Below are 53,528 nucleotides of genomic sequence, written 5' to 3'. Positions count from 1 at the left end.
GAGCGGCTGCTCGCCGCCGGTGACGCCGGGCCGGTCGCGGTCGGGGTCGACGAGCGCCACGCCCGCGGCCTGGCGCTGCGCCGCCTGGCCGACGCGGTGGTCGAGGACCTCGACGCCGTCGCGCTGCCCGAGACGGCGTGGAGCGGCTCGCCAGCGGCCCGCCGCTGGTGGAAGGCGCTGACCCTGCGGTTCGGACACCCGGCCTGGGTGCACGTGCGGCAGCCGGCGCCCGGTGTCGTACACGCCGAGATCGCCTGCGGCGGCGAGGTCGTCGCCTGGGCGGTGGAGGCCGACGCAGGTGACGCCGTCGCGTTCGCGGCGCTGGCCGCGGTCGCCGCCGCGCAGGCCCGCGCAGCCGGTGCCGCCGTGCCGACCGGCCCGGTCACCCTGTCCGGCGCCGCGCCGGTCTGGCGGCCCTCCGATGCGGACACCGTGGCGTGGTCGGCGGGCTGGGACTGGCCGGCCGGTGCCGGTGCGGCCGAGGACGGGCTGCAGCAGGCGCTGCGCTCGCTGCCGCAGCTGTCGCGGGCCGCCGTGTGGACCGTCGACGGCGCCGCCGCCGAGGACGGCCTGACCGAGCAGGCCGCGCAGCTGCGCCGGGCGCTGGGCGCCGTCGGGTTCACGGTCGTGCGGTGGGCGTCATGACCGCCCTCGCCGCCGCGCTGCACGCCGTCGACCTGCCCGAAGCGCTGCAATCGCTGGACCCTGAGGGGGAACCCGCGGTCGTGGTGCTGCAGCGGTGGACCCGGGAGCAGGCAGCCGAGCTGAGCCGGCTGGCGTGGGCGGGGCGGCGGCCGGTGCTGCCGGTGCGCTGCGACGGCGGGCTGATCCTGGTGGGCCCGGTGCTGCACCGGGGGGCGCCGGTGTGCCTGGCCTGCGCCGAGGGGGCCCGGCTGAGCGTGTTCGGCCCCGCCGTGCCGCAGCGCACCCCGGAGCTGGCCTTCGGCGGGCTGCTGCCGCCGACGCTGCTGGCGGCCACGGCCGCCCTGCTGGCCCGGATCCTGGCCGATCCGGCCGGATGGGGCGGGCGGGTGCTGGCGCTGCGCGCCGACCGGCTCACCGTGTCCACGCACCGGGTGCGCCCGGCCCGGCAGGGCTGCGACGTCTGCGCGCCGCTGCCCGACGACACCCCGGACGCCGCCCGCGTCAGCCTGCCGCCGGTGGCGGCGGCGGACCCGTACGCGTACCGCGCGGCCAACGACCGCACCACCCGCGAAGGGCTGCGCGCCGAGCTGTTCGACTGGCGGCACGGCCCGGTCGCGCACGTGCGCCGCACCGAGCGGCTGCCGCTGCCGCTGGTCACCGCGGAGCTGTCGGGCGAGGGCGCGGTCCGCGAGTCCGGGTACGGCCGCGCCCGCGGCTACGCCGGCGCCGAGCGGGTCGCGCTGTTCGAGGCGGCCGAGCGCTGGACCGGGATGCGCCCGCACGGGCGCCGCACCGTGCTGCACGCCTCCTACGACGAGCTCGACCCGGCGACGACCGTCGACCCGGCCCGGCTGGGCCTGCACGACCCGGCCTACACCGGCCATCCCCGGTTCCGGCTGGCCCCCTACACGCCGCAGTTGCGCACCGGCTGGGTGCACGGCTGGTCGCTGACCCGCGACCGGCTGGCCACCGTGCCCGAGCACGTCGCGTACTGGGGCCTGCGCCACGGCGCCGGGCCGCGGTTCCTGTACGAGAGCTCCAACGGCTGCGGGCTGGGCAACAACCTCACCGAGGCGGTGCTGTACGGCCTGTACGAGGTCGCCGAGCGCGACGCGTTCCTGATGGCCTGGTACGCGCAGACGCCGCTGCGGCGGGTCGCGGTCCCGGCCGACGACCCCGTGCTGGGCCACCAGGCCGACCGGCTGGAGGCCGCCGGATACGAGCTGCTGCTGTTCGACGCGACCAACGACTTCGGCGTGCCGACCGTGCTGTCGCTGGTCCGGGCCACCGATCCGCGCTCGGGCGGGCCGCAGGCGCTGTTCGCCGCGGGCGCGCACCCGGACCCGCGGGCGGCGATGCGCTCGGCCGCCGCCGAGGCCGTCGTCGACCTGTTCGTCACCCCGGACGTGGCCCGCGCGAAACCGGGCTACCTCGACCGGTCGCGGCTGCTGCCGATGCTCGACGACCCGACGCTGGTGGACACCCTCGACGACCACGTCGCGCTCAACAGCCTGCCGGAGGCCGCGCAGCGGCACCGGTTCCTGCTGGGCGAGCAGGACGGGCACGACTGGCGCGAGCTGTGGCCGGGCCACCCGGCCCCGGCGCCGGACCTGACGATGCTGCTGGCCGAGACGGTCGCCCGGCTCGACGCGGCCGGGCTGGAGGTGGTCGTGGTCGACCAGACCGAGCCGCGCCTGCGCGACCGGCTGGGCCTGCACTCGGCCAAGGTCATTGTGCCGGGCAGCCTGCCGATGACGTTCGGCCACGTCAACCACCGCACCCTGGGCCTGCCCCGGCTGCTGGAGGTGCCGCACCGGCTGGGCCGGCTGCCGGCCCCGCAGCGGTACGAGGACCTGCCCCTTCACCCCCACCCGTTCCCGTGAGGACCGCCATGGACACCACCCTGTCCCGCGTGTGGGACCACACCCACGGCAAGTCGGTGCGGCCGGGCACGTCACCGCGCCGGGTCGCGCCCGGCCGCGGCGGGCTGCCGCTGGCCGAGCTGGCCCGGCGGCATCCCGTGCCGGTGGCGGTACTGCGCACGGTGCTGAGCCCGCGGCGCTGGGAGCCGTGGAACACCTTCAACGAACACCGCGTCTACCCGTCTCCGCGCGCCGCCTGGCTCGTCGACGTGTCCATCGTGGACGGCGCCCGCAGGCTGCTGGTCGACCCGGTCCGCGACCGGCTCGTCCAGGCGCCCGCCGGCCCGGACAACATCGAAGGCTCGTCGCCGGACGTCGGCGCGCCCGCCGGGCCGGTCCGCCGCGAAGGCTCATCGCCGGGCGGCGGTGCGCTCGCAGGGAGCCCGCTGGTCGGCGACGGCGGCCGACCGGTGAGCGGCGACGGCCTCACGCTGGAGCTGTCCTTGCACCCGGAGCGGCTGCCGACCGGTTACGGCGCGCTGGCCGAGGCGCTGGTGCTGCTGGAGGCGGGGCATGTCGCCGCCGCGCTGGCCGACGCGGCCGCCGAGCACGGCTGGCGGGCCGACACGGCGTACGGCGACAGCGGACTCACCGTCACACTGCGCCCCGACGGCGCCCCGGCCGCGGGGCATGGGCGGGTGGCGGGGCGCCGGGCGGCGTACCGCAGCTCGGGGTTGAGCCCGCGCGGCCTGCACGCCGACCCGCGGCCGCTGCCCGGCGGCACCCTGGACCTGCTCGCCGCCGCCGCGCACCGGCCGCCCGCGGGCTCCCCGGCGGCCTGGCCGGGCCTGCGCCACCGCGCCGTCGCGGCCCGGGTCGCCGGACTGGCCCCCGGCCTGTACGCCGCGGACGGCCCCGCGCCCCGCCTGCTGGCCGAGGGCGTGCCGATGGACCGGGTGCAGGAGGCGTTCACGATGCCGCGGGAGGCCGTCGACGTCGCGGGCATGAACCTCGCCTGGGCGGTCACCGCCGACGTCACCGCCGCCGTGCGCGACGGCGGCGCGGCCGGATACCACCGGCTGCTGCTGGCCGCGGGCGCGTTCGCGCAGCACGTGGCGGTGGCGGCGGGCGCGGCCGGGCTGATGTGCCGCCCGGTGCGCAGCGTGCGCGAGGCACGACTGGAGGCCGCCGTCGGCGCGCCGCCCACCGAGGACTTCCTCTACCTGCTGCTCGTCGGGCGCTCGCGCGTCCGTGACTTCGCCTACGACCTCAGCCCACCGGAGGTGCTGCCGTGACCGCCCCCACGCTCGCGAGCGACGCCCGCGTCTGGCTCAGCCTGCACTGCTTCGCCTACTGGCCGGCGGGCGACCTGGACCGGTTCCTGTGCCGCACCGTCGCGCCGCTGCTGGACCGGCTGCGCGACGAGGGCCGGGTCGCCGACTGGTTCTACATCCGCTACTGGGAGGGCGGGCCGCACCTGCGGCTGCGGCTGCGCGGCACCGACCCGGCCACCGCCGCGTGGCTGCGCGACGAGCTGGGCCGGCTGCTGGCCGAGGCGCCGTTCACCGCGGCCGACATCGACGGGGAGGCCTACTACCGGGGGCTGGGCGGCAACGCCGCCCGGTCGCAGGCGGACTGGCACCGGCACGGTGACGTGCGCGAGATCGCCTACGTCGCCGAGACCGCCCGCTACGGCGGCCCGGACGCGCTGGCCACCGCCGAGGAGGTGTTCTGCCGCAGCAGCGAGGTCGCCGTGCGCGTGGTCGCGGCCACCCCCGATCCGCGTACCCGGCTGGCCGCCGCCACCGAGCTGACCATCGCCACCGCGACGGCGCTGGGCCTGGACCGGCTGGGCGCCGCCCGGTGGCTGCGGGCGCACGCCGCGGGCTGGCGCTGGAACGGCGAGGTCGCGATGCTGCCCACGGCGCTGATGCAGGAGCGCACCGCCCGGGTGCTGGCCGCCCAGGCGGCGACCCTCAACGGGCGCTGGACCCGCACGGTGGAGGCGGTCGCCGCCGACCCGGAGGGGCGGCGCAGCCCGGTCACCGGCTGGGCGGCGGCGGTCCGCGACGCGCACGCCCGGCTGCGGGAGCTGGAGCCCGCCGCGGGTGCGGGCCGGTGGCTGGCCGTGTGGGCGTCGCAGCTGCACATGATGTTCAACCGGCTGGGCATCACCCCCGACGAGGAGCGGTCGGTGTGCTGGCTCGTGGCGGGCACGGCGCTGGCCCCGGCCGGGCCGCAGCCGTTCTTCGCCGACGGGGTGCAGGCCGCCGACCGCGGCTACCACGAGGCCAGCAAGTACCTGCTCGGCGGGGCGAGCGACCACGCGCCGCGGGAGGCCGACGGCCCGCCGTCGCTGCCCCGGTTCCCCGGGATGAGCCCGCCTACGCCGCTGCCCGCGCACGAGGCGCCGAACGCGACGCTGGTCGACGTGCTGCGCCGCAGGCGCTCGGCCCGCGGCGCGCTGACGGGCCCGGTGGACGCGGCCGACCTCGGCACGCTGCTGTGGACGGCGTACTCGGTGTCGCATCACGAGCAGATCACCCTGCCCGACGGGTCGACCTACCGGTTCGGGCACCGGCCGTACCCGAGCGCGGGGGCGAAGTACGTGGCGCGGCTGCGGCTGATCGCCCGGGACGTGGCCGGGCTGGCGCCGGGCTGCTACCACGTCGACCCCGTCGAGCGGGTGCTGTGGCAGCTGGGCGACGCGCCCAGCGACGTGGACCTGGTCGCCACCTCCGACTGGTTCCAGCCCGGGCGCTCGCCGTACGAGGGGCTGGACATCTCGGCGCTGCCCGCGATGCTCGCCCTGTACGTGGAGCTGGGCCGGCTGCGGCCCCGGTACGGGCTGCGCGGGCTGCGGTTCGCCACGGCCGAGGCCGGGCATCTGGCGCAGAACCTGTCGCTGGTCGGTGCGGCGACGGGGCTGTCGGTCGGGATGATCGGCGGCTTCTACGACGACGTGGTGCACGAGGTCGTCGGGCTGGACGGCATCGACAACATCGCCATCTACCTGCTGCCCGTCGGGCGGCAGCGCCGTTAGCGGGCGGTCCGGAGACAAGCGTGCCCCCGGCCGTCAGGGAGGGCCGGGGGCGTCGCTGAGGTAAGTGTGACACATCGAGCCCGGGTCCGCACCTGGAAGGGGAGGGGGCGCCATGACCGAGCCGGTGCCGCGGCTGCGGCGGATCGCCGGTCTGGGCGAGCTGCGCGCGGTCAGCGACGGGGTACGCCTGGCGGTGCTGTCGATCCTGTTCGACCATCCGCAGCGGAGCTTCTCCGTGCGCGAGCTGGCCGAGCGGACCGGGATCGCGCCGACGCTGATGCACTACCACCTGTCGATCCTGGACAGCGAGCAGCTGGTCGAGGTCGTGGTGGAGCGCGGGACGAGGGGCCGGCGCGAGCGGCGCTATCAGGCGTTGTACGAGGCGCTGCGGTGGGACTTCCCGTCGGGGGAGCAGCAGGCGGCGCCGTAGGCGGGCGGGCGGGTGACCCGCCCCGACGGGGGTGTCACTCGCCGCGCGTGGGGTGCAGGGCGATCAGCAGGCCGAAGCGGTGCGGCCCGGAGCTCTGCTCGAACCGGTGCACCAGCTTGAGCAGCTCCTGGCGGAACTCGGTCAGGCGGCTCTCGTCGATGCTGGCCACGGCGCGGCTGACCAGCAGCCGGTCGCGCTCGGCGGCGCCGGCGTCGACGGACATGGTGCCCGCCGCCAGGCCGAGGTCGATCTCGTCACGGGTCTGGGCGAACTGGCGGCCGACGGCGGTGCGCAGCGACTCCCCGTCGTCGTCGGTGCGGCGGCTGAAGGTCAGGTCGAGCTGGCCCGCGCCGTACTGCTTCTCGATGATGCCGTTGACCACCCGGGTGTCGCGGATCTGCACGAGGTCGTGCTGCTCCAGCAGGTTCAGGTGGTAGTAGATCTTCGTCGGGGAGATGCCGACGATGCCGGCGAACTCCTTGGCTGTCCAGGTGCGTCCCGGTTCGGTCATCGCCAGTTCCAGGATCGCCATGCGGATCGGGTCGGCGAGCGCCTTGAGCGTGGACACGTCTTCGATGACTCGCCTGGTCACCACCTCGGTCACGGCTGAACCTCTCGTTCTGTTTCGTACCAACGGTTCGACTATACACCAACGCTTGACACGTTTTCATCGCTCAGATTATTTTGAATGCCAGATTCCACCATCACAATCTTTCGATATGAACGGTCCTACCAGGAGGATCACGTGCCCACGAACCGTCTCGCGACCGTCCTTGCCGCCACCGCCCTCGCCGTGGCCGCCGCACCCGGCCTCGCCGCGGCCGCGCCCACCGACCAGCCGGACCCCGGCGCCGACCGCGGCGCCGTCATCGAGGTCATCACCCTCGCCGGCGGCCCGGAGGACGACAACGAGAGCATCAACTTCGGCTGCGCCTACGCCTGAGCCGCCCGCAGGCCGGCGGCCCGCCCGCCGCCGGCCGCCCGCCCGGCCCGCCCGCCGCCCGCGGCGGTCCCGCACCGACGCCCCGAAAGGCCGCCGCCATGCCAGCCACCGCCCTGGTCCCCAGCCGCTACCTCGCCTTCGGGCAGCGCACCTACCGGCACACCTCGGGGCGCCCGGTGCGGGCGGTCTACCACACCGCCACGGCCACCGCGCTGCTGCTGGACACCGCCACCGTCGACGCCCTGCGCGGCGCCGCGGCCCTGGACACCGTCGACCCCGGCTCCCTCGGCCAGCTCGAAAGGCTCGGCCTGCTCGTCGCCGACGGCACCGACGAGGCCGGGGCGGTCATCGCCGCCGGCCGCGCCGCCGCCGACGGCAGGAACCGCCAGTTCGTGATCATGCCGACCGCCTACTGCAACATGGGCTGCGACTACTGCGGGCAGCAGCACGAACGCGGCACCGGCATCGCCCCCGGCCGCCACCGCGACGCCCTCTCCGAGCGGGTGCGCCAGGCCGCGGCGGGCGGGCGCTACGACACCATCACCGTCCGCTGGTTCGGCGGCGAGCCTTTGATGGGGTACGCGACCATACGCGCCCTGTCCGCCAGGTTCCGCGCCGACGCGCACCAGCACGGCGTCGCCTACGCCGCCAAGCTCGTCACCAACGGCGCCCTGCTCGACGCCCGCAAACTGCGCGTGCTGCACCAGGAGTGCGCCGTCGGGCACATCGAGATCACCCTCGACGGCGACGCCGCGGTGCACGACGCGTCCCGGCCGCTCAACAGCGGCCAGGGCTCCTACCACCGGATCGTGGCCGCGGTCCGCGCCGCGCTGGCCGACCCGCAGCTCGCGCGGCTGCGCTTCACCGTCCGCACCAACGTCGGGCGGCACAACGCCGACCGGGCCGACATGTTCGCCGCGGCCATGGCCGACGCCGGGCTGGCCGACCGGCGGGTCGTCTTCTACCCCGCGCCCATCCACTCCTGGGGCAACGACGTCGGCGGCGTCGCCCTCGACCGCGCCGAGCAGGCCCGCGTCGAGCTGGCGTGGTACGCCGCCTACCAGCGGGCCGGCCTGGCCAGCACGCCGCTGCCCACCGTCACCCGGCCGGTCGTGTGCACCGCGGTCAGCGCACACAGCGAGGTCGTCGCCCCCGACGGGCGCGTCTACACCTGCACCGAGCAGCCGCTGGTGCCCGGCTACACCGAGCAGCACGTCGGCACGGTCACCGAGCTGCCCGCCGGGCAGACCCGGCCCGCCGGCGCCTACGACGACTGGTACGACGCGCTCGACGCCGACGAGACCGGCTGCCGGGGCTGCCGGCTGCTGCCCGTGTGCGGCGGCGCCTGCCCGAAGCTGTGGCGCGAGGGCAAGCCGCCGTGCCCCCCGCTGAAGGCCAACCTGACCCAGCGCCTCGACCTGTACGCGGCCGCGGCGGGGCTGACCCCGCTGCCCCCGCAGGAGTCCACCGACCCGGGTCCGCGCTGACGACGGCCTCCTTGCGCCGTCCCCGTGAGGCCCGCTCGGTGTCGCGTGGCGGCAGCCGAGACCACATCGCGTCCTCGGAACGCTTGCCCAATGGCCGCCGCACAGCGCATAGTTCGAGGTAGCCCGCCCCCTTTCGTAAGGAATGCCACTGTGCTTGCCGACGACCTGCCGACTGCGCGCCCCGATATGAGCACCCTGACGGAGATGACGCACGAGGCGATGGTGGCGCGGTGGGAGCAGGGCCTCGTCACGCCGATGTCCTCGACGATGAACACCTTCGCCAAGACCGACGGCACCTGGTGGACCGTCAGCCAGGGCGCGTGGCAGCGGGTGTCGCAGACCGAGCGCAACGAGCGGCTCGACTACCACCACTCCCGCTTCGAGTCGAGCTGCCAGGCCAGGGGCCCGGCGGGGTCGGACTCACCGTGGGGCGTGGTCGGCCGCAGCGCCTGACCGGGGTTGCCGGCCGGGACAGCGAGCGTGTGCCCGGGCGTGCGACTCCATCAGAGGCCACCCACCAGCACCGTCACGGCGTCGTGCAGACGGCGCAGCTCGGCGTGGGTGGGTGCGGTCTCGTAGCAGTGGTGGTGGGTGGCGCGCGACAGCGTGCTCCAGGCGTAGGCGGCCTCCCGGGCCAGCGCCCGGTCCCGCCGCCGGCGCAGGAGCAGCAGCTTGGTACGCCCGCTGCCGTACGCGGCGACCTCTGGCGCGGTCCGGCGCCAGAACTCGTCGAGGGCCGTCTCCAGCGCGAGCCGGATCAGGCAGGCGCACGCCTTCGGCCACCAGCCGCCGTCGACCGCGCTCGCCCCGGCCCGGTCGCGGCCGCCGAGCATCCCGTCGGCCGCGGCGAGATACCGCTCCACCTGGGTGTTCATCGCATCCCCTCCGTGATCCGGCGCACCTGGCGGACGAGCCCCGGCAGGTCGCCCTGCCAGTGGCCGTGCACACCCTTGCGGCAGGCCTGGTACGCGTCCCCGGCGCCGCGCCCGAACCGGTTGTTCAGGCCGCGCAGCACCTCGTCGCCGCGCCCGGGATCGTCGAACAGCGCGAGCGCGAACGTCACCGCCACGCTCGATCCCGCCCTGTCCAGCGCCGCCTCGGTGGCGGCCACCGGCTCGCCCCGGGCCGCACGCACCCGCCAGACGACCCGGTGGCAGGCCGCCTCCAGCGCCGAGCGGCACAGCTCCGCCACGACCGGCGCGCGCACCTCGTCGGGCACGTCGCGGGACAGGGCCACCGCGTCGGCGTCGGACAGGTAGCGGCTGACCGGGTCGGCGGCCTCGCGCACGGTGACGACCGACCGCTCGGCGCGCACGACCTCGAGGATCTGCGCGTCGATCTCCAGGCGGCGTACGGCGTCGGGCAGGCGGCTGTCGTGGGTGAACACCAGCACCTGCCGGTCGGCGGCGAGGTCGGCGAGCACCCGGGCCAGGCCGTCGACCTTGGCCGGGTCCATGCTCTGCACCGGGTCGTCGATGACGACGAACCGGAACGGGCTCTCGGCCGCGCAGCTGCGCGGCAGGAACGTGGCCAGGCCGAGGGCCTGCAGCTCGCCCTGGCTCATCACGCCCAGCGCCGTGCCGTTGTCGGCTCCGTCGACGCTGACGTTGAACACCACCGAGCGGCGGGTGCCGGACCCCTGCAGCGTCATCCCGCCGAACTCGACGTTGCTCTCCTGGCGCAGCCAGCGCCAGATCTGCTGCGAGTGCGCCGCGAACGGCGCCAGCCTGGCGTTGCGGATCTCGTCGGCGGTCCGCTTGAGCCAGGCGCGGGCGGCCTTGAGGCGGGCCTGCTCGGCCTGCAGTGCCGGTTCGCGGCGGGCGGCGGCGGCCCAGGCGCGCAGCTCACCGGCCACGGCCTGCCAGGCGGTGTCGCGTTCGCGCAGGTACGCGGCGGACTCCTCGCGTACGAGCTCGGCGGCCTGCGCGACCGCGGGGTACCGGTCGGCCAGGTGCGCGGCCAGTTCGGCGGGTGCCCCGGGCAGCAGGCGCAGGGCGGCCACGGCATCGCGCAGCAGGGCGAGCGCCGCGCCGTCGCCGCCGGCCAGGTCGAGCGCCCCGCCGGCGGGCGGGTCGAGGTCCGCGGTGAGCTGGCGGGCGCGGCGGGTCAGCTCCGTGATCTGGGACGCGGCGCGGTTGGCCGACAGCGACAGGTCACGCAGCTCGCGGAAGGCGAGGTCGGCCTGCTCCCGCCAGGCGCCGTCCAGCGCGCCGGTGCGGCACACCGGGCACGGGCCGTCGCCGTTGTCGGCGTGGTGGTCCATCGCGAGCCGGAGCAGCTCAGCGGTGCGCACCGAGGCCTTGACCTGGCGCTCCTCGTACCCTCTGCTCTCCTCGGCGAAGGCGGCCAGCTCCTGGGACAGCCGGGCGACCACGGCCGGGTCGGGCAGGGCGAGCTCGGCGAGCCGCCGGTGCAGCGCGACGGCCCGGTCGGTGTCGCCGCCCACCGGCTCGGCCAGCACGGAGTCCAGCTCGTCGAGGTCGGGGGAGGTCGCGGCCAGCAGCCGGGCGGCCCGGCGGGCGCGGTCGTCGTCGACCTGGTCGAGGCCGGCACGCAGGGCGAGGCGGCGCTCGCGGAGGTCCTTGAGCAGCGCGTCGCCGGGTTTGGCGGCGGCCTGCAGGCGGCGGTCGGTCTCGGTGAGCAGCTCCAGGCCGAGGATGCCGTTGACGGAGTCGTGCAGCGCGGTGGACGTGCTGGTGACCAGGCGGCCGAGGTCACCGGCGGTCAGGAACGGCCGGTAGAGCCGCAGCGGCCGGGCCAGGCCCAGCGTGTCCAGACCGCCGGATTCGCCCTCGGGGGAGCTGACGGACACCGTCGCGTCGGTCAGCTCGCCCTCCGCGGGCCAGGCGCGCCTGATGCGGGTGGGCGTGGCCTGCCCGTCCATGCGCAGGTCCAGCGCGATGGCACAGGCGTCGGGCTGGTGCAGGTTGCGCCAGCCGCTGCGCCACACGCTGTTGCGGTCGGCCCAGCGGGCGCTGTCGCCGGTGAGTGCCAGCTCGATCGCCTCGGCGAAGCTGGACTTGCCGGAGCCGTTGCGTCCCACGACCAGCGTCAGGCCCGGCCCCGGCCGCACCGCCAGGGTGCGCCGCGGTCCCACACCGCGGAACCCGGCGACGGTGACGGCGTCCAGGTAGAGGTGGGCAGGCCGCGTTGCGGGGCCGTCCCCCGCCGGGTCGAGGCGGGTGGTGCGCCCGTCGAGGGCGGCACGCAGGTCGTCGTCACCGCCGACCGCGCCGAGCACGACATCGGCGACATCATCGGGTACGCCGTCGGCGGCGAGGCGGTCGAACAGCAGCTCGACCAGGGGTTCGTCGTGAGTCATGGCATCGCCTTCACTGAGAGTCGACGGGGGAGCAGGCGTCGCCGGCTTGGTATTCGCGCACCAAGCCGACCAGCCGCGCGCCGGGGGAAGGGTCCGGTGGCCCGCCGGCCACCGGACGAGCGGCGAAGGTCAGAGGGTCCAGTAGGCGGCGGGCTTGTCCGAGTCGAGGCCGACGCCATCGATCTGGACGCGGCCGCCGGTGAGCGCGGCTTTGGACACGTCGAAGACGATCTTCCCGGCGGTCTTCTGGCCGGTGGCCAGGTCAGTGGCGTCGAGGCCGGGCTTGAACCCGATGGTGAAGGCCCCCTCGAAGACGGTGCCGTCCTTGGCCACGAACTTGAAGTTGTACGGATTCGCGTGGTACGTCCCCTGCTTGCAGACGACGGTCACGTCGAGCACCAGGAAGACGCCCTTCTCGGGCTTGCTGCCGAACGAGCCGGGCTCCTTGGTGTGCTGCTTGGGGTTGGTGACGGTCACCTCGACCGCGGTCTTGTCGCCGAGCAGCTCGCTGCTGAGCGTGATGGTCTGGCCGACCTTGCCGACCGCGGTGGTCGGCTCCGGGGCCGCCTCGACGGACTTGGCGTCGCCGCCGGAGACCGAGGACGACGTGTCGCCCGCGCCGGCGCCGCAGGCGAGCATCGTCGCCGCGGTGACGGTGGCGGCCAGGGTCAGCAGGAACTGCTTGCGGTTCATGGAGGGTGTCTCCCTTTTGAGTGATGGATACGTCCGGTGGCCCGCGCCGGTCCGCGCTGACGCCCGGGGCGGCGGAGCGGCTCGGTGTGGTCCGACCGGAATCGGCCGGACCACGTCTGACCAGCGATGACGCCACCGACAGTGGTAATCAGTGGAGCTGACTGGTAAATGCTGGAAGAACGTGGAGGACTGTAGCGGGCCCGCGCAACGCTGTCCAGCGACATGCCAGGGGCCCGAAACTCCAGCAGCTCAAGAGACCTCCGGCCTCCGTGTGGGCTGGAGCGGTCCGCCGATCGTTCACTCTTCCGGGCTGGTTGTTGCTGGGAAATGCTGGAATGCGCTACGGTGTCGGGCGTGACCGAAGCAGCGGAGGCTCTCGAGCGACGCATCGACGAGCTGCGAACGGCGGTACGCCAGGCGGTGTCCGCCGGCGACACCGAACGCGCCCGCGCGCTGCGGGCCGAACTCCGCCGGGTCGAGAACGAATGGGACCTGGCCCTCGACGACATCGCCGAGCAGCAGGCCGAGAAGGCGGCCGCCCCCGCCCGGCCGTCGGCCCCGCTGCTGCCGCTGCGAGAACAGGTGCACCAGGCACTGGTGCTGCTGGGGGCGCCCGCCGCGCCGAAGCTCATCATCGCCGTGCACGAGGCGTTCCAGGTCGGCGAGATGGTCCCGGCCCGGCTGACCAGCCTGCGCCGCGACGAGGAGCGGTCCTTCCGCTCCGCGCCGAACTCGCGGCCCTACTACCTGTGCCCCGCGCTGACCCACGACCTGCTCGCACCCGCCCGCGGCCTGCTGGCGGTGTCGACCTGGCCGATGGAACGGCGCATCGTCGGCCCGCTCAGCCCGCGGGTCGACTTCCTCACCTCCGCGATCCGGCTCGCCGAACACGTCGGCCGGCTGCCCAACCCGTCGCCCGCGGCGCTGCGGCTGCTGTGGCGGTTCGCCGCGAACATCCCCGACGCCGCCGCGGGAGTCGACGGCATGACCCCGTCGAGCGTCGCGACGGCGGCCAGAGCCGAACTCGACATACACACCGACGCCGACCGGTCGCACCGCGAAGCGGCCGCCAAGCGCGCCAAAAGACAGCTCGACGACGTGCAGCAGCTGTTCGGCAACGTCCTGCGCGACGTCGGGGCTGCCGCGCAGTGACGCGGCCGCTACTGTCCTTACTTCCTGACGCTTCCCCCGCGAAGGAACACCAGTGCAGAACGACACCGACTCCCGCCTTCGGCGTGTCCGCGGGCCCGTGCAGCCCAAGCGGCACAACGCGCGCACCATCGCGGCGCTGACCAGCAACCCAGGCTGCGCCCGGCGTGGCGTGTGCGACGCCGCCGGTGTCGACAAGGACGCCCTCGCCGGACGGGTCGGGTTCCCGGCCCGCTTCGGCCAGTCGCAGTTCGCGATCACCCGTGGCAACGCGTTCGAAGCCCAGGTCAAGGCCAACGGCTGCGCCGAGCTGCTGACCCTGCTGCGCGAGGTGCTGCACCTGGACATCACCGAGGTCGGCTACACCGACCTCGAGGAGGCCGGCGGCAACGACAGCCAGGACGTGCGCCACGCCTACTCCCGCCGCACCCTGCTGGCCGCCGCGGCCGGTCGCGACGACGCCGGGACGCTGTTCGACCACCCGCTGCTGCGGATGGACGTCGCGGGCAACGGTGTCTACCTCGAGCCGGACCTGATCGCGTTCCAGTACGCGGGCATCTTCCACGTCATCGAGATCAAGTCGTTCGCGGTGATCGACGGTCAGGCCGACGGCGGCAAGGTCGCCTCCGCCGCGATCCAGTCCGCGGTGTACGTCCAGGCGCTGCGCACGCTGCTCGGCAGCGACGACGCCGTCTCGTCCGACATCGTGCTGGTCTGCCCGAAGGACTTCTCCAACAAGCCGTGCGCGACCAAGGTCGACGTCCGCAAGCAGCTCATCGTGCTGCAGCACCAGCTCAACCGGCTCGCGCGCATCGACGCGCTGCTCGACGCGCTGCCCGCCGGCGTGACCCTCGACCTGGCCAAGGACGACGCCGGGCAGCCGGTGCTCAGCCGCGCCGAGCTGGTCCAGGCGCTGGGCTGCATCGAAGCCCGGTACTCGCCCGAGTGCCTGGCCAGCTGCGAGCTGGCGTTCTTCTGCCGCGACGAGGCGAGCGGCCAGACCGCCGCGCTGGGCAAAAGCGTGCGCGAGGAGCTCGGCGGGGTCGAGACGGTCGCCACGGCCCTGGGCCTGGCCGCCGGGAGCCTGCTGCCCTCCGACGAGCAGGCGGAGATCACCGCGCTGCTGCGCGCCGCGTCGCGCATCTACCGCGAGTCCGTGGCGGCGGCATGAGCGCCATCACCTCGTACGCCCGGGCGGTGGCGGTCGCGGAGCAGGCCGCGCAGCCGATCGCGACGGTGCGCCACGTGCACCTCGCCGACCGGCCGCTGGTGTTCGTGCCGCTGACCCTGGCCGGTGAGGCCAACGCCCCGCTGGCAGCCATGGTCGGCACCAGCGAGGACCAGCCGACGCTGCTGGTGGTGCCGCAGCCGCGCGACCGCGACCAGCGGTTCGCGTTCGCCGGTGAGCTCGCCGACCTCGTCGTCGGCTACCTCAACTCGTGCTGCGGTGCCGCGGACGAGATCAAGGGGCAGGTCTGCTACCGGGCCGCGCCGCAGCTGCTGGTGCCCAACCCGGCTGGGATCGGGTTCGTCAAACTGTTCGGCCGCTCCACCCGCTTCCGCAGCACCACCGGTCCGTACGCGGTCACGCCCCACGTGCCGCTGCTCGGGCGGTGGCTGACCTGGTTCGCCGAGCGCGCCGAGCACCCGGGGTCGGCGAACCTGCTCGCCATGACCGAGCTGCTGTCGATGCACTGGGCCACCGGGCAGAGCGCCGTCGAGGACGCCAACCTCGCCGCACAGCTCGGCTGGATCAGCCCGCCGCCGGGCCGCACCGGGCCGCAGGCAGCACGTGAGGCCGAAGACCCGCTGCGGTGGCCGCCCGCCGGCCCGACCACCGACCCCGTGTTCGACAACGAGATCCTCGCCCCGGCCATCCGCAGCTACAGCGGCACCGAGCCCGGCTCACCCGGCCAGGCCCGCGCCGTCGAGCGGCTGCGGCACGTGCTGCACGGGCAGCTCGAGCCCACCTGGCGGCTGATGTGGCGCGGCCTTGCCAAGCTGCGCGAACTCGAGCCGGGCGCGTCCGTCGAGGGCCGGTGGATCAACGACCGGCTGCGGTTCACCAGCTTCCAGGAGTACGTCGTCAACGGCGGCCTGCCGCAGGCCAGGCGCGACGGGGCCATCGCCGCCGCGCGCAGGCTCAACCGGCTCGAGCGGGCACAGGTCGAGTACGACGTCGCCCGGGCGCTGGACGATCCGCTGGTCATGGCCAACCACCGTGCGGCGGGGGAGGCGTTCCTCGGCACCGTCGTCGAGGTCGAGCGGGAGCGGCGCATCACCAACGCCAACGGCAACAGCGTCACCCGTCCGCTGGTCGTGCTGCGTACCGGCGATCCGGTGCTCATCGGGCGCGGAGCCGAGGTCAAGGCCGTCAGCCGGCAGTCGCAGAAGGCCGTGGTCGTCTCCGTCGACCGGCAGGACGACGCGGTGCTGGTGACCCTGGAGATGCAGAGCGGGTTCGGGCGGTCCAAGACGCCGCCGCCCGGCAGTGTGCCCGAGGACGGCGAGACGCTGGTCTACACCTCGGTGCTGTCCGACAGTATTCCCTCGCCCAGGCTGCCCGACGCCGAGGACACCCCGTGGACCCACGGTGGGCCGCCGCAGCCGTACGTACCCAGCGACGACGACGCCACGGAGGTGTGGGAGTGACCGCCGTCAACCCGGCCGCCCAGGCCGAGCAGGTCATTCAGGCCGTGCTCGGCGACCTGCGTTCGGGCGCGCACCGCGGCGTGGTCGTCGACTCGCCGCCCGGCGCCGGCAAGTCCACCCTGGTCGTACGAGCCGCGGCGGAGCTGGCCACCACCGGCGAGCCGCTGATGATCGTCGCGCAGACCAACGAGCAGGTCGACGACCTCGTCGAACGGCTGGCCGGGCCGCTGGCCGACGCCGTGCCGGGAGCGCGGGTCGGGCGGCTGAGCCGCAGCGGCTACGAGGCTCCGGCGCGGATCGCGGGACTGCCCAACGTCGACGTCGACAGCGATCTCGCCGCGCTCGGACGGCCCGCCGTGACCATCTCCACCGCGGCGAAGTGGGCACACGTCAAGGACCACACGTGGCGGTGGGCGATCGTCGACGAGGCGTACCAGATGCGCTCGGACGCGCTGCTGGCGATCGCGCCGCGGTTCGAACGGGCGCTGTTCGTGGGAGACCCTGGGCAGCTCGACCCGTTCTCCACGGTCGACAACGACCGGTGGCGCGGGTTGTCGTGGGACCCGATGCAGAGCGCGGTCGCGGTGCTGCTGCGCAACAACACCGACCTCCCGGTGCACCATCTGCCCGTGTCGTGGCGGTTGCCGCACTCGGCGCAGAAGGTTGTCGCGGAGGCGTTCTACCCGTACACCGGCTTCCGGTCCGGGACCGGTCCGGGGGAGCGGCGGCTGACGTTCGCGACCAAGGGGTTCGGGGACACCTCGTATGACCGGGTGCTGGAGCACGCGGCGCAGACCGGGTGGGGGCTGCTGGAACTGCCGGCGCGGCACACGATGCGTACCGACGCCGAGGCGGTGTCGGCCGTGGCGGAGCTGGCGCGGCGGCTGCTGCAGCGCGGTGCCACCGCGCACTCGGAGCGCGGGGACCAGGCGGTGACGGCGCGGCGCATCGCGATCGGGGCCGCGCACCGGGACCAGGTCGCCGCTCTTCGGGCCGCGCTCGGGGATGACGAGGTAACGGTGGACACCGCCAACCGGCTGCAGGGGCGGGAGTACGACGTGACGTTCGTGCTGCATCCGCTGTCGGGGCGGCGGGACGCGACAGCGTTCCATCTGGAGGCGGGGCGGTTGTGCGTGCTGGCCTCGCGGCACCGGCACGCGTGTGTGATGGTGGCGCGGGCCGGGATCCGGGAGCTGCTGGACGCGCATCCGTCGAGCGAGCCGGTGCACCTCGGCGAGCCGGTGAAGTTCCCCGATGGATGGGCTGCCAACCAGACGGTCATGGCGCACCTGGACGGCCACCGCGTACGCGCCTGACGCGTAGGTGGGGAACAGAACCTCGTCGCGGCCGAGAAGTGCTGGACGCGTGCCTTGCCGCACCCGCTTCTGAAACGTTCAACCAATCAGATGGTGCAGATCGTGTCTTGACAGGACTCTTGCGTAACACATAGGTGTTCATTATTGTGGGCGAAAGCGCTTTCCGGGCGGCGTACCAGGGGTTCGTCTCGGCGGCTGCCCATGAGCAGTGCGCGTCCAGAAAGGACACCATAAATGAAACGATTCAGAATCGCGGTGGCAGTCGCCGCGAGCGCCGCCCTCCTGCTCGCCGGCTGCAGCAGCGACCCGGAAGGCCCGAGAGCCGATTTCGATCCGAACGCCGCGGTCACCCTCGACCTCGCGTTCTGGGGCAACGACACCCGCGCCGGCTTCTACAAGAACGCGATCGCGAAGTTCAACGAGAAGTACCCGAACATCACCGTCAACTCGACCTTCCTGGGCTTCCCGGAGTTCTGGGAGAAGCGCCAGATCGAGGCGGCGGGCCGCGACCTGCCCGACGTGATGCAGTTCGACTACGCCTACCTGCGCCAGTACTCGCAGAACAAGCTCCTGCTCGACCTCAAGCCCTACCTCGGCAAGTACATCAAGACCGACGGGTTCACCGAGTCGACCCTGGGCATCGGCGTCGTGAACGGCGTGACGACCGCGCTGCCGATCGGCACCAACGCCTGGGCGATGTTCACCAACACCGCCCTGCTGAGCAAGGCGGGCGTCGCCGCGTACGCGGGCGGCACGTCGTGGGACGAGTACGCGACGTGGATGGACTCGGTGAAGAAGGCGGGCGGCGGCTCGGTGTGGGGCGGCTCCGACCCGACCGGCCGCATCCAGAACTTCGAGATCACCCTGCGGGCCGGCGGCAAGAACCTGTTCAACGACGCGGGCGAGCCGCAGTTCACCAAGGCGGACCTGACCGACTTCTGGAACCGGGGCGCGCACGTGCGCGGCACCGGCGCGACGATCCCGACCAAGCGCCTGCTCGAGGTCGCACCCAAGTCCGGCTTCGGCGCCGGCCTGACCACCAGCGAGCTGACCTGGGACAACTTCGGTGCCGGCTACGCCGGTGACCTCGGCATCGACGCGAGCGGCCTGGCGATCACCGCCCCGCCCGCGACCACGGCCGGCGCGAAGGACCTGTACCTGAAGCCGTCGATGCTGCACGCGATCTCCGCGAACACCGAGCACCCGGAGGCGTCGGCGCTGCTGGTCGACTTCCTGCTCAACAGCAAGGAGGCGGGCACCGTCTTCGGCACCAACCGCGGGCTGCCGGCCTCCTCGACGCACCTGGCCGGAGTCCAGCTCGACCCGCTGTCGCAGAAGATCCTCGACTACGAGAGCTCGATCAAGGACCGGCTGGGCCAGGCGCCGCCGGTGCCCGTCGTGGGCTACGGCTCCATCGAGGAGAAGTTCCGGCAGCTGGGCGAGGAGCTCGGCCTGGGCACGGTCACCGTCGCGCAGGCAGTGGACCAGTTCTTCAGCGAGATGGAGACCATTCTCAAGAAGTAGGCACCTGCGCCGCACCCGTCGGGACCTGAACGAGCGGAGAATCCATGGTGACAGCCCCTACTCCCGCGGGGACGCCGACGGCGCGCGACTCCGGCCGCACGGCGGACCCCCGTGCGGCCGGAGCGTCCGGCGCGGGCAGGGCGCCCGAGCCGCGGCGTCGCACCTCGCGGGGCGCCGCGGCCACGGCCCGGCGGGAGACCGTCGCCGGGTACGGATTCCTTGTCCCGTGGCTCGTGGGGTTCTTCGGCCTCACCCTCGGGCCGATGGTCGTCTCGCTCTACCTGGCGTTCACCCGCTACGACATCTTCACCGCGCCGGAGTGGATCGGCTTGGGCAACTTCACCCGGCTGTTCACCGACGACCCGGTCTTCCTGCGGTCGGCGAAGGTGACCCTGGAGTACGTCCTCATCGGCACGCCGGTCAAGCTCGCCGCGGCGCTGGCGATCGCGCTGCTGCTCAACGCGGTCACCCGCGGCTCGGGGTTCTTCCGGTCGGCGTTCTACGCGCCGAGCCTGATCGGGGCCAGCGTCTCGGTCGCGATCGTGTGGCGGGCGATGTTCGCCGGCAACGGCCCGGTCGACAGCTCGCTGCAGCTGTTCGGCATCGAGCTGGGCGGCTGGGTCGGCGACGTCGACCTGGCCATCCCCATGATGATCATCCTGGTGGTATGGCAGTTCGGCGCCCCGATGGTCATCTTCCTGGCCGGTCTCAAGCAGGTCCCCACCGAGCTCTACGAGGCGGCCGAGGTGGACGGCGCCGGCCCGGTTCACAAGTTCTGGAAGGTGACCGTGCCGATGCTGTCGCCGGTCATCTTCTTCAACCTGCTGCTGGAGACCATCCACGCCTTCCAGGTGTTCGGGTCGGCGTTCATCATCTCCAACGGCTCGGGCGCACCGGGCGGCCAGCTCAACTTCATCACGCTCTACATGTACAAGCGCGGCTTCGCCGACATGCAGATGGGCTACGCGGCGGCCATCGCCTGGGTCGTCCTGGTCGTCGTCGCGGTCATCGCGCTGGTCATGTTCCGCAGCGCCCGGTCGTGGGTCTATTACGCGGGAGACAACCGGTGACGGCAGTCGAGCACCTCCAGCCCGGACACGACGCCGCCGAGCGCGCCCCCGGTGACCCCGCCCCGGCGCCCCGGCGCCGCAGACGCCGGCGCAGCCTCGCGGCCACGGCCGTGTGGTACCTGGCCCTGCTCGTGCTCGCCGCGGTCGTGCTCTACCCGCTCGCCTGGCTGGTCCTGGCCACCTTCAAGCCGTCCAGCGAGTTCGGCCAGAACAGCGGGATCCTGCCGTGGCAGCCGACGCTGGACAACTACGCCCGGGTCTGGGACGGCATCGCCGGCATCCCGCTGTGGCGCTACGGCCTCAACTCGCTGCTCGTGGCGTCCCTCGCGGTCGTCGGCACGCTGGGCTCCAGCGCGCTGGCCGGGTATGCCTTCGCGCGCGTGCCGTTCAAGGGCTCCGGGGTCCTGTTCGCCGCGATGATCGGGACGCTGCTGCTGCCCTTCCACGTGATCATCATCCCGCAGTACATCATCTTCAACCAGCTGGACCTGACCGACACCTACGTCCCGCTGCTGATCGGCAAGTTCCTCGGCACCGAGGCGTTCTTCGTGTTCCTCATGGTGCAGTTCATCCGGAACATCCCGCGGGAGCTGGACGAGGCGGCCCGCATCGACGGCGCCGGGCACCTGCGCATCTTCTGGTCGATCATCGTGCCGCTGCTGCGCCCGGCCCTGGTCACCGGCGGGATCTTCAGCTTCATCTGGACCTGGAACGACTTCCTCGGGCCGCTGATCTACCTCACCTCGCCGGAGAACTACACCCTGCCGGTCGCGCTGCGCCTCTACAACGACGCGACCAGCACCTCCGACTACGGCGCCACCGTCGCCGCGTCCCTGCTGTCGCTGATCCCGGTGCTGCTGTTCTTCCTGATCTTCCAGCGGATGCTGATCCGGGGCGTCGCCACCCAGGGGCTGAAAGGATGAGAGCGCGGCTCGCCACCACCGGCGGCTTCGCGCTGTTCGGCGAGGTGCTGCTGACCGGCGTCGCCGTCGCGCTGCTGGCCCTGCCGCTGCTGACACTGCCGGCCGCGCTCGCCGCCGGGATCGGCCACCTGCGGCGGTACGTCGACGAGCAGGGCTCTCCCTACGCCGCGCTCTGGCGTGACGCCCGGGCGGCCGCCGCGGGCGGGGCGGTGGTCGCGGCCGCCGCGCTGCTCGGCGCCGTGGCGGCGGTGTTCGCGATCGGGCTGGCGGGGGCCGACCCCACGCCCGCGGGCACCGTGATGGCGGTCGCCGGCTGGCTCGCCCTCGGCCTGGTCGCCACCGCGGTGGTGCTGGCGGCCGGGGCGTGGACCCCGGACGGCGGGTGGCGGTGCGCGGTCCGGGGGCTGCGCGACCAGCTCGACGCCGACCTGGGCGCGGCGGTCCACGTGTTCGTCGCCGTGGCGCTCACCGCGGTGCTGACCTGGCAGTTCCTGCCGCTGATCGTCCCGTCGCTCGGCATCGTGGCGTTCGCGGTCGTCGCCGTGCGGCTCCGCTCGCGGGAAACGCTTCGTGACCGGGGAGCGTGACCGGCGCCGCGCGCTCGGCGGGGTGCTCTACGGCGCGGACTACAACCCGGAGCAGTGGCCCGCCGACGTCTGGCCCGAGGACGTCGCCCTGATGCGGCAGGCCGGCGTGACCTGCGTCAGCCTCGGCATCTTCGCCTGGGCGCGGATCCAGCCGGCCGAGGAGGTCTTCGACTTCGCCTGGCTCGACCGGATCCTCGACCTGCTGCATGACGGCGGGATCGGGGTCAACCTCGCCACCGCGACCGCGTCGCCCCCACCCTGGGTCAGCGACCGCTACCCCGAGATCCTGCCCTGCGACGAGAGCGGCGCCCGCTACTGGCCGGGCAGCCGCCAGCACTTCGCGCCGTCGTCGCCGCGCTACCGCCAGCTCGCCGCACGGCTGGTGCGCCGCATCGCCCGTCGGTACGCCGAGCACCCAGCCGTGGTCATGTGGCACGTGGGCAACGAGTTCGGCTGCCACCTGCACGCGGACTTCTCCGACGCCGCGCGCGACGCCTTCCGGGACTGGCTGCGCGGCGCGTACGGCCACATCGGCGCGCTCAACGACGCCTGGGGCACCGACTTCTGGTCGCAGCGCTACCACGACTTCGACGAGGTCCTCCCGCCGCGCAAGGCGCCCTACAGCCGCAACCCGTCGGCGATGCTGGACTTCCGCCGGTTCACCTCCGACATGTGGCTGCAGTGCTACCTGATGGAGCGGCAGATCATCCGCGACGCCGGCGCCGGCCAGCCGATCACCACCAACCTCATGGGCCCGTTCAAGCCCGCCGACTACGCCCGGTGGGCGCCGCACCTCGACGTGATCGCCGACGACTGCTACCCGGATCCGGCCGACCCGCACGCGGTGCGCCACGCGGCGTTCCAGCGGGACCTGGTGCGCAGCCTCAAGCCGGGCGTGCCGTGGCTGCTCATGGAGCAGGCGGCCGACGCCGTCAACTGGCGGCCCTACAACCTGGCCAAGCGCCCCGGCCGGCTGGCCGCCGAGACGGCCCAGTGCATCGGCCGGGGGGCCGACGGCGTCATGTTCTTCCAGTGGCGGCAGTCCCGCGCGGGCAGCGAGAAGTTCCACTCCGCGATGCTGCCGCACGCCGGCACCGACACCCGCACCTGGCGCGACGTCGTGGCCCTGGGCCGGACCGTCGCCGCCCTGCCCGCGCTGCCGCCGCCGGGACGCGACGCGCGGGTGGCGCTGGTCTTCGACTGGGAGAACTGGTGGGCCGTCGAGGAACGCGACCACCCGACCACCCTGGACTACCTGGAACTGGTCCGCCGCTGGTACAGGGCACTGCACCGCCGGCACCTGATGGTCGACGTCGTCGCCCCCGAACGCGTCGACGGCGCCTACGACCTGGTGATCGCACCGCAGCTGTACCTGCTGCGCGAGGACGGCGCCGCCGCGCTCGCATCCTTCGTCGCGGGCGGCGGGACACTGCTGGTGACCGCCTTCTCCGACGTCGTCGACGAGCACGACCGGTTCCGGGACGGCGGCTTCCTCACCCAGCTCGGACCGCTGCTCGGCATCCGCCTGACCGACTTCGGCGTGCTCGTCCCGCCCGGCGGCGTGGGGGTGGGGGAGCGGACGGCACCGTTCACCGACGCGCGCGGCACCGCGGTCGGCACGCTGCTGGCCGAGGAGATCCACGCCGTCGACGCCGAGGTGGTGGCCGTGTTCGGCTCCGGGGCGCCGGCCATGACCAGCCGCGCGGTGGGGGCCGGTCGCGCGCTCTACCTGGCGACGATCCCCGACGAAGCCGGCACGCGGCACGTGGTGGACGGGCTGATCGAGCTGACCGGTGTCCGGCCGGTCGTGGCGGGCCTGCCGCCGTTCGTCGAGGCGGCCCGGAGGGGCGAGCTGGTGACGCTGGTCAACCACGGCGACCGGCCCGTGACGATCGCCGTCGCCGGCACCGACATACTCGCCCATGCCGGTGTCGAACACATCGACCTGGAGCCCGAAGGTTTCGCCTTCCTCCGGGTCCCCACGTCAGAGGAGTCACCATGATCACCGTCGCGGAAGGCGCCCGGACCCACCGGATCGACCGGCGGATCTACGGCCAGTTCGCCGAGCACCTGGGCCGGTGCATCTACGAGGGGATCTGGGTCGGCGAGGATTCGCCGATCCCGCACCGCAACGGCATCCGCTCCGATGTGGTCGCCGCGCTGCGGGCGATCAAGGTCCCCCTCGTCCGGTGGCCGGGCGGCTGCTTCGCCGACGAGTACCACTGGCAGCGGGGCGTCGGGCCGCGGTCCGAGCGCCCCGCCATGATCAATACCCACTGGGGCGGGGTGGTCGAGTCCAACGCCTTCGGCACCCACGAGTACTTCGAGCTGCTCCACCAGCTCGACGCCGAGGCCTACATCACCGGCAACGTCGGCAGCGGCACCGTCGCCGAGATGCGCGACTGGGTCGAGTACATCACGCTCGACGGCACCTCGCCGATGGCCGACCTGCGCAAGCGGCACGGGCGCGAGCAGCCGTGGCGGCTGCCCTTCTTCGGCGTCGGCAACGAGAGCTGGGGCTGCGGCGGGCACATGACACCGCTGCACTACGCCAACCACTACCGGCAGTACCAGACGTACGTGCGCCGGTACGGCGAGCTGCCGATCTACAAGATCGCGTGTGGGGCGAACAACGACGACTACGAGTGGACCGAGGTGCTGATGGCGACCGCCGGGACTCTCATGGACGGGCTGAGCCTGCACTACTACACGATCCCGAGCGGCGAATGGGACGCCAAGGGCTCGGCGACCGACTTCGGCGAGCGCGAGTGGTACGCCACCATCGACCGCACCCGGCAGATGGCGACCCTGCTCGAACGCCACTCGGCCATCATGGACAAGCACGACCCGGCCAAGCGGGTGGGGCTGATCGTCGACGAATGGGGGACCTGGTACGACCCGACCCCCGGCACGAACCCCGGCTTCCTGCACCAGCAGAACACGATCCGCGACGCCGTGGTCGCGGCGCTGAACTTCAACATGTTCCACCGGCACGCCGACCGGGTGCGGATGACGAACATCGCGCAGATGGTCAACGTCCTGCAGGCGATGCTGCTCACCGACGGCCCCGACATGATCAGGACGCCCACGTACTGGGCGTTCGACCTCTACACCGACCACCACGACGCGTGGTTCGTCGACGCCCGGCCCGCGCCGGGCGACGCACCCGGCAGGATCGGCGTCCACGGCGAGTACACGGTGTCGTGGAGGGACGACGCGTACACGATCTCGGTGACCAACGCCGGCCTGGGCGCCGACATCCACGTCGACGTCGAGCTGCCCGCGCGGGTCACCACCGTGCACCGGGCCGCGATCCTGTCCGGGGACAGCGCCTCAAGCCACAACACGTTCGCCGCTCCGGACACGGTGCGGCCCGCCGACTTCGCGGACTGCAAGATCGACGGCTCGCGGCTGCGGCTGGCCGTGCCCGCCCGCAGCATCGTCACGATGCGCGTGGGGTAACGGTCCCGCGGGCCACGCGCCATGCGCCGCCTGGACCGGCTTCGGCTTCCCGAAACCGGCCCAGGCGGCGTCATCCGGATCAGGACAGCATCTGCAGGACGGTCCCGGCCTGGTACGCCAGCGCCGTGCGGGCCGCCGGCGAGACGCCCCGCCCGTCGAGCTCCCGCACGAAGCGCCGCAACGCACCGGCCGCCGCGTCGGCGTGGCCCCCGTCGGCGTGCCGGTCCGCCTCGGCCAGCAGCGGGGTCAGCCGCCGGGCGTCGCGGTCGCTCACGTCCCCGCTGCGCACGTACCCGTCCAGGGCGTCGCGCAGCACGTCCACGCTGCCCGGGGCCCAGTAGTCCGGCACCGGCACGCGCGCCCAGTCGACGTCGGCGCCGAGGTGGAAGCCCGGGTACGCGGGCTGGTTGTAGGACGTCTGCTGCCGGGCCACGTCGGCCCGGTACTGCGGGTCGTGCATCAGGGTGAACAGCTTGCGGTCGGTCACCTCGGTGCTCAGGTGGATCCGCAGCGCGGTGCTGTCCGCCGTACGCAGCAGCAGCTCCTCCCGCCAGTCCCCGAGGACGTCCGCGACCAGCGACGGGTTGCCCTTCGTGCCGTTGTTGGCCAGGGTGCCCTCGGCGCTGAGCAGCCGGCCGCGCCGCCAGTCGTCGATCGTCGGCGTCTGCAGCACCGTGGTCGCCGTGCCGTTGACGAGCTGGGTGGTCATGTCGGCCGCCCAGCGGATGCTCATGTTCGTGCCGGGCGTGGTGGGGGCGAGCAGGTCACCGCGCGCCGAGAACAGGCCGATGCCCAGGTCGGCGGCGTTCGGTGGCATGGCCGGCCACACCTCCAGGCCGCGCACCGCGGGGTCGACGTCGCCGACCATGCCCCGGCCGGTGTCCCGGCCGGTGTAGTCCCCGAAGATCACTTCGCCGGTACGCGCGTCGCGCAGCGTGTGCCCGTACGGGGCGAACGTGCCGCCCTCGTGCACCATGTACGTCTCGAGTCCGGGGCGGTCCGGGTCGACGTCGGTCACGTGCAGCGCGTCGCCGTGGCCGAGGCGGACCACCGCGCCCGGGTCGGCGCTGCCCGGCGGGAGCGGCGCGAACGAGCTGTAGAGCAGGCTGCCGTCGTCGTCGATGGTCGCCCCGCCGTAGACGATCTCCTGCCTGCCGTCGGCGTCCACGTCGGCGACGCTGAGCGAGTGCGCGCCCTGCGTGGTGAGCGTGGCGAACTCGGGGTCGGTGCCGTCCCGGCCGTGCGGGGAGTCGTTGAACGGGTTGGCCATCGGCACCCAGCCGCTGTCGACGAACCAGTCCTCGGTCAGCCGCCTGCCGTTCCAGTGGTAGGCGACCAGGGTGCTGCGGGTGTAGTAGCCGCGGGCGAACACGGCGGAGGGCCGCCTGCCGTCCAGGTACGCCACCGTGGCCAGGAACCGGTCGACGCGGTTGCCGGGCTCGATGCGCGCCATCGCGTAGTCGCCCCACCGCAGGCCGTCGTCGTAGCGGCCGGGCTTGTAGCGGATCGTCTCCAGCTCGCGGCCGGTGGCGCCCTCGAAGACGGTCAGGTACTCCGGGCCGTCCACGATGAAGCCCTGGAACGCGCGCAGCACGTTGCGGGCGCTCCGCGCGGGGGCGTACACGTCGATGAAGTGGTCGGCGAGCGCGCGGGCGTCCGCTTCGGACAGCGGGTAGGAGTACGCCGGCGCGATGCCGAAGGCCTCCTCCAGCGTCGCCGGCCAGTTGCCGGCCACCACCTCGGGGTGCCGGTGCCAGCCGAGGAACATGTCGACCACGTGGTCGTAGTAGCCGGCGGCGCTGAGGCGGTAGTCGTCGGTGTGCGCGTAACCGGCCGCCCGGTCCTGCCGCGGCATCGTGATGTACCGCTCGGACGCGACGCCGCCGTCCGGCCGGTACCTGACGACCTTCGTGCCCGGTGCGGTCTTGAACATCAGCTCCGCCCGGCCGTCGCCGTCGAAGTCGTACACCAGGAACTGGACGTAGTGGGCTCCGGCGCGGACGTTGACGCCGAGGTCGATGCGATGCAGCAGGGTGCCGTCGAGGGTGTAGGTGTCGATGTAGACGGGGCCGGTGTAGCCCACCTGGGAGACGTCCTTGGAGTTGGACGGGTCCCACTTGACGACGTACTCGTACTGCCCGTCACCGTCGACGTCGCCGACGCTCACGTCGTTGGCCGAGTAGGTGTACGCCTCGCCGGTAGGGGTGACGCCGTCGGGCGGCTTGCGCAGCGGCAGGTCGTGGTGGCCGCCCGACCAGGGCGAGACCTCGTCGCTGAGATCGACCTCGGCATCGCCGACGACGGCGGCGACCCGGTAGGCCGATCCTGCCGTGCCGTCCCGGTCGAGGTGGTTGGTGCTGTCGCTGACCGTGGCGATGCGCTGCCCGTCGCGGTACACGTGGAAGGCCGGGCCGGCCAGGCCGGTGGCCGTGCGGCCGGTGACCTCGTGTCCGCGCAGCCGCCAGCTCAGGAACACCCCCTCGGCGGTGGCCGCGGCGACCAGGCCGCGGTCGAGGTGTTCGAGCTGGACGGCGGGCAGGCCGTCGGGGTGGTCGCGGCCGCCGGCGGATGCGGCGGGTCCGGGCAGGACCAGCGCCGCCACGCAGGCGGCGGCCACTGCCGCGTACGGGATGGTGCGGGGTCGGTGCCGAGGACTCATGCGTGATCTCCTCGTGTAGGTGGCGCCTCGCCGCCGCGGGAACGCGGGCTACGGAAAGCGCTTTCAGGAATCTGAAACGTTACAACTATCGATGGAGCGGGAGTCGGTGTCAAGCGCACCGCGTGACTCGGCAGTACGAGTGCGGTCAGCGTCCGCAGCCGCCGCCGGACACTCCAGAACATGAAGAAACGGGCTGATCGGTCATCCCTTCGGCCGATCTGGCACCCAGCGTCCGCTCGTACCATCGGGTCGTGCCCGGACTGTCCCTCTGGCGCGAGCCGCGCCCGGTGCCGGTCCCGCCCCACGGCCGGCGAGACCACCTCCTCGTCGGCGCCCTGCTCGCGCTGACGATTGCCGAGGCCCTGCTCCGCCCCGGGCTGCCGGCCGCTTCACTGCTGCTCACCGCCGCGTACACGGCGACCCTGCCGTGGCGGCGCGAGCACCCGCTGCCGATGGTGCTGCTCGCCTTCGGCGCCGGCGCGCTGGTCTCACTGCTCGCCCGGGACGCGGTGCCCGACACGTACACGATGGTCTACCTGCTGCTACTGCCGTACTCACTGTTCCGCTGGGGTGCTGGCCGCGACATCGTGCTGGGCGCCGCGGTCATGCTCGCCGGCATGGGGCTGTCCGCGCTGACCCGCAGCACCAGCCTCGCCGACTCGCTGGGCGGCCTCGCGGTGGTGTCGGCGGTGGCCACGGCCGGGCTGGCCCGGCGCTACCGGATGCGCGCCCGAGCCCGCGAGCTCGACCAGGTGCGCCTCGTGGAACGCGCCCAGCTGGCCCGGGACCTGCACGACACCGTCGCCCACCACGTCTCCGCGATCGCGATCCGCGCCCAGGCCGGCCTGGCCGCCGCACCCGCCCGGCCGCAGGCCGCCACCGACGCACTCCGCCTGATCGAGACCGAGGCGTCGCGCGCGCTGGCGGAGATGCGCGCCATGGTCGACGTGCTGCGCCGGGACGAACCGGCCGGCTACGCCCCCGAACCGGTCGCCGGCGACCTGCACCGCCTGGCCCGCCCGCCCGGCGACGGCCTTCGCGTCGACGTGCACGTCGACGGCGACCTGGCCACGGTGCAGGCACCGCTGGGCGGCGCGCTCTACCGGATGGCGCAGGAGTCGGTGACCAACGCCCAGCGGCACGCACGGCAGGCGACGCGCGTCGAGGTGCAGGTCAGCGTGGACGATCGGTCGGTGCGGCTGCGGGTCGGCGACGACGGCTCGCCCGCCAGGGACACCGGCAGGGGGTACGGGTTGACCGGGATGAGCGAACGGGTCCAGCTGCTGGGCGGTGTGTTCCGGGCCGGACCTGATCCCGCCGGCGGCTGGAGCGTCGCCGTCGAGCTGCCCCTGGCCGGACCGGCCCGATGAGCATCCGGGTGCTGGTCGCCGACGACCAGGAGCTGATCCGCACCGGCCTGGCGATGATCCTCGACGCGCAGCCCGGTGTCGAAGTGGTCGCCACCGCCGCCGACGGGCTGGAGGCGGTCCGCCTCGCCGAGCGGCTGCGCCCCGACGTCTGCCTGCTCGACGTCCGGATGCCGGTGCTGGACGGGATCGGGGCCACCCGCCGCCTGGCCGGCCCCGGCGTCGCGCAACCGATCCCGGTCGTCGTCATCACCACGTTCGACCTCGACGAGTACGTCTACGGCGCGCTGCGCGCGGGCGCGCGCGGATTCCTGCTCAAGGACGCCGGGCCGGCCCTGCTCAGCCAGGCGATCCACGCCGCCGCCCACGGCGACGCGCTGATCGCGCCCAGCGTGACCACCCGGCTGCTGAGCGCCTTCGCCCGGCACGACCCGACCGCGGCACCCCGGCAGCCGTTCGAGCCGCTGACCGACCGGGAGGAGCAGGTGCTGCGCGCGGTGGCCGCCGGGCACACCAACACCGAGATCGCCGCCGACCTGTTCATCAGCCTCAGCACGGTCAAGACGCATGTGGCCAGCCTGCTGACCAAGCTCGGCGCCCGCAACCGGGTCGAGATCGCGATCTGGGCGTACGAGACCGGCCGCAAGGCCTAGTCCCAAAGGCCGGGCAGGTGCCGCCGACCCGAGCCGCAAGGGCGATGGAAGCGCGGGTTCGCGGACTCACCATCGACCACGTGACCACACGTTCCCGCCTCGTCCCGATCTCTCTCGTCGCCCTGAGCCTGGTCCCGGTGGTGGCCGGCGCCTTCCGGGTGACCGAACTCGCCGCCGGCGCGCCGATCGACGACGGCAACGCCCGGTTCTTCGCGGCGCCGGTGCCGGTGGTGCTGCACATCGTCGGAGCCACCGTCTACTGCCTGCTCGGAGCGTTCCAGTTCGACGCGGGGCTGCGGCGGCGTCGGCCGGGCCGGCATCGCGCCGCGGGGCGGGTGCTGATCCCGTGCGGCCTGGTCGCCGCGCTGAGTGGCATGTGGATGGCGGTCTGCTACGAGCTGCCCCCGGTCGACGGCACCGGCGTGATGCTGCTGCGGCTGGTGGTCGGCGGTGCGATGGTGCTGTCCATCGTGCTGGGCTTCGCCGCGGTCCGGCGGCGGGACTTCGCCGGGCACCGGGCCTGGATGATGCGCGGCTACGCCCTCGGGGTGGCCGCCGGCACGCAGGCGTTCACCCACCTGCCGTGGGCGGTGGCCGGGGTGGCACCGGACGAGCTGGGCCGGTTCGTCGCCATGGCCGCCGGCTGGGTGATCAACCTGGCGGTGGCCGAATGGCTCATCCGCCGCTCCCGGCGCGGGCCGGTGCCGGCCCGCGCCGCCGTGGCCAGGCCGGTCGGCTGACGTCGGCGAAGGGCACGTCAGCGAACCTGGTGACCGTGCGGTGGCCGTCGGATGCGCCTGCGCTGACAGCGGCGCGAGCTGCGGTCCAACGATCCGTTCGCCCGGGTGGGCGTGCTGCTGGACCGGCGTCGGCGCCGTCGTCGTCGGCCGACGTGGGGCGCGCGCCCGTGACAGGCGTGTCACGGTCGGACCGGCCTGGCGGTGGAGCGATCAATGTCCCGTTCTGTGTGAGGCTCCGCAAAGTGAAGCGAAAACTGCTTCACAACTTCCGCCCCGGAGGGATCAACAATGAGGAAGCTCACCGCCTCCGCCGTCGCCGGAGCGGCCGGCATGGCGTTGGTAGTCGCAGCCCTGCAATGGCCGGCCGGTGCGGCGCCGACCGGCACCGACGGCGCGAGGCAGGCCGTGCGAGAGGCCGCGGCCCACCGGCCGGACAACCGGCCCGGCCCGCGCACCGAGCAGTGGATCGGCAAGCGCAAGGCCGCGCTCGACCTGGTCGCCCGCGGCAAGGCGCGCATCGACGCGAACGGCACCGTCACGGTCGACGCCGCGACGGACAACGTCGTGGAGGTCGCGTTCGAGAAGACCGACAAGATCTTCACGATCCTCGCCGAGTTCGGCACGCAGAGCCTCGGCAAGTACGGCACCGCCCCCGGCCCGCTGCACAACGAGATCCCGCAGCCGGACCGGTCGGTGGACAACTCCACCGAGTGGGCCCCCGACTTCGACACCGCACACTACGAGGAGCTGTTCAACGGCTCCGGCGAGTCGATGAAGAGCTTCTACGAGCAGCTCTCCTCCGGCAAGTACTCGGTGACCAACACCGTCAGCGACTGGGTGCGGGTGCCGTACAACGCGTCCTACTACGGCGACAACGCCATCGAGGACAACGGCGGCTCGTGGGCGTTCATCCAGGACACCGGCGACGCCTGGTACCAGAACGCGCTGCAGACCATGACCGTGGAGCAGATCAACGCCTACCTGGCGCAGTTCGACGTCTGGGACCGCTACGACTTCGACAGCGACGGCAACTTCGACGAGTCGGACGGCTACATCGACCACTTCCAGGCCGTCCACGCCGGTGAGGGCGAGGACGCGGGCGGCGGCGCCCAGGGCGAGGACGCCATCTGGTCGCACCGCTGGTACGTCAACGGCACCGACTTCGGCCTGACCGGCCCCACCGTCGGCGGCCAGGCGAACCTGTCCGGCGGCGCCCGGATCGGCGGCTCGAACTACTGGCTCGGCGACTACACCACCGAGCCGGAGAACGGCGGCCTGGGCGTGTTCGCCCACGAGTTCGGCCACGACCTCGGCCTGCCGGACTACTACGACACCGCCGGCGGCGAGAACACCACCGCCTTCTGGACCCTGATGAGCTCCGGCTCGTGGCTCGGCCACGGCGCCGAGGCCGGCAACGGCATCGGCACGACCCCCGGCCTGATGGGCCCGGAGGAGAAGCTGTTCCTCGGCTGGCTGGACTACCGCGAGGTCGCCCCGGGCCAGAGCGGCACCATCCTGCTGGACCCCGCCCAGGACGCGGGCGCCGCCAACGCCCAGGCGATCAAGGTCAACCTGCCGCCGGCGAGCACGACGACGGCGTACACGACCCCGGCCTCCGGGCAGTACGCCTGGTGGACCGGCAGCGCCGACCAGCTCAACGAGTCGCTGTCGCACGCCGTGCCGGCCGCCTCCCGGGTCACCGTGACCGCCAAGGCCTGGTACGACATCGAGTCCGGCTACGACTACCTGTACGGCGAGTACTCCACCAACGGCGGCGCGACCTGGTCGCCGGCCGGCGCGCCGGTCACCGGCTCGTCCAACGGCAAGTGGACCACGCTGCGCTTCTCCTACGACGCCGGCGGCGCGGCGACGCAGTTCCGGTTCCGCTACCAGACCGACGGCGGCGTGCACTTCGCCGGCGCGTTCCTGGACGACATCGTGGCCAAGGCCGGCGGCACCACGCTGTTCACCGACGACGTGGAGCAGCCCGGCGGCTGGACCGCCACCGGCCGGTGGCAGCGCTCCTCGGGCACGGTGACCACCACGGCCGACCGCTACTACCTGCTGGAGAACCGGCAGTACGTCGGCTACGACGACACCCTGCGCACCGGGCCGTACCAGTTCAGCTACAACATCTCGGCGCCGGACAAGGTCGAGTTCTTCTCGTTCCGGCCCGGCATGCTGGTCTGGTACGTCAACCACGCCATGGAGGACAACAACACCTCCGAGCACCCCGGCGCCGGTCTCGCGCTGCCGGTCGACGCCCGGCCGGCGCCGTTCACCTACCCCGACGGCACCCGGCCCAGCAACCGCCGCCAGCCGTTCGACGCCGCCTTCGGCATCCAGCCGGTGCCGCAGACCTGCCTGCACAAGGAGGTCCTGGCGGGCAGCGGCAAGACGCAGACGGTGCAGACCGTGGCGGCCTGCGCCGCGGGCGACGCCGGCATCGCGACGTTCGACGACGGCAACCCGGACGCCTACTACAGCACCGCCAACCCGCAGGGCAGCGTCAAGGTGGCCGGGCACGGCGTGACGGCCACCGTCACCGCCCAGTCGGGCGACGTGCTGACCGTCAACGTGGTCAACCCGGCGGTCGGCTGACGAGCCGTTGACCGCGGCGCGTGCGCCGCGGACGTCGGACAGGGCCGGGAGTTCCCACTCCCGGCCCTGTCTCGTTGCGCGGCGAGCCGTCAGGGGCCGGACGGGGTGAGCATCCCGGACGGTCCGGGGATGAGCGCCAGCCGCAGCTGCGTGCGGCCGGCCACGCCCAGCTTGTGGTACGCCCGCTGCAGGTGGTTCTCCACCGTGCGCACCGACAGCACCAGCCGCCCCGCGATAGCGGCGTTGTCCAGGCCCGAGGCGGCGAGCTCGCACACCTCCTGCTCCCGCGCGGTCAGCGCGCTGGCCACGGGCGGCGCGGCGGGATGCCACTGCGGCCACCAGCCCTCGCACCGCTCACGCACCTGCTGGATCCGGTGCGTGACGGCGTTGGCCCGGCGCAGGTCGCCGCGGCGCTGGTACGCGGTCGCGGCCGGCGCCAGCGCCTCCATCGCCAGCCGCAGGTGCCCGCGCTCCTCGAACGCCGTCGCGGCGTGGTCCAGCACGATCGGGTCCCGCCGGGCCAGGCCGTCGGCCAGCTCGGCCCACAGCTGGAACAGCGGGCTGTCGCACTGCTGGGCGATCTCCCGCAGCCGCCGGGCGGTGTCGACGTCGGGGTCGAGCCGGGCGAGCAGGTGCAGGCGCTCTGCGGCGAGGGTGAGCATGCCCCGCGACAGGGAGGTCTGGAGCTGCTCGCGCAGGGTCCGCACGGCCGTGTCGCGCTGCCCGGCGGAGACGGCGAGCCACGCGTGGGCCAGCGCGGCCTCCCCGGCGGGGGTGCCGTGCCGGGGGAGCGCGGCCGCCAGCTGGTCCAGGGCGGAGCGGGCGTCGTCGAGGTCGCCCTGCTGCGCGGCGGTCCAGGCGTACGCGGACAGCACGTTCTCGCTGATCGGGAACAGGGTGTGCGCGTCGATGAGGCTGCGGGCCTCGCGCAGCCAGCGGCGGGCGTCGGCCAGGCGCCCGCCGTGGTACGCGCACTTGCCGGTGATCATGGCCAGCAGGGCGACGGCGTCGGGCGCGCCGCGGGTGAGGGCGTCGCGGTAGTACTGCGCGGCGCGTTCGGCGGCGCGGGGCGCCCGGCCGGCCAGCAGCAGCGCCTGCACGTGGCAGGCCTGCGCGGCGGCCCGCATGACCGGCCACACCTCGGGCAGCGGCGCCTGGCCGCTGTCGAACATCGCCGCCGCGCGCGACGGCTGCCCGGCGGCGATGAGCAGGTACGGCCGCAGCGGCGCGACGGCCATCCGCAGCACCAGGTCACGGGGCGGGTGCTCGTCCAGCGCGGCGACCGTCGACGCGGCGTCGCCGGCGGATCCGGTGAGCACGGCCAGCGCGGCCTCGGCGGCCAGCAGCCCGGGGCGGGCCTCCGCCGGCAGTGCCGCGGCGGCTTCGGCGAGCATGCGGCGCGCCGTGTCGACCTGGCGCAAGCCGAGGAACGTGTTCAGGACCAGCAGCGCGGCCGCCTCGGCCCGCTCGCACGGGTCGGTGAGCTGCTCGTACGCGGCGGCGAGGTGTGCCTGCGCGGCCTCGACGCGGTCCTGGGCCACCAGCGCGCGGCCGAGCTGCCAGGCGGCGTGCGCGCCCTCGGCGCGGGCGGCGATCCGGGCGGCGCGGGCGGCGTCGCCGCGCGACAGGAACCACTGCGCGGCGGCGACGGCCTCGGCGGCGGCGACCGGGTCCCCGGCCTCGCAGCGCCAGGCGGTGACGTGCATGGCATCGGAGGGCGCGCCGGTCGAGGTCTGCGCCAGGGCGTCGGCGAGCTCGCGCAGCATCCGCCGCTCCCGCAGGGCGCCGGTGTGCGCCTGCGCCACCTCCGCGTACAGCGGGTGGGCGATGGCCAGCGACGCGCCGTGCCCGCTGCCGACGACGTGGATCACGCCGCGTTCCTCGAGGCTCTCGGCGGCCGCGGGGTCCAGCAGCCGGTCCAGGGCGGCCAGCGGCGCGGCCCCGGCCCGCGCGATGTACTGCAGCGCCTCGAGCTCCCGCGCGGTGAGCGCGCCGCCGGTCTCGGCGATCATGTCGCAGCGGTGCGGGTGGTGGGCCTCGTCCACGGGCCAGGTCCAGATCCCGTCGTGGCGGGCCAGCTCGCCGCTGTCCAGGCCGCAGCGCAGGGTCTCCCGCAGCAGCAGGGGATTGCCCTGGGTGAGGTGCCACAGGGCGTTGCGGGTCAGGCCGTCGGCGGGATCGCCGAGGGCCGCGGCGATGAGGCCGGCGAACGCGTCCTGGCTGAACGGTGCGAGGTCGAGGCGCTCCAGGCGGGTGTGGCGGCGCAGCGTCGCGACGGGGACGCAGCCGAGGTCGCCGGTGCGGACCGCGGCGACCACGCGCAGCTCGGTCTCGGTGCTCAGCCGCTGCAGCAGGGCGGTCGAGGCGTCGTCGAGCCAGTTGAGGTCGTCGACGCCGACGAGCACCGGGCGGCCCTGGGCGCGGGCGTCGACGTGCCGCATCGCTTCGGTGAGCAGGTCGGCGGGGTGCCCGGCGGCCTGCTCGGGCAGCAGGTGTCCGAACGCGCCGAACGGCACCTGCTGCCAGCCGTACGTCGCGGTGGCCCGCAGCACCAGGCGCCGGCCGTCGTCGGCAGCGGCGAGCACCGCGTCGAGCAGGCGGCTCTTGCCGGCGCCGGGATCGCCGGTGACCAGCACGCCGCGGCCGCCGGCCAGGGTGCGGGCGATCGCGGACTGCTCGGCCTGCCGGCCGGTGAACGGCCAGGGCGCGTCGAGCCGCGCGAGATGCGTTCGTGCGTCAGGCATGTCCCCCACCCGTCGTGCCGGGCGCGCCGGTCCCGCACCGGCGCCGGCCAACGCTAACCGACGGCGACGACCGGCTCACTGTGATAACGGTCCTGAGTAGCCGGTCGCCCAGCCGACACCGCGCCGCTGAACTGCGCCGTTGAAGGTTTCCTTCATCCCGGAGATGACCTTGGAGTCAAGTTTCGGACAGGTGGCCGCGCATGCAACCCGTCGCCCGGCCGACACTTCCCGCCCCGCCGGCCGCCGCGGCGGGCGCGCAATGGAGTAGCCGCCACTCATGTGCCCACCCCGGTCACCGGCCGATGCTCGATACCGAAGCGAGCCGCCCGCCAGCCCGGCGGGTGGACGAACCGAAGGGGATCGCCATGTCGATCAGCGATGTCGTCCGCAACTGGACCGACGAGTTCCACCGCGCCAGCACCGCCGAGCTGCCCGGTGCCGCGCACCCGGCCGGCCTGGTCGAGATGAGCCGCGACGAGCTGCAGACCGTCGCCGGCGGCGCGGCCATCGACGGCCACACGAGCGCCTGCTGCCACTGCGTGTGCTGACACCGCAGCGCGCCCGGCACCGGGCGCGTGCGCTCATCCGGGGGTCCGCGGCCGGTCACGGCCCGGACCCCCGGGTCCACATCCGACCCGCCCGGAAAGAGGCTTCGACCCGAGATGGCCCTGCACGCCGCACTCAACCTGCGCGAACGCCTGGCGCTGCCCGACCCCGGCACCGGCGGTGCGGCCTCCGACCGCGCCCGCTGGCGGCTGACCCGCTGGCGCGAGCTGGACGCGTTCACCGGCACCGCCCTGTGGACCGAACGCCTCGCCGCCGACCGCCTCGACGAGCCGACGCTGCTGCGGCTGCTCGACGACACGGCCGACCAGCTGCGCCACCGCACCGGCGGCGACCCCGACTGGATCACCACCCTGCGCCGCCGGTACGCCGACGCCGCGCCGGACCTGCCCGCCGCCCCCGCGGACCGGCCGATGGCCGCCGCCCTGGTGATCGCCGCACCGCTGATCGCCCACGCGACCCGGCAGGTCACCGCGCACGCCCGGCGGCTGGCCGCCGTGACACCGGACGCGCCGTTCGACCCGGACACCGCGGCCGCGGTCACCGTGCCGGGCCTGCTGTCGGAGCTGACCGTGCAGCTGAGCCGGGCGGCCGTGCTCGAACTCAACATCGCCCGCCTGCACGAGCAGGACACCCCCGCCGACCCGGCCGAGCGCTTCGCGGCGTTCTTCGCCCGCCTGCGCGAGCCCGCCGCGGCGCTGGCGTTGCTGACCGCGTACCCGGTGCTGGCCCGGCAGGTGCTGCGCACCGCCGACCGGTGGACCGAACGCACCTGCGAGCTGCTCGACCGGCTGGCCGCCGACGCCCCGCTGCTGCGCAGCGCCTTCACCGCCGGCGCCCCGCTCGGCGTGCTCACCGGCGCCGAGGAGACCGGCGACCCGCACCGCGGCGGGCGGCGCGTGCTGCTCGCCCGGTTCAGCGGCGCGACGACCATCGTCTACAAGCCCCGCGACGTCATGGTCGAAGCGCGCTACGCCGAGCTGGCCGGGTGGCTGCGCGAGCGCGGCGCCGACCTGCGCGCCGTCACCGTCGTGCCGCGCGCCGACTACGGCTGGGCAGAGTTCGTCCCGGCGCTGCCGTGCACGTCCCCGCGGCAGGCCGCGGCGTACGCCCGCCGCCGCGGCGGCCTGCTCGCGCTGCTGTACGCGCTGGGCGCCACCGACTTCCACGACGAGAACCTCGTGACCCACGGCGCGCATCCGGTGCCGGTCGACCTGGAGACGCTGTTCACCCCGGCGGTGACCGACCGGCGCAGCGCGATCGCGGACTCGGTGCTCGGCGTGGGCCCCCTGCCGACCGGCGGGGCCGCACCGGCCGGGCGCCCGTGCGGTTGCACGCGCTGGGTCGGCGTCGGCACCGACCTGATGCGGCTGGAGGTCGCCGGGGAGCACACCCATCCGGCCGCGACACCGGAGGTCGACCTCACCGCGCACGTCGACGACCTGGTGCACGGCTTCCGGGCGACGTACGCGCTGCTGCGCGAGGTGCGCGGCGAGCTGGTCGCCGACGGCGGCCCGCTGGCCGCGTTCGCCGCCGACGAGATCCGGGTGGTGCTGCGGCCCACCCGCAGCTACCTCAAGCTCGCCGAGGCGGCCCTGCACACCGACCACCTGCGCGACGGCCTGGACCGCGACCGGCTGTTCGACTGGCTGTGGAGCGGCGTGCCGCAGCTGCCGCAGCTGCGCGCCGTCGTCGCCGCCGAGCGGGCCGACCTCGACGCGGGGGACGTGCCCCGGTTCACCGCCCGCGCCGGCGGCACCCACCTGGACACCGGGTCCGGCGAGCCGGTGCCGGACGCGCTGGTGCGCAGCGGCCTCGCGCAGGCGCGGCGGCGGCTGCGCGGCCTGGGCGAGACCGACCTGGCCCGCCAGGTCTGGCTGATCCGCGCGGCGTACGCGGCCCTGGCCGACGGTGCGGGCGCCCCGCACGCCACCGTGCGCTGGCGGCTGCCCGACCCAGCGGCGAACTCACCGCTGTCGCAGGTGCGGCGGCGGGCGCTCGACGCCGCTGCCGGGATCGGCGACCGGATCGTGGAGCTGTCCGACGACGACGGCTGGTTCGCCCTCGCCCCGGCCGGCACCGGATGGCAGGTGGGCCGGGTCGGTGACCACCTCTACGACGGCACCGCCGGCATCGCCCTGTTCCTGGCCCAGCTCGGCGCGCGCACCGGCGAGGACCGGTTCACCGAGGCGGCCGAGCGCACTGCCGGGCGGCTGGCCGCCCGGATCGCCCGGGGCGCGGTCGCCGGGACGTCGATCGGTGCCTACTCCGGCTGGAGCGGCCTGTCCTACTGCTTCGGACACCTGGCCGCGCTCGGCCACCGGCCCGCCCGCAACACCGCCGACCTGGTCGCGGCCCGGCTGGACACCCTGATCGGCACCGGCGCCGCGCGCGACGTCGTCGACGGCGCCGCCGGCTGCGTACTGGCGCTGCTGTCGGCCGGGCACGACCCGGACCGGGTGCTCGCCCTGGCCCGCCGGGCCGGGGACCTGCTCCTGCAACCGCCGGCCGCCGGGCCGCGCCTCGGCGGGTTCTCGCACGGCACCGCCGGCGAGGCCGCCGCGCTGGCGGCGCTGTGGCAGGCCACCGGGCAGCAGCGCTACCGCGACGGCGCGCTGGCCGCGCTGGAGCACGACCGCGGCCTGTTCGACCCGGCCCGCGGCAACTGGGCCGACCTGCGCGAACCAGGACGATTCGGCCTCACCTGGTGCCACGGCGCGCCCGGCGTCGGGCTGTCCCGGCTGCGCCTCCGCGCCGCGCTCGGCGCCGACGGGGAGCTGACCGCCGAGATCGCGACGGCGGTGCGGGCGACCCTGGCCGGCGGGTTCGGCCGCAACCACTCGCTGTGCCACGGCGACCTGGGCAACCTCGATCTGCTGCTGGCGGCGGGCGCGCCGGAGCCGACGGTGGCCGCCGTCGCCGCGGCGATCCTCGACGACGCGCAGGCCGGCGGCTGGCGGGCCGCCAACCCGACCGCCCACCCGTCGCCGGAACTGATGACCGGGCTGGCCGGCATCGGCTACGGACTGCTGCGGCTGGCCGCGCCCGAGGCCGTGCCGTCACTGCTGATGCTGGCCGCACCGGCGGCACCGGACACGATGCGGGAGGCGTCATGAGGCGGCTGCTGGCGAGCTGGTGGCGGCGGGTCCGCGGGGTGCCGGTGGTGCTGCAGATGGCCGAGGCCGACTGCGGCGCGGCCTGCCTGACCATGGTGCTGCGCCGCCACGGCGTGCCCGCGACCCTGTCCGGCGTACGCGACCTCATCGGCGTCGGCCGCGACGGGGTCAGCGCCTGGGCGGTCGTCGACGCCGCCACCCGGCACGGCATGACCGCCAAGGCCTACCGGGCGAGCCCGCAGGCCGCCGCGCAGGTGCCGCTGCCCGCGATCGCGCACTGGGAGAACGACCACTTCGTCGTCGTCGAGCGCGTCGACCGGCGCGGCGCGCGGATCGTCGACCCTGCGCTCGGCCGCCGGCTGATCACCCCCGACGACTTCGCCGCGAGCCTCGGCGCCACCGTCATCGCGCTCACTCCCGGCGACGGTGCGCCCGCCCCGGCCCGCCCCGCCCGCATCCCGCTGCCGGAGCGGCTGCGCCGGGCCCGCGCGGCCGCCGGCCGGTTCCTGCCGGCCCTGGGCGCCGTGTTCGCCGTGTCGCTGCTGCTGCAACTGCTCGGGCTGGCCCTGCCGCTGGCCACCACCGTCGCGTTCGACGAGATCATGCCCGCCCGCGAGACGTCGCTGATGCCGTACCTGGCGATCGGGATCGGGGCGCTGGTGCTGACCCAGTTCGCGGTCGCGCACCTGCGCTCGATGATGCTGGTGCAGCTGCAGACCCGGGTGGACCGGGAGCTGATGACGCGGCTGTTCGGGCACCTGCTGCGGCTGCCGTACGCCTTCTTCCAGCAGCGCTCCAGCGGCGACCTGATGCAGCGGCTGTCCAGCAGCATCCTGCTGCGGGAGCTGGTCACCTCGCAGGTGCTCACCGCCGTGATCGACGGCGGCCTGGTGGCCGTCTACTTCGCCGTGCTGGCCGCGCGCGACACCGAGTTCGCGCTGCTGGCGGCGGGTATCGGCCTGGCCCAGGTGCTGGCGGTCGCGGTGGTCAACAGCCGGCTCATCCGGCTGAGCCACCGCCAGCTCAACGTGCAGGCCGAAGCCGAGAGCGCGCTCATGGAGGCGCTGTCGGGCATCGCGACCGTCAAGTCGATGGGCGTCGAGCGGCAGGTCTACGACAGCTGGCTGACCCGCTACGACGCGGCGCTGCGGGTCGACCGGGCACAGAACCGGCTGTCGTCCACGGTCGGCAACGTCACCGCCGCGGTCGGGCTGGCCGGGCCGCTGGCGCTGCTGTGGCTGGGCACCGCCCGGATGTTCGAGGGCGGCATGAGCCTGGGCGAGATGCTCGGCCTGCAGGCGCTGGCGATGTCGTTCCTGGTGCCGCTGTCGTCGCTGGTGTCCAGCGCCCAGGTGCTCCAGTCGGTGTTCTCGCACCTGCAGCGCCTGCGCGACGTGTTCGCCGCGCGCCCGGAGACCGCCGACGACGGGCAGCTCGACGCGCCGCGGCTGCGGGGCGCGATCCAGGTGCGCGGGGTGAGCTTCCGCTACGACGCGCAGAGCCCGTACGTGCTGCGCGACGTCTCGTTCGACATCCTGCCCGGCCAGAAGGTCGCCGTGGTGGGCGCGTCGGGCTGCGGCAAGAGCACCCTGGCGATGCTGCTGACCGGCCTGTACCGGCCGACCGAGGGCGAGATCAGCTTCGACGGGGTGCCGCAGTCGCGGATAGCGCCGCAGGCCCTGCGCCGGCAGTTCGGGGTGGTGCTGCAGGAGAGCTACCTGTTCCGCGACTCGATCCGCCGCAACGTCGCGCTGGCCGACCCGGCGGCGCCGTTCGACCGGATCCGGGCCGCCGCCGCGATCGCCGGCATCGACGCCGACATCGACGCGATGCCGATGGGCTACGACACCCGCGTCGCCGAGCGCGGCCAGGCCCTGTCCGGCGGGCAGCGCCAGCGGCTGTCCATCGCCCGGGCCGTCGTCGGCGACCCGGCGGTGCTGCTGCTCGACGAGGCCACCAGCCACCTCGACGTCGCCACCGAACGCCGCGTCGACCAGGCGATCTCGGCACTGCGCTGCACCCGGATCGTCATCGCGCACCGGCTCAGCACGGTCCGCAACGCCGACAAGATCATCGTCCTGTCCGGCGGCCGGATCGCCGAGCAGGGCCGCCACGACGAGCTGCTCGCGGCCGGCGGCGCGTACGCCGAGCTCGTCGCCTGCCAGCTCGACGAGTCCATCACCCCAGCCGAAGGAGAGCAGCCGTGCCTGCAACCAGCCCGGTGACACCGTTCCAGCGGGTCCTCGTGGCCGCGTGCGGATCCAGCGACGTCGTCACCCTGCCCCAGTCCATCCTGGCCATGCGGTTCGCGCTCGGCCTGCAGGTCCGCGTCGTGCTCTCGGCAGCGGCGGCCTCGTTCGTCACCGCCAGGGCGTTCACGGCGGTGACCGGCGAGCCCGCCCACGACGAGCACCCCGGCACCGAGGCCGGGGTCGCGCACCTCGACCTGGCCCGGTGGGCCGACCTGGTGCTGGTCATGCCCGCCACCGCCAACACCATCGGCAAGGCCGCCCACGGCATCGCCGACAGCCTGCTCACCACCTGCATCCTCGCGGCGGCCGCGCCGGTGGTGTTCGTGCCGTCGATGAACGCCGCGATGTGGGACCGCCCGGCCGTGCAGCGCAACGTCGAGCAGCTGCGCGCCGACGGGCACGGCGTCGTGCCGCCGGTCGGGGTGCTCGCCCTGAGCACCGGCACGGTCACCGGCCGCGGCGCCCCGCCGATCGGCGACGTGCTGCAGTGGGCCGCCGACTTCGTGGGGCAGGGCCGCGATGGCTGAGCCGCGCGTGTCCAGGACGGCCGTCGTGGCGGCCGCCGCCGGGCTGTGCCTGCTGGCCGCCGCGGCGGTGCCGTTCGTGCGCGCGTACGCCGACTCGCCGCGCCACCGCCCCGCGGCCTCATTCGGGGTGGCCGCCGAGCAGGCCGGCTGCGACGCCGAGCTGACCGACCCGGTCTCGGGCGTCGGCGTGCACATCGGACCGGGCACCCGCGACCCGCACACCAGGCGCGTCGGCTACGAGACCGTGCCGCCGTCGTCCGGGCCGCACTTCGTCTTCCCGGCGCAGCGTGCCCGGCGCTTCTACCTGCCGCAGGACCGCCCCGCGATGGAGGAGCTGGTGCACAACCTCGAACACGGGTACACCGTCGTCTGGTACACCCCGGCGCTGCCCGCCGACGAGGTCGAGGCCCTGCGCGGGCTCGCGGTCAAGCTCGGCGGCGACGCCTACGGCGAGAAGTTCATCGTCTCGGCCTGGGACGAGACCTACGGCGCCTTCCCGGCCGGGCGGCCGCTGGCCATGTCGCACTGGGGCCGCACCGCCGGCTACCGGCAGTTCTGCACCCGCGTCAGCGGCGCGGCGATCGAACGGTTCGTGCTCGCGCACCCGGCCACCGACGCCCCCGAGGCGGACGGCATGTGACCCGACATGGATCCGGTCAGCCCCCTGGACGGGGCGGGAGTCGCGCAGCGAGCGGCACGTGGGTGTACGCGGAGGGGCGCCCGCAGGCGGGCACCCCTCCGGTCGATCAGGCCGCCGCGCAGCTCGCGGTCGGCGTGGTGTTGTTGCCGTTCTTGTAGAGCGTCACGCCGAAGGTGTTGCCGGCGCCGTTGGGCCGTGCGGTCAGCGTGCCGGTGCTGCCGGTGACGGTCGCGTTCCAGCTGTTCTGCAGGCTCTGCCCGCTGTTGAGGTTGATGGTGACGGTCCAGTTGCTGCTGCCGCTGACCGCGAGGTTCACGTTGAACCGGTCGCTCCAGTCGTCGGCGCGGGTGACGCTGACGGTGCAGCCGCCGCCCCCGCCCCCGCCGCCCCCGCCGCCGCTGCCGGACGGCGCGACGGCCCGGCCGGTGCTGGACGAGATGTGGCCCGTGCACAGGTTGCGCGACTGCAGGTCCTGCAGGATGCCCGGCAGCGCCTGGATCGTGTTCGCCGGCCAGTCGTGCATCAGGATGATCTGGCCGTTGGTCAGCCGGCTCGCCGCCTGGCGGATCTGGCTGGCACTGACGTTGTTCCAGTCCTGCGAGTCGACATCCCAGATGATCTCCCGCAGCCCGAGCGAGGCCTCGACCTGCTGGAGCGTGGAGTTCGTCTCCCCGTACGGCGGCCGGAACAGCGTCGGGGTGACGCCCGCCGTCTGCTGGATCGCCTGCTGGGTCCGGCTGAGCTGCGACTGGATCTCACTGGAGCTCATGTTGATCAGGTGCGGGTGGTCCCAGCTGTGGTTGCCGATCTGCAGGCCCGCGCTGCGGTACGCCTGCATGAGCGACGGGTTGGACTGCGCGTTCGAGCCGGTCGGGAACACCGTCGCGGTCGCGTTGTACTGCCGCAGCGTGCTGATCAGCTGGTTGGTCGTGCCCGTGTTCGGGCCGTCGTCGAAGGTCAGCCCGACGTACCCGGCCGAGCAGCTGCTGCCGCCGCCACCCGGCGGCGGGGGAGACGCCGTGGGCGTCGTGCCACCGCCGCCGCCGGAAGCCGAGCAGCTCGCGGACGGGGTGGTGTTGTTGCCGTTCTTGTAGACGGTGATGCCGAAGTTGTTGCCGGCACCGTTGGGCCGCGCGGTCAGCGTGCCGGTGCTGCCGGTGACGGTCGCGTTCCAGCTGTTCTGCAGGCTCTGGCCGCCGTTGAGGTTGATCGACACGGTCCACGCGGTGCTGCCGCTGACCGCGTAGTTCACGTTGAACCGGTCGGACCACTCGTCGGCGCGGGTGGTCGTGACGGTGCAGCCGCTGCTGCCGCCGCCGGGCGGCGGGGGAGAGGGCGTCGCGCCGCCACCGCCGCCGGAGCCCTCGCTGACCGTGATGTTCGAGTTGCCGCTGCTCTGGTAGCCCTCGGTCGCCATGATCTGGTAGTCGTGGCTGCCGAGGTTCATGCCCTTGCTCGCCCACGCGTCGAAGTGGTTGCCGGCCGTGATGGTGCCGCCGGTCCGCTTGGACTGCCGGACGCTCCAGTACTGGTAGAAGGTCGCGGTGCCCTCGATGGAGGGCTGGTTGACGCGCTGCGTGCGGTAGATGTCGTAGGTGCCGCCGTCGCTGGTGACGGTGCCCATGTGCGTGCCCGTGGGCCGGTAGGTGCCCCAGCTGTCCACGATGTAGTACTCGATCAGCGGGCCGCGGGTCCAGCCGTAGAGCGTCAGGTACGCGTTGCCGGACGGGTTGAAGCTGCCGGAGTAGTTCACCGTCCGGCGTGCACCGGGCTTCCAGCCCTTCCCGGCGACGAAGTTGTTGACGTTGCTCCACTGGGTGCTGTACTGGCCGCCGGCACCCATCGTCATGGAGACGTTTCCGCTGTCCTTCCAGAACGAGAAGAAGTAGCCGTTGTCGGTGCCGGTCTGGTTCGTGGTGACGGTCGTGTCGGCGCTGGCACTGCCGGGAGCGAGGGCTCCGGCGACGGCCAGCGCCGCGGCGCAGGCGACCCCGACGAGCAGCCTGAGGCGGCTGTTCGGTCGGGCGGGGACGTGGCGCATGTGTTCTCCCTGCTCGTGCGGGCCTGGCAAGCCAGGGTGCGGGCGCGGGCCGGCGGCACGGCGGGGTCGCTACGGGCGTCGCGACCCCGCCGCGCTTGCGTGTGGGCAGGCCGGCCGTCGTGGGCCGACGGTCCTGAGCGCCGGCTCGCACGAGGGCGGTGCGGAGCCGAGTCGCCCAAGTTCGTCGATAGACGCATCGTCGCCAGCGGTCGCAGCGAAGTCAACGACTTCCGGGAACTTTCGATACCCGCTTGCTCGCTAAGGCGCTGGTGTCAAAGCGATCCGCGCAAGTCGGTAACTATTCGGCAATGCTGGTGGCAGCGTCCTATGCCGAAACTTCCGGAAGATTTCGAGCGCGGTCGAGCCGAGGCCCGAGGCGGGCGGCGGCGAGTGCGATCAGTCGGCGGGGCCGGTCTGCGGCGCCGGCTCCACCGGGCGGGCGCGGCGGGCGGCGACGTTCGCCAGCGCGGTGAACAGTGCGACCACGGCCCGGTCGAAGACGCGGTCCGGCAGCAGCCAGCGGGCGAACACCGCGGCCCGGGCACCCCGCCCGACCGCGTAGCGGATGCGCGGCCGGCGCACCGTCGCGGCCCGCGCGATCGCCTCGGCGACCACCGACGGCGGCGAGATGTGCGCCGGCTCCGACAGCAGCGTCGCCGCGTACCGCCGGGCGTGCTCGTCGTACGGCCCGCCGCCGGAGGTGGCCAGCAGCCGCTCGCCCGCCACCCGCGGGAACTCGGTCTCGACGCCGCCAGGCTGGATCACGACCACGTCGATGCCCAGCGGCCTGAGCTCCACCCGCAGGCAGTCGCTCAGACCCTCCAGCGCGTACTTCGTCGCGTGGTACCAGCTGCCCAGCGGCTGGTACATCCGCGCCCCGACCGACGAGACGTTGATGATGCGGCCCGCGCCCCCCGCCCGCAGGTGGGGCAGGACGAGCTGGCAGAGCCGGGCCGCGCCGAACACGTTGACCTCGAACTGCCGCCGCGCCTCGTCCATCGGCACGTCCTCGAGCGCGCCGAACGAGCCGTAACCGGCGTTGTTCACCAGGACGTCGATGCGGCCCGACTCGGCGACGACCCGCTCGACCAGCGCCACCAGGGCGGCGTCGTCGGTGACGTCGACCGCGGCGGTGTGCACGCCCAGCGCGGCCAGCGGCGCCATCCGATCGAGCCGGCGGGCCACCGCGTACACGGTGAAGCCGAGCTCGTGCAGGCGTCGCGCGGTGGCCTCGCCGATCCCCGCGGACGCACCGGTCACGATGGCGACCCTGGTCATCGCAGCCCCTTCGCCTCGACAGAACGCGATCACGGTATAGCCGCCGTGACGACGCGGGCATGGGCCGATCCGCCTGATCCCCGTCCCGAGCGGTCAAGCGAGGCGACAGCCGTCCGCCGGCCCCTTCGTGATCGCTTGCTCTTGTCGGGGGTGGTTGGTAGGCAGGGGTCATGGCAACCTTCTCCCGGTCCGACGACCTGCGCAAAGCGGAGTTCGTCGACGCGGACCTGAGCGGCGCCCGGTTCGTCAGGACCGACCTGTCCGGCGCCGTGATGCGCGAGGCCAATGTGGATGGAGTCGACATCGACGCACCGTGGCTGCCCCACGGCGGCTTCCTGCGCGTCAACGGCGTCGACGTCATCCCGCTCGTCGAGGCCGAGCTCAACCGCCGCTTCCCCGGCCGGGCCGACAGGCGCGCCGCTGACCCGGCAGGCCTGCGCGCGGCCTGGGCGTCGGTCGAGCGCACCTGGGCGGCCACGCTCGCGCGCGTGGCGGCGATGCCGGCCGGCACGGTCGACGTCTCGGTGGGCGGCGAGTGGTCGTTCGCGCAGACGCTGCGGCACCTGGTCCTCGCCACGGACGCGTGGCTGGGCCGGGCGGTCCTGGAGATCGAGCAGCCGTTCCACCCGATCGGTCTGGCGGGCGCCGGCGCCGAGGACGGCGGCCTGGACATGTCGATCTTCACGGCGGCCGCCCCGTCGTACGCCGAGGTGCTCGAAGTCCGGGCGGGCCGGGTCGCCATGGTGCGCGACCTGCTCGCCACGGTCACCCCGGACGAGCTGGCCGCGACGCGCCGCCACCCGTGGGCCCCCGAGTACCCGGAGACAGTCCTGTCCTGCCTGCACGTCATCCTCGAAGAGGAATGGGAGCACCACCGCTACGCCGTACGCGATCTCGACGCGATCGAGGGGAACTGAGCACGTGTGCGGGCCGCCGTCGACGGCGGCGTAAGGCTGTCGGTGGACTAGACGAACCTGGCGCGGGAGCCCCAGCCGCTGCAGTGCGCCGACGCGACCGGGGGCAGCCTGCTCAGGTTCGCCGACCGGACCGTGGCGATGACCGACGGGTACTGCGCCGAAAACCTCGGCCGCACGATCACGGTGCAGCCGGGGGAGACGCTGCACAGCTGGGGCTTCTTCCCCATGGAGCACCGCCCCGGGGAGCGGTTCTCGATCAGGTGGTGGGACTGGGGCGAGACGGAGACCGACCTCCGGATGCCCTGACGGCCCGGACGTGTCGGCGGCTGCGTCCCGCCCCGGTCACCGGTGGTGGGTCACATCGGCGGCGGTGGCACCGGCGGGATCGGCGTCGGCATGGGCGAGGGCGACGGTGGCGGTGAGGGCACCGGCGGAGCGGGCGGCTGCGGCGGCTCCGGCGCCGGCACCGGCTGTACGGGATCGCGCGGGTCGGTCATGGTCGACTCCTCTGCATGCTGCGGTCGATACCTGACCTGTACCCGGAACGCGGCCGTGGTCAAACGGCGTCGGGGCAGGTGAAGCGGACACGGCCCACGCCCGGCGACGCAGCGGGACATCGGGGTGATCGGGTGCGCATACGGCGCCGTGCGCGCGGGTAGGACGTGGGCAACAGGAGTCCTGAGGAGGTGGGAACGATGCCGCTGCGTCCGGAGGAGCAGGCTTGTCTCGACGTGCTGGCCGCGCAGACCCGGGCCGCCGACCCGAGCTTCGCGCTGGGCCTGAGCAACGCCGTCGCCTGCCCGCCGCTGGAGTACCGCAGGCGGGCCGCGGCACGGCTCGGGTTCGCGGTGGCATCGGCCGCGGTGGTGCTCGCGATCTTCCTGCTGCTGGTGGGCTGGCTCGGTGGAGGTCTGGTCGCCCTGTTCGCCGCGGGTGGCGCGGGGTTCGCCGCCGGGCGCTGCGCGCAGCGGCATGGTGCCGCCCCGGCCGGGCAACGCGGCCCCCACGACATCCCGGCCTGACAGCGGCCGGTCCGGGCACGCGGCGGGCAGGGCTTGCCGCGGAGCAGAGTCTGACGCGCGGGTTCGGCGCACGCGCGGGCAGGTGGTAGAGGCCGGGCCGGGACGCGTCCAGCGTCCCGGCCCGGCGTACGGTGCGTCGGCCGTCCCCTCAGCTCACGGCCCGCTTCACGAGCGCGCCGATCGCCTCCTCGTCGGCCGGGGTGAGCTTCGTCAGCGCGTACGCCGTCGGCCACATCGTGCCGTCGTCGAGCTTCGCGTCGTCGTTGAAGCCGAACGTCGCGTACCGCGTCTTGAACTTCTGCGCGCTCTGGAAGAAGCAGACCACCTTGCCGTCCCTGGCGTAGGCGGGCATGCCGTACCAGAGCTTCGGTGCGAGCTCGGGCGCGTTGGCCCTGACGACGGCGTGGATCCGCTCGGCCATGACGCGGTCGGAGTCGTGCATCTCGGCGATCTTCGCGAGCACGGCGCCCTCCTCGTCGGCCTTGGCTCCGCGCGGGCGCCGCGTCGCCGCCTTCAGCTCCTTGGCCCGCTCCTTCATCGCGCCGCGCTCCTCGTCGGTGAACCCGTCGAACTTCTCGGCGGCCGCGGTGGTGCTCTTGTTGTCCGGCATGGCGAATCTCCTCATATCCGTTGGTGTAAGTCGAGGTAGGGCGGCAGTGCTGGGGTCTTGCGCGGAAGTGCTGGCGGTCGGCGGGTCTCGTTCTACCCGGCCGGATCGGGCGGGTTGTTCGTGCCTTCAGCCTCTCGTGCGGCGGGTGGTCCGGGCATCCGTGGTGACCACGGAAGGCACCACGGAACGGGACCACGAACCGGTAGGCCAGAATGGGCCGCATGGCGACGACGGTGGAGATCTCGACCCGGGAAGCCGAAGTCCTGGCGCTGCTGGGCGAGCACCTCAGTAACGCCGAGATCGGGGCGCGGCTGTTCATCTCGGTCCGCACCGTCGAGAGCCACGTCTCCTCGCTGCTGCGCAAGCTCGACGTCCCCGACCGGCGGGCACTGGCCCAGCGCGCCCCCGAACAGGCCCGCACCGACCGGACCCACCCGGCACCGGTCCTGCCCGCACCGCTGACCTCGTTCATCGGCCGGGCCCACGAGCGCGCCGAGCTGACCCGCCTGCTCAAGGAACACCGGCAGGTCACCGCGGTCGGCCCCGGCGGCGTGGGCAAGACCCGCCTCGCGCTGGCCGTCGCCGCGCAGGCGTCCGGTGAGTACGCCGACGGCGTCTGGTTCGTCGACCTGGTTCCGATCACCGACCCCGGCGCCTGCGTCGTCGCGGGCGCCGTGGCCAACGCGCTCGGCCTCGGCGAGCAGCCCGGCCGGGACATGGACCAGTCGGTCGTCGCCGCGCTCGCCGACCGGCACGCCCTGCTCGTACTGGACAACTGCGAGCAGGTCCGCGACGGCGTCGCGCCGTTCGTCGAGCGGCTGCTGGCCGGCTGCCCCCGGGTGACGGTGCTGGCCACCAGCCGCGCCCGGCTCATGGTGCCGTTCGAGCGGGTGTACCCGGTCCCGCCGCTGTCGCTGGACGGTGACGGCAACTCCGACGCCGTCGCGCTGTTCATGGACCGCGCCGCCGCGGTGGGCCTCCCGCCGGTGCCCGCGCTGGTCGACCACATCGCCGAGGTCTGTGCGCGGCTCGACGGCGTGGCCCTGGCCATCGAGCTGGCCGCCGCCCGCTGGTCCACCCTGGGCCTGGACGGCCTCACCGCCGGCCTGTCCGACCAGCTGCGGATGCTGTCCGGTGGCCCGCGCGCCGACGAGCGCCACCGCTCGGTGCGGGCGGCGCTGGACTGGAGCCACGCCCTGCTCGACCCCGACGACCGGGAGCTGCTGCGCCGCGTGTCGGTGTTCGTCTCCCCGTTCACCATCGACGCCGCCGCCGAGGCCGCCGGGGCCGAGCCGGTCGTCGTCGCCGACGGCCTGGCCCGCCTGGCCGAGCAGAGCCTGCTCGTGGTGACCGCGACCGCGTCCGGGACCGAGTTCCGGGCGTTGGAGACCATCCGCCAGTACGGCACCGAGCAGCTGACCGGGGCCGGTGAGCTGGACGGCGCCCGGTCCCGGCACCTGCGCTGGTGCCTGGCCCGCGCCGCCGAGCTCGCGACCGTGCGGGCCGACTTCCGGCCCCGGTTCGACCGGGTCGCCGACGACCTGCGCGCCGCGATGAGCTGGGCGGCCGACCGACCCGAGCGGCGTGCCGACGCGTACCGCCTCGCCCGGCACCTGGCGGAGCTGACCTTCGCCCGCAACTTCGTCGGCGAGTCCCAGCAGCGCTACGAGCAGGCCGCCGCCCTCGCCGACGACCCCGCCGCCGGCGCGACCATGCTCCGGCACGCCGCCGCCGCGGCCGGCTGCCGGATGCGCGGCGACGACATGTACCGCCTGCACCGCGCCGCCGCCGACGCCGCCCTGCGCGCCGGCGACACCGCGGGCGCCGCCCGCGACCTGGCCACCGCCGCCACCAACGCGTACCGCTACTCGGGCAAGTTCGAGCAGCTCCCACCGCACGACGAGGTGATCGGCCTGATCACCCGGGCGCGGGAGCTGGCCGGCGACGATCCGGCCGCCCAGGCCGCGGTGGCGCTGGCCGAGGCCGGGGTGCTCACCGACGCGTTCGGCTCCGCCCAGGGCCCCGCCGACAACGCCGTGCCGGAGACGCTCGCCCGTGCCGAACACGCCGTCGAACTCGCCCGCCGCACCGGCGACCCGATCGCCCAGTCCGCGGCCATGGACTCGCTCACCGGCGCCCAGAGCTGGGCCGGCGAACCGTTCGCCGCCGCGGCGACCGCACGGCGGCGCATCACGCTGCTGGCCGCCACGCCGCACACCCCGATCGCCACCGACGAGCTGATCGACGCGCTCGGCCAGGCCGCCGAGGCGTGCCTCGGCGCGGGCGACCTGCCCGGCGCCCGCCGGTGGGCCCGGCAGCTCGCCGAGCACCCGCTGCTGGCCGAGGTCGGCCACCGCGCCATCACCTGGCTGGTCGTCTCCGACGTGCTGGCGGGCAACGTCGACGAGGCCCTCGCGGGCAGCGCCCGGTTCCTCGAATCGTGGCAGCGGGCCGGCAGCCCCGCCCGCTCGGCCCTCGGCCCGGCCGCCGCCGGGATCGCGATGGTCCACGCCCTGCGCGAGGACCACGAGGCCGGCCGCGCCTGGGACGACGTCCTGCACCAGCTCGGCACCCCGGCCGGGCACGGCTACAGCTACCGGGCCGTGTACGACGCGCTGCTCCTGCTCCACCACGGACAGCCCAAGGACGCGCTGGAACGCATGGCGCACGAGCCCGCCGACGTCTGGAAATGGCTCACCTGGATCTGGCTGCACTGGTACGTCGCGCTGCGCGCCGAAGCCGCCGTGCTCGCCGCCGCCCCCGACGCCGCCGCCCGGGTGACCGAAGCCCGCACCGTCGTGGCCGGTAACCCCGTCGCCGAGGCGATCGTGGCCCGCGCCCAGGCCCTGCTCGACGACGACCGGGCGGCGCTGCTCGCCACGGCGGACGCGTTCGGTGCCGCGGGCTGCCGCTACCAGGCAGCCCGCAGCCTCGTGCTGGCAGGCGGCGACCACGCCGTACGCGGCACGGCCGCGCTCGCCGACCTCGGCCTCGCCCCCGTGCCGCGGCCCTAGCGGGAACTCAGTCGGACGCGGTCAGCCGGGCGAGGCGCTCCGGGGTCGGCCAGCGCACACTGTGCACCCAGCCCAGCTTCTCGAACACCCAGATCAGCCGCGCCGAGACGTCGATCTCGCCGCGGCGCACCCCGTGCCGGGCGCAGGTCGGGTCGGCGTGGTGCAGGTTGTGCCACGACTCGCCCATGCTCAGGATGGCCAGCGGCCAGAAGTTGGCCGACCGGTCGCGGGTCGTGAACGGCCGCTCGCCGAAGATGTGGCACACCGAGTTGACCGACCAGGTCACGTGGTGCAGCAGCGCGACCCGGACCAGGCCCGCCCAGAAGAACGCGGTCACCGCACCCCACCACGACCAGGTGACCAGGCCCCCGACCAGCGCGGGCGCGGCCAGCGTCACGATGGTGAGCGGCCCGAACAGCTTGTGCACCAACCGGATGTCGCGGTCGGCGAGCAGGTCGGGCACGAACCGCTCCTGGTTCGTCAGGTTCGGGTCCAGCACCCAGCCCAGGTGCGCGTGCCAGAAGCCGCGCGCCAGCGCGGCCGGCGACGTGCCATACGCCCACGGCGAGTGCGGGTCGCCCTCGCGGTCGCTGAACGCGTGGTGGCGCCGGTGGTCGGCGACCCAGTGCAGGACCGGCCCCTGCACGGCGAGGCTGCCCGCGACGGCGAGCGCGACCCGCATGGCGCGGCCCGCCTTGAACGCGCCGTGGGTGAAGTAGCGGTGGAAGCCGACTGTGGTGCCCAGGCAGGTCATCGTGTAGAGGACCGCCGTCAGGATGATGTCGGTCCAGGTCAGGCCCCAGCCCCAGGCGAACGGGACGGCGGCGGCCAGCGCGAGGAACGGCACGAGCACGAAGGCGTACACGGCGGCGTGGGCGGCCGGCCGGCGGGCCCCGGCCATCACCGTCTTCGGCGCCCGATCGGTCACTTCCACCTGCGGGCCTGCGAGTGTCGCGTCCACAGCCCGTCACCTCGCTTCTCGGCTGTCGTCGCGGCAGAACCCGCTGAGCGCCGTCAACTTAGCAGGTCGGGAAGGCATACGACACCAGATCGAGGGAAGCCCAGCCTACCGGTGGATGAATCGACGGCCGTGCCACCAGGTTCCGGTGATCCGGACTTTCGGACAGGCGGATAGACCGGATGGGCTGCTCGCCGAGTCTTCAGAGCGGCTCGGAGCGCGGCAGCATCCACGCCGGGGCGGGCAGCGGCTCCGGCAGCGGATCCAGCACGTGGAGGCTCCGCCGCGCGCACGCGTAGAAGCGGTCGCGAGCTGCAGAAGCCTCGGCGCGTGCCTGATCCCATTCCTGATCTCCGGCAACCTCGCCACGAGCGAACCATTCGAGGTACCAGGCGCAGCGATGCCACTCGCGCGCGGCCGCGATGGTCTCCGTATCACCGAGCAGGAGCACCATCTCCCATACGGCTGTGCGGGTCGCCTCGAGTTCGGCGAGCTGCGGCAGGCCTATCGCGGGATCCAGTGGTTGCTCACGGCCGTTGCCGACGCCACGACTGGCCACGATCCGCGCTGACAACACCACGTAGTCCTTGACCGCACGACCATAGGCCGCGTACGCCTCTTGACGGGTGTGATCAAGCTTGGCGGCCTGCTCCCGGTGAGCGCGCCTTCGATCGCCGAGGCTGGTGGCCAGGTACGAGGCGCCTACGCCGACGACCA

42 protein-coding genes and 1 pseudogene (1 of these 43 only partly in view) are annotated in these 53,528 nt (G+C 73.9%); 31 read left to right on the top strand and 12 right to left on the bottom strand.

Annotation, left to right across the window (positions count from 1 at the left end):
* The 5 genes from AB0J67_RS03705 to AB0J67_RS03685 all read left to right on the top strand — a co-directional run.
* On the top strand, positions 1–645 hold a 645-nt coding region (locus tag AB0J67_RS03705; RefSeq protein WP_363475875.1), incomplete at its 5' end, for a hypothetical protein.
* Entirely contained in the window at positions 642–2,528 is a 1,887-nt protein-coding gene (locus AB0J67_RS03700; RefSeq protein ID WP_363475873.1) for a TOMM precursor leader peptide-binding protein, read from the top strand. The genes AB0J67_RS03705 and AB0J67_RS03700, both read left to right, overlap by 4 nt.
* A gap of 8 nt (positions 2,529–2,536) precedes the next feature.
* Complete coding sequence (locus tag AB0J67_RS03695; RefSeq protein WP_363475871.1) at positions 2,537–3,802, top strand: hypothetical protein; 1,266 nt, start codon at positions 2,537–2,539, stop codon at positions 3,800–3,802.
* A complete protein-coding gene (locus AB0J67_RS03690; RefSeq protein ID WP_363475869.1) occupies positions 3,799–5,550 on the top strand; it encodes a thiopeptide-type bacteriocin biosynthesis protein in 1,752 nt (583 codons plus the stop codon). Before AB0J67_RS03695 ends, AB0J67_RS03690 begins: the two co-directional genes overlap by 4 nt.
* 112 nt (positions 5,551–5,662) lie before the next feature.
* Complete coding sequence (locus AB0J67_RS03685) at positions 5,663–5,980, top strand: winged helix-turn-helix domain-containing protein (protein WP_363475867.1); 318 nt, start codon at positions 5,663–5,665, stop codon at positions 5,978–5,980.
* A 34-nt stretch (positions 5,981–6,014) separates the two neighbouring features.
* Here the strand turns inward: AB0J67_RS03685 and AB0J67_RS03680 are convergent, their stop codons facing one another.
* Positions 6,015–6,584, bottom strand: a complete 570-nt coding sequence (locus AB0J67_RS03680) for a helix-turn-helix domain-containing protein (RefSeq protein ID WP_363475865.1) — start codon at positions 6,582–6,584, stop codon at positions 6,015–6,017.
* Between the two features lie 141 nt (positions 6,585–6,725).
* On the opposite strand from AB0J67_RS03680, the gene AB0J67_RS03675 reads away from it, so the two are divergent.
* From AB0J67_RS03675 to AB0J67_RS03665, 3 genes are all read left to right on the top strand, one after another.
* A complete protein-coding gene (locus tag AB0J67_RS03675) occupies positions 6,726–6,923 on the top strand; it encodes a hypothetical protein (RefSeq protein ID WP_363475863.1) in 198 nt (65 codons plus the stop codon).
* Positions 6,924–7,021: 98 nt separating this feature from the next.
* Positions 7,022–8,410: a radical SAM protein gene (locus tag AB0J67_RS03670; protein WP_363475861.1), complete on the top strand. Its 1,389-nt coding sequence runs from the start codon at positions 7,022–7,024 to the stop codon at positions 8,408–8,410.
* A 204-nt stretch (positions 8,411–8,614) separates the two neighbouring features.
* Entirely contained in the window at positions 8,615–8,863 is a 249-nt protein-coding gene (locus tag AB0J67_RS03665; protein WP_363475859.1) for a hypothetical protein, read from the top strand.
* A gap of 50 nt (positions 8,864–8,913) precedes the next feature.
* On the opposite strand, the gene AB0J67_RS03660 is transcribed toward AB0J67_RS03665, so the two are convergent.
* The 3 genes from AB0J67_RS03660 to AB0J67_RS03650 all read right to left on the bottom strand — a co-directional run bounded on the left by AB0J67_RS03660 (position 8,914) and on the right by AB0J67_RS03650 (position 12,425).
* Positions 8,914–9,285 (bottom strand): hypothetical protein, encoded by a 372-nt coding sequence (locus tag AB0J67_RS03660; protein WP_363475857.1) that lies wholly within the window; start codon positions 9,283–9,285, stop codon positions 8,914–8,916.
* On the bottom strand, positions 9,282–11,732 hold the full coding sequence (locus tag AB0J67_RS03655; RefSeq protein WP_363475855.1) for an AAA family ATPase: 2,451 nt from the start codon (positions 11,730–11,732) through the stop codon (positions 9,282–9,284). Before AB0J67_RS03655 ends, AB0J67_RS03660 begins: the two co-directional genes overlap by 4 nt.
* Positions 11,733–11,861: 129 nt before the next feature.
* Positions 11,862–12,425: a DUF4352 domain-containing protein gene (locus AB0J67_RS03650; protein WP_363475853.1), complete on the bottom strand. Its 564-nt coding sequence runs from the start codon at positions 12,423–12,425 to the stop codon at positions 11,862–11,864.
* 354 nt (positions 12,426–12,779) lie between these two features.
* On the opposite strand from AB0J67_RS03650, the gene AB0J67_RS03645 reads away from it, so the two are divergent.
* From AB0J67_RS03645 to AB0J67_RS03600, 10 genes are all read left to right on the top strand, one after another.
* A complete protein-coding gene (locus AB0J67_RS03645; protein WP_363475852.1) occupies positions 12,780–13,577 on the top strand; it encodes a hypothetical protein in 798 nt (265 codons plus the stop codon).
* A gap of 52 nt (positions 13,578–13,629) precedes the next feature.
* Entirely contained in the window at positions 13,630–14,745 is a 1,116-nt protein-coding gene (locus AB0J67_RS03640; RefSeq protein ID WP_363475850.1) for a hypothetical protein, read from the top strand.
* Positions 14,742–16,226 (top strand): hypothetical protein, encoded by a 1,485-nt coding sequence (locus AB0J67_RS03635; protein WP_363475848.1) that lies wholly within the window; start codon positions 14,742–14,744, stop codon positions 16,224–16,226. Before AB0J67_RS03640 ends, AB0J67_RS03635 begins: the two co-directional genes overlap by 4 nt.
* Positions 16,223–17,542 carry an AAA family ATPase gene (locus AB0J67_RS03630; protein ID WP_363475846.1) on the top strand — a complete coding sequence of 440 codons (1,320 nt, stop codon included), beginning with the start codon at positions 16,223–16,225 and terminating at the stop codon, positions 17,540–17,542. Before AB0J67_RS03635 ends, AB0J67_RS03630 begins: the two co-directional genes overlap by 4 nt.
* A gap of 234 nt (positions 17,543–17,776) precedes the next feature.
* The gene (locus tag AB0J67_RS03625) at positions 17,777–19,066 is read left to right on the top strand and encodes an extracellular solute-binding protein (RefSeq protein ID WP_363475844.1); all 1,290 of its coding nucleotides are present in this window, start codon (positions 17,777–17,779) and stop codon (positions 19,064–19,066) included.
* Positions 19,067–19,110: 44 nt separating this feature from the next.
* A complete protein-coding gene (locus AB0J67_RS03620; protein ID WP_363475842.1) occupies positions 19,111–20,136 on the top strand; it encodes a sugar ABC transporter permease in 1,026 nt (341 codons plus the stop codon).
* Complete coding sequence (locus tag AB0J67_RS03615; RefSeq protein ID WP_363475840.1) at positions 20,133–21,059, top strand: carbohydrate ABC transporter permease; 927 nt, start codon at positions 20,133–20,135, stop codon at positions 21,057–21,059. The genes AB0J67_RS03620 and AB0J67_RS03615 overlap by 4 nt, the downstream gene beginning before the upstream one ends.
* Positions 21,056–21,646 (top strand): hypothetical protein, encoded by a 591-nt coding sequence (locus AB0J67_RS03610; RefSeq protein ID WP_363475838.1) that lies wholly within the window; start codon positions 21,056–21,058, stop codon positions 21,644–21,646. Before AB0J67_RS03615 ends, AB0J67_RS03610 begins: the two co-directional genes overlap by 4 nt.
* The gene (locus AB0J67_RS03605; RefSeq protein WP_363475836.1) at positions 21,630–23,648 is read left to right on the top strand and encodes a beta-galactosidase; all 2,019 of its coding nucleotides are present in this window, start codon (positions 21,630–21,632) and stop codon (positions 23,646–23,648) included. Before AB0J67_RS03610 ends, AB0J67_RS03605 begins: the two co-directional genes overlap by 17 nt.
* Complete coding sequence (locus tag AB0J67_RS03600) at positions 23,645–25,108, top strand: alpha-L-arabinofuranosidase C-terminal domain-containing protein (protein WP_363475834.1); 1,464 nt, start codon at positions 23,645–23,647, stop codon at positions 25,106–25,108. Before AB0J67_RS03605 ends, AB0J67_RS03600 begins: the two co-directional genes overlap by 4 nt.
* Before the next feature lie 79 nt (positions 25,109–25,187).
* On the opposite strand, the gene AB0J67_RS03595 is transcribed toward AB0J67_RS03600, so the two are convergent.
* Positions 25,188–27,767, bottom strand: coding sequence for a rhamnogalacturonan lyase (locus tag AB0J67_RS03595; protein ID WP_363475832.1), 2,580 nt, complete (start codon positions 27,765–27,767; stop codon positions 25,188–25,190).
* Between the two features lie 251 nt (positions 27,768–28,018).
* Between AB0J67_RS03595 and AB0J67_RS03590 the strand changes: the two genes are divergently transcribed.
* The 4 genes from AB0J67_RS03590 (at position 28,019) to AB0J67_RS03575 (ending at position 33,128) form a co-directional block, all read left to right on the top strand.
* The gene (locus AB0J67_RS03590; protein WP_363475830.1) at positions 28,019–29,137 is read left to right on the top strand and encodes a histidine kinase; all 1,119 of its coding nucleotides are present in this window, start codon (positions 28,019–28,021) and stop codon (positions 29,135–29,137) included.
* A complete protein-coding gene (locus AB0J67_RS03585) occupies positions 29,134–29,787 on the top strand; it encodes a response regulator transcription factor (protein ID WP_363475828.1) in 654 nt (217 codons plus the stop codon). Before AB0J67_RS03590 ends, AB0J67_RS03585 begins: the two co-directional genes overlap by 4 nt.
* A gap of 80 nt (positions 29,788–29,867) precedes the next feature.
* On the top strand, positions 29,868–30,527 hold the full coding sequence (locus AB0J67_RS03580) for a DUF2306 domain-containing protein (RefSeq protein WP_363475826.1): 660 nt from the start codon (positions 29,868–29,870) through the stop codon (positions 30,525–30,527).
* Between the two features lie 288 nt (positions 30,528–30,815).
* On the top strand, positions 30,816–33,128 hold the full coding sequence (locus tag AB0J67_RS03575) for an immune inhibitor A domain-containing protein (protein ID WP_363475824.1): 2,313 nt from the start codon (positions 30,816–30,818) through the stop codon (positions 33,126–33,128).
* Between the two features lie 89 nt (positions 33,129–33,217).
* Here the strand turns inward: AB0J67_RS03575 and AB0J67_RS03570 are convergent, their stop codons facing one another.
* Positions 33,218–35,872 carry an AAA family ATPase gene (locus AB0J67_RS03570; RefSeq protein WP_363475822.1) on the bottom strand — a complete coding sequence of 885 codons (2,655 nt, stop codon included), beginning with the start codon at positions 35,870–35,872 and terminating at the stop codon, positions 33,218–33,220.
* A 365-nt stretch (positions 35,873–36,237) separates the two neighbouring features.
* Between AB0J67_RS03570 and AB0J67_RS03565 the strand changes: the two genes are divergently transcribed.
* From AB0J67_RS03565 to AB0J67_RS03545, 5 genes are all read left to right on the top strand, one after another.
* Entirely contained in the window at positions 36,238–36,420 is a 183-nt protein-coding gene (locus tag AB0J67_RS03565; protein ID WP_363475820.1) for a mersacidin/lichenicidin family type 2 lantibiotic, read from the top strand.
* Between the two features lie 114 nt (positions 36,421–36,534).
* Positions 36,535–39,552 (top strand): type 2 lanthipeptide synthetase LanM, encoded by a 3,018-nt coding sequence (lanM, locus tag AB0J67_RS03560; protein WP_363475818.1) that lies wholly within the window; start codon positions 36,535–36,537, stop codon positions 39,550–39,552.
* Entirely contained in the window at positions 39,549–41,777 is a 2,229-nt protein-coding gene (locus AB0J67_RS03555; RefSeq protein ID WP_363475816.1) for a peptidase domain-containing ABC transporter, read from the top strand. Before lanM ends, AB0J67_RS03555 begins: the two co-directional genes overlap by 4 nt.
* Positions 41,756–42,331 (top strand): flavoprotein, encoded by a 576-nt coding sequence (locus tag AB0J67_RS03550; protein WP_363475814.1) that lies wholly within the window; start codon positions 41,756–41,758, stop codon positions 42,329–42,331. Before AB0J67_RS03555 ends, AB0J67_RS03550 begins: the two co-directional genes overlap by 22 nt.
* Positions 42,324–42,971, top strand: a complete 648-nt coding sequence (locus tag AB0J67_RS03545) for a DUF3105 domain-containing protein (protein ID WP_363475812.1) — start codon at positions 42,324–42,326, stop codon at positions 42,969–42,971. The genes AB0J67_RS03550 and AB0J67_RS03545 overlap by 8 nt, the downstream gene beginning before the upstream one ends.
* Positions 42,972–43,077: 106 nt before the next feature.
* On the opposite strand, the gene AB0J67_RS03540 is transcribed toward AB0J67_RS03545, so the two are convergent.
* The 3 genes and pseudogenes from AB0J67_RS03540 to AB0J67_RS03530 all read right to left on the bottom strand — a co-directional run bounded on the left by AB0J67_RS03540 (position 43,078) and on the right by AB0J67_RS03530 (position 46,290).
* Positions 43,078–43,932 carry a polysaccharide deacetylase family protein gene (locus AB0J67_RS03540; protein WP_363475881.1) on the bottom strand — a complete coding sequence of 285 codons (855 nt, stop codon included), beginning with the start codon at positions 43,930–43,932 and terminating at the stop codon, positions 43,078–43,080.
* A gap of 84 nt (positions 43,933–44,016) precedes the next feature.
* Positions 44,017–45,012: pseudogene (locus AB0J67_RS03535) on the bottom strand (glycoside hydrolase family 11 protein); the annotation flags it as partial.
* 396 nt (positions 45,013–45,408) lie between these two features.
* Complete coding sequence (locus tag AB0J67_RS03530; RefSeq protein ID WP_363475810.1) at positions 45,409–46,290, bottom strand: oxidoreductase; 882 nt, start codon at positions 46,288–46,290, stop codon at positions 45,409–45,411.
* 170 nt (positions 46,291–46,460) lie between these two features.
* On the opposite strand from AB0J67_RS03530, the gene AB0J67_RS03525 reads away from it, so the two are divergent.
* The 3 genes from AB0J67_RS03525 (at position 46,461) to AB0J67_RS03515 (ending at position 48,229) form a co-directional block, all read left to right on the top strand.
* Positions 46,461–47,207 (top strand): DinB family protein, encoded by a 747-nt coding sequence (locus tag AB0J67_RS03525; RefSeq protein ID WP_363475808.1) that lies wholly within the window; start codon positions 46,461–46,463, stop codon positions 47,205–47,207.
* 138 nt (positions 47,208–47,345) lie between these two features.
* On the top strand, positions 47,346–47,513 hold the full coding sequence (locus AB0J67_RS03520; RefSeq protein WP_363475806.1) for a hypothetical protein: 168 nt from the start codon (positions 47,346–47,348) through the stop codon (positions 47,511–47,513).
* 389 nt (positions 47,514–47,902) lie between these two features.
* Positions 47,903–48,229, top strand: coding sequence for a DUF3040 domain-containing protein (locus AB0J67_RS03515; protein WP_363475804.1), 327 nt, complete (start codon positions 47,903–47,905; stop codon positions 48,227–48,229).
* 148 nt (positions 48,230–48,377) lie between these two features.
* On the opposite strand, the gene AB0J67_RS03510 is transcribed toward AB0J67_RS03515, so the two are convergent.
* A complete protein-coding gene (locus AB0J67_RS03510) occupies positions 48,378–48,854 on the bottom strand; it encodes a DUF1801 domain-containing protein (RefSeq protein ID WP_363475802.1) in 477 nt (158 codons plus the stop codon).
* A 206-nt stretch (positions 48,855–49,060) separates the two neighbouring features.
* Here AB0J67_RS03510 and AB0J67_RS03505 point away from each other — a divergent pair, with 206 nt between their 5' ends.
* Positions 49,061–51,853, top strand: a complete 2,793-nt coding sequence (locus AB0J67_RS03505) for a LuxR C-terminal-related transcriptional regulator (RefSeq protein WP_363475800.1) — start codon at positions 49,061–49,063, stop codon at positions 51,851–51,853.
* A gap of 7 nt (positions 51,854–51,860) precedes the next feature.
* On the opposite strand, the gene AB0J67_RS03500 is transcribed toward AB0J67_RS03505, so the two are convergent.
* Positions 51,861–52,754 carry an acyl-CoA desaturase gene (locus AB0J67_RS03500; protein WP_363475879.1) on the bottom strand — a complete coding sequence of 298 codons (894 nt, stop codon included), beginning with the start codon at positions 52,752–52,754 and terminating at the stop codon, positions 51,861–51,863.
* Between the two features lie 259 nt (positions 52,755–53,013).
* A protein-coding gene (locus AB0J67_RS03495) for a hypothetical protein (protein ID WP_363475798.1) crosses the window boundary here: on the bottom strand, positions 53,014–53,528 show its 3' portion. The gene runs 31 nt beyond the window's last position; 515 of the gene's 546 nt are visible here — the last part of the coding sequence; its start codon lies beyond the right edge, outside the window; the stop codon is at positions 53,014–53,016.

It is taken from the genome of Catellatospora sp. NPDC049609, assembly GCF_040675365.1.
GTDB lineage: Bacteria > Actinomycetota > Actinomycetes > Mycobacteriales > Micromonosporaceae > Catellatospora.
This window is presented reverse-complemented; position numbering and strand designations above follow the sequence as displayed.

Coding starts and splice junctions, on each gene's coding strand:
- lanM (WP_363475818.1), top strand. CDS start 36,535: ATGGCCCTGCACGCCGCACTCAACCTGCGCGAACGCCTGGCGCTGCCC.
- AB0J67_RS03610 (WP_363475838.1), top strand. CDS start 21,056: ATGAGAGCGCGGCTCGCCACCACCGGCGGCTTCGCGCTGTTCGGCGAG.
- AB0J67_RS03625 (WP_363475844.1), top strand. CDS start 17,777: ATGAAACGATTCAGAATCGCGGTGGCAGTCGCCGCGAGCGCCGCCCTC.
- AB0J67_RS03650 (WP_363475853.1), bottom strand. CDS start 12,425: ATGAACCGCAAGCAGTTCCTGCTGACCCTGGCCGCCACCGTCACCGCG.
- AB0J67_RS03655 (WP_363475855.1), bottom strand. CDS start 11,732: ATGACTCACGACGAACCCCTGGTCGAGCTGCTGTTCGACCGCCTCGCC.
- AB0J67_RS03555 (WP_363475816.1), top strand. CDS start 39,549: ATGAGGCGGCTGCTGGCGAGCTGGTGGCGGCGGGTCCGCGGGGTGCCG.
- AB0J67_RS03570 (WP_363475822.1), bottom strand. CDS start 35,872: ATGCCTGACGCACGAACGCATCTCGCGCGGCTCGACGCGCCCTGGCCG.
- AB0J67_RS03695 (WP_363475871.1), top strand. CDS start 2,537: ATGGACACCACCCTGTCCCGCGTGTGGGACCACACCCACGGCAAGTCG.
- AB0J67_RS03505 (WP_363475800.1), top strand. CDS start 49,061: ATGGCGACGACGGTGGAGATCTCGACCCGGGAAGCCGAAGTCCTGGCG.
- AB0J67_RS03700 (WP_363475873.1), top strand. CDS start 642: ATGACCGCCCTCGCCGCCGCGCTGCACGCCGTCGACCTGCCCGAAGCG.
- AB0J67_RS03530 (WP_363475810.1), bottom strand. CDS start 46,290: ATGACCAGGGTCGCCATCGTGACCGGTGCGTCCGCGGGGATCGGCGAG.
- AB0J67_RS03525 (WP_363475808.1), top strand. CDS start 46,461: ATGGCAACCTTCTCCCGGTCCGACGACCTGCGCAAAGCGGAGTTCGTC.
- AB0J67_RS03595 (WP_363475832.1), bottom strand. CDS start 27,767: ATGAGTCCTCGGCACCGACCCCGCACCATCCCGTACGCGGCAGTGGCC.
- AB0J67_RS03670 (WP_363475861.1), top strand. CDS start 7,022: ATGCCAGCCACCGCCCTGGTCCCCAGCCGCTACCTCGCCTTCGGGCAG.
- AB0J67_RS03685 (WP_363475867.1), top strand. CDS start 5,663: ATGACCGAGCCGGTGCCGCGGCTGCGGCGGATCGCCGGTCTGGGCGAG.
- AB0J67_RS03500 (WP_363475879.1), bottom strand. CDS start 52,754: ATGGCCGGGGCCCGCCGGCCGGCCGCCCACGCCGCCGTGTACGCCTTC.
- AB0J67_RS03585 (WP_363475828.1), top strand. CDS start 29,134: ATGAGCATCCGGGTGCTGGTCGCCGACGACCAGGAGCTGATCCGCACC.
- AB0J67_RS03545 (WP_363475812.1), top strand. CDS start 42,324: ATGGCTGAGCCGCGCGTGTCCAGGACGGCCGTCGTGGCGGCCGCCGCC.
- AB0J67_RS03510 (WP_363475802.1), bottom strand. CDS start 48,854: ATGAGGAGATTCGCCATGCCGGACAACAAGAGCACCACCGCGGCCGCC.
- AB0J67_RS03600 (WP_363475834.1), top strand. CDS start 23,645: ATGATCACCGTCGCGGAAGGCGCCCGGACCCACCGGATCGACCGGCGG.
- AB0J67_RS03520 (WP_363475806.1), top strand. CDS start 47,346: ATGACCGACGGGTACTGCGCCGAAAACCTCGGCCGCACGATCACGGTG.
- AB0J67_RS03620 (WP_363475842.1), top strand. CDS start 19,111: ATGGTGACAGCCCCTACTCCCGCGGGGACGCCGACGGCGCGCGACTCC.
- AB0J67_RS03575 (WP_363475824.1), top strand. CDS start 30,816: ATGAGGAAGCTCACCGCCTCCGCCGTCGCCGGAGCGGCCGGCATGGCG.
- AB0J67_RS03565 (WP_363475820.1), top strand. CDS start 36,238: ATGTCGATCAGCGATGTCGTCCGCAACTGGACCGACGAGTTCCACCGC.
- AB0J67_RS03515 (WP_363475804.1), top strand. CDS start 47,903: ATGCCGCTGCGTCCGGAGGAGCAGGCTTGTCTCGACGTGCTGGCCGCG.
- AB0J67_RS03665 (WP_363475859.1), top strand. CDS start 8,615: ATGACGCACGAGGCGATGGTGGCGCGGTGGGAGCAGGGCCTCGTCACG.
- AB0J67_RS03635 (WP_363475848.1), top strand. CDS start 14,742: ATGAGCGCCATCACCTCGTACGCCCGGGCGGTGGCGGTCGCGGAGCAG.
- AB0J67_RS03660 (WP_363475857.1), bottom strand. CDS start 9,285: ATGAACACCCAGGTGGAGCGGTATCTCGCCGCGGCCGACGGGATGCTC.